Annotated in this window: 49 protein-coding genes and 1 pseudogene (1 of these 50 running past the window's edge); 28 read left to right on the top strand and 22 right to left on the bottom strand. The window is 43.3% G+C overall.

All coding sequences use genetic code 11. From position 1 onward, the window contains the following. Both V7K40_RS18005 and V7K40_RS18010 read left to right on the top strand, forming a co-directional pair. Positions 1 to 1,203, top strand: a 1,203-nt coding sequence (locus V7K40_RS18005; RefSeq protein ID WP_334961970.1) for a leucine-rich repeat domain-containing protein, incomplete at its 5' end; no start/stop codon positions are given. Positions 1,204 to 1,717: 514 nt separating this feature from the next. Beyond that, on the top strand, positions 1,718 to 2,596 hold the full coding sequence (locus tag V7K40_RS18010) for a peptidoglycan recognition family protein (protein WP_334961972.1): 879 nt from the start codon (positions 1,718 to 1,720) through the stop codon (positions 2,594 to 2,596). 167 nt (positions 2,597 to 2,763) lie between these two features. On the opposite strand, the gene ribBA is transcribed toward V7K40_RS18010, so the two are convergent. After that, the gene (ribBA, locus tag V7K40_RS18015; protein ID WP_334961974.1) at positions 2,764 to 4,437 is read right to left on the bottom strand and encodes a bifunctional 3,4-dihydroxy-2-butanone-4-phosphate synthase/GTP cyclohydrolase II; all 1,674 of its coding nucleotides are present in this window, start codon (positions 4,435 to 4,437) and stop codon (positions 2,764 to 2,766) included. 1,015 nt (positions 4,438 to 5,452) lie between these two features. Here ribBA and argC point away from each other — a divergent pair. Further along, positions 5,453 to 6,511: an N-acetyl-gamma-glutamyl-phosphate reductase gene (gene argC, locus V7K40_RS18020; RefSeq protein WP_334961976.1), complete on the top strand. Its 1,059-nt coding sequence runs from the start codon at positions 5,453 to 5,455 to the stop codon at positions 6,509 to 6,511. Between the two features lie 67 nt (positions 6,512 to 6,578). Here the strand turns inward: argC and eno are convergent, their stop codons facing one another. Then, positions 6,579 to 7,868 (bottom strand): phosphopyruvate hydratase, encoded by a 1,290-nt coding sequence (gene eno, locus V7K40_RS18025; RefSeq protein WP_334961978.1) that lies wholly within the window; start codon positions 7,866 to 7,868, stop codon positions 6,579 to 6,581. A 266-nt stretch (positions 7,869 to 8,134) separates the two neighbouring features. On the opposite strand from eno, the gene gloA reads away from it, so the two are divergent. Beyond that, a complete protein-coding gene (gene gloA, locus V7K40_RS18030) occupies positions 8,135 to 8,569 on the top strand; it encodes a lactoylglutathione lyase (protein WP_334961980.1) in 435 nt (144 codons plus the stop codon). Between the two features lie 306 nt (positions 8,570 to 8,875). Here gloA and V7K40_RS18035 read toward each other — a convergent pair whose 3' ends face one another. Further along, complete coding sequence (locus V7K40_RS18035; RefSeq protein ID WP_334961982.1) at positions 8,876 to 9,211, bottom strand: hypothetical protein; 336 nt, start codon at positions 9,209 to 9,211, stop codon at positions 8,876 to 8,878. A gap of 233 nt (positions 9,212 to 9,444) precedes the next feature. On the opposite strand from V7K40_RS18035, the gene clpB reads away from it, so the two are divergent. The 3 genes from clpB to rpmB all read left to right on the top strand — a co-directional run bounded on the left by clpB (position 9,445) and on the right by rpmB (position 15,037). Next, positions 9,445 to 12,087: an ATP-dependent chaperone ClpB gene (gene clpB / locus V7K40_RS18040; RefSeq protein WP_334961984.1), complete on the top strand. Its 2,643-nt coding sequence runs from the start codon at positions 9,445 to 9,447 to the stop codon at positions 12,085 to 12,087. A gap of 569 nt (positions 12,088 to 12,656) precedes the next feature. Next, the gene (htpG, locus tag V7K40_RS18045; RefSeq protein ID WP_334961986.1) at positions 12,657 to 14,648 is read left to right on the top strand and encodes a molecular chaperone HtpG; all 1,992 of its coding nucleotides are present in this window, start codon (positions 12,657 to 12,659) and stop codon (positions 14,646 to 14,648) included. A 152-nt stretch (positions 14,649 to 14,800) separates the two neighbouring features. Next, positions 14,801 to 15,037 (top strand): 50S ribosomal protein L28, encoded by a 237-nt coding sequence (gene rpmB / locus V7K40_RS18050; protein WP_334961988.1) that lies wholly within the window; start codon positions 14,801 to 14,803, stop codon positions 15,035 to 15,037. 143 nt (positions 15,038 to 15,180) lie between these two features. Here the strand turns inward: rpmB and V7K40_RS18055 are convergent, their stop codons facing one another. Together V7K40_RS18055 and V7K40_RS18060 are read right to left on the bottom strand one after the other, a co-directional pair. After that, complete coding sequence (locus tag V7K40_RS18055; protein ID WP_334962156.1) at positions 15,181 to 15,828, bottom strand: Uma2 family endonuclease; 648 nt, start codon at positions 15,826 to 15,828, stop codon at positions 15,181 to 15,183. A 531-nt stretch (positions 15,829 to 16,359) separates the two neighbouring features. Next, entirely contained in the window at positions 16,360 to 17,118 is a 759-nt protein-coding gene (locus V7K40_RS18060) for a red chlorophyll catabolite reductase (RefSeq protein ID WP_334961990.1), read from the bottom strand. Between the two features lie 195 nt (positions 17,119 to 17,313). Between V7K40_RS18060 and V7K40_RS18065 the strand changes: the two genes are divergently transcribed. Continuing rightward, positions 17,314 to 17,475, top strand: coding sequence for a hypothetical protein (locus V7K40_RS18065; protein WP_334961992.1), 162 nt, complete (start codon positions 17,314 to 17,316; stop codon positions 17,473 to 17,475). Between the two features lie 288 nt (positions 17,476 to 17,763). Here V7K40_RS18065 and V7K40_RS18070 read toward each other — a convergent pair whose 3' ends face one another. Together V7K40_RS18070 and V7K40_RS18075 are read right to left on the bottom strand one after the other, a co-directional pair. After that, entirely contained in the window at positions 17,764 to 19,281 is a 1,518-nt protein-coding gene (locus V7K40_RS18070) for a pitrilysin family protein (protein ID WP_334961994.1), read from the bottom strand. Between the two features lie 37 nt (positions 19,282 to 19,318). Continuing rightward, positions 19,319 to 20,917 carry a pitrilysin family protein gene (locus V7K40_RS18075; RefSeq protein ID WP_334962158.1) on the bottom strand — a complete coding sequence of 533 codons (1,599 nt, stop codon included), beginning with the start codon at positions 20,915 to 20,917 and terminating at the stop codon, positions 19,319 to 19,321. Positions 20,918 to 21,289: 372 nt separating this feature from the next. Between V7K40_RS18075 and V7K40_RS18080 the strand changes: the two genes are divergently transcribed. After that, positions 21,290 to 21,904, top strand: a complete 615-nt coding sequence (locus V7K40_RS18080) for a TetR/AcrR family transcriptional regulator (protein WP_334961996.1) — start codon at positions 21,290 to 21,292, stop codon at positions 21,902 to 21,904. A 62-nt stretch (positions 21,905 to 21,966) separates the two neighbouring features. Here the strand turns inward: V7K40_RS18080 and V7K40_RS18085 are convergent, their stop codons facing one another. Next, on the bottom strand, positions 21,967 to 22,407 hold the full coding sequence (locus V7K40_RS18085) for a DUF4332 domain-containing protein (RefSeq protein WP_334961998.1): 441 nt from the start codon (positions 22,405 to 22,407) through the stop codon (positions 21,967 to 21,969). A gap of 545 nt (positions 22,408 to 22,952) precedes the next feature. Here V7K40_RS18085 and V7K40_RS18090 point away from each other — a divergent pair. After that, entirely contained in the window at positions 22,953 to 23,417 is a 465-nt protein-coding gene (locus tag V7K40_RS18090) for a DUF29 domain-containing protein (protein ID WP_334962000.1), read from the top strand. A 7-nt stretch (positions 23,418 to 23,424) separates the two neighbouring features. On the opposite strand, the gene V7K40_RS18095 is transcribed toward V7K40_RS18090, so the two are convergent. Continuing rightward, the gene (locus V7K40_RS18095; protein WP_334962002.1) at positions 23,425 to 24,225 is read right to left on the bottom strand and encodes a PhzF family phenazine biosynthesis protein; all 801 of its coding nucleotides are present in this window, start codon (positions 24,223 to 24,225) and stop codon (positions 23,425 to 23,427) included. Between the two features lie 203 nt (positions 24,226 to 24,428). Here V7K40_RS18095 and V7K40_RS18100 point away from each other — a divergent pair, with 203 nt between their 5' ends. The 5 genes from V7K40_RS18100 (at position 24,429) to V7K40_RS18120 (ending at position 31,020) form a co-directional block, all read left to right on the top strand. Continuing rightward, the gene (locus V7K40_RS18100) at positions 24,429 to 24,689 is read left to right on the top strand and encodes a hypothetical protein (protein ID WP_334962004.1); all 261 of its coding nucleotides are present in this window, start codon (positions 24,429 to 24,431) and stop codon (positions 24,687 to 24,689) included. 34 nt (positions 24,690 to 24,723) lie between these two features. Continuing rightward, positions 24,724 to 26,106, top strand: a complete 1,383-nt coding sequence (locus tag V7K40_RS18105; protein WP_334962006.1) for an aminopeptidase P family protein — start codon at positions 24,724 to 24,726, stop codon at positions 26,104 to 26,106. A 475-nt stretch (positions 26,107 to 26,581) separates the two neighbouring features. Beyond that, the gene (locus V7K40_RS18110; RefSeq protein WP_334962008.1) at positions 26,582 to 27,565 is read left to right on the top strand and encodes an AraC family transcriptional regulator; all 984 of its coding nucleotides are present in this window, start codon (positions 26,582 to 26,584) and stop codon (positions 27,563 to 27,565) included. Between the two features lie 159 nt (positions 27,566 to 27,724). Then, on the top strand, positions 27,725 to 30,394 hold the full coding sequence (locus V7K40_RS18115; protein ID WP_334962010.1) for a TonB-dependent siderophore receptor: 2,670 nt from the start codon (positions 27,725 to 27,727) through the stop codon (positions 30,392 to 30,394). A 140-nt stretch (positions 30,395 to 30,534) separates the two neighbouring features. Next, on the top strand, positions 30,535 to 31,020 hold the full coding sequence (locus V7K40_RS18120) for a hypothetical protein (RefSeq protein WP_334962012.1): 486 nt from the start codon (positions 30,535 to 30,537) through the stop codon (positions 31,018 to 31,020). 105 nt (positions 31,021 to 31,125) lie between these two features. On the opposite strand, the gene V7K40_RS18125 is transcribed toward V7K40_RS18120, so the two are convergent. Beyond that, positions 31,126 to 31,782, bottom strand: coding sequence for a DsbA family protein (locus V7K40_RS18125; RefSeq protein ID WP_334962014.1), 657 nt, complete (start codon positions 31,780 to 31,782; stop codon positions 31,126 to 31,128). Between the two features lie 81 nt (positions 31,783 to 31,863). Further along, the gene (locus tag V7K40_RS18130; RefSeq protein ID WP_334962016.1) at positions 31,864 to 32,232 is read right to left on the bottom strand and encodes a hypothetical protein; all 369 of its coding nucleotides are present in this window, start codon (positions 32,230 to 32,232) and stop codon (positions 31,864 to 31,866) included. 265 nt (positions 32,233 to 32,497) lie between these two features. Here V7K40_RS18130 and ffh point away from each other — a divergent pair, with 265 nt between their 5' ends. From ffh to V7K40_RS18155, 5 genes are all read left to right on the top strand, one after another. After that, positions 32,498 to 33,964: a signal recognition particle protein gene (ffh, locus tag V7K40_RS18135; protein WP_334962018.1), complete on the top strand. Its 1,467-nt coding sequence runs from the start codon at positions 32,498 to 32,500 to the stop codon at positions 33,962 to 33,964. A 205-nt stretch (positions 33,965 to 34,169) separates the two neighbouring features. Beyond that, positions 34,170 to 34,430, top strand: a complete 261-nt coding sequence (gene rpsP / locus V7K40_RS18140; protein WP_298911042.1) for a 30S ribosomal protein S16 — start codon at positions 34,170 to 34,172, stop codon at positions 34,428 to 34,430. Then, positions 34,393 to 34,827, top strand: coding sequence for a KH domain-containing protein (locus V7K40_RS18145; RefSeq protein WP_334962020.1), 435 nt, complete (start codon positions 34,393 to 34,395; stop codon positions 34,825 to 34,827). Before rpsP ends, V7K40_RS18145 begins: the two co-directional genes overlap by 38 nt. 274 nt (positions 34,828 to 35,101) lie before the next feature. After that, positions 35,102 to 36,055: a PhoH family protein gene (locus V7K40_RS18150; protein ID WP_334962022.1), complete on the top strand. Its 954-nt coding sequence runs from the start codon at positions 35,102 to 35,104 to the stop codon at positions 36,053 to 36,055. 37 nt (positions 36,056 to 36,092) lie between these two features. After that, positions 36,093 to 36,497, top strand: coding sequence for a ChuX/HutX family heme-like substrate-binding protein (locus V7K40_RS18155; protein WP_298911033.1), 405 nt, complete (start codon positions 36,093 to 36,095; stop codon positions 36,495 to 36,497). Positions 36,498 to 36,502: 5 nt separating this feature from the next. Here the strand turns inward: V7K40_RS18155 and V7K40_RS18160 are convergent, their stop codons facing one another. Next, entirely contained in the window at positions 36,503 to 36,841 is a 339-nt protein-coding gene (locus V7K40_RS18160) for a carbon dioxide-concentrating mechanism protein CcmK (RefSeq protein ID WP_334962024.1), read from the bottom strand. Between the two features lie 304 nt (positions 36,842 to 37,145). Between V7K40_RS18160 and V7K40_RS18165 the strand changes: the two genes are divergently transcribed. Together V7K40_RS18165 and V7K40_RS18170 are read left to right on the top strand one after the other, a co-directional pair. Next, positions 37,146 to 37,967: a DUF6816 family protein gene (locus V7K40_RS18165; protein ID WP_334962026.1), complete on the top strand. Its 822-nt coding sequence runs from the start codon at positions 37,146 to 37,148 to the stop codon at positions 37,965 to 37,967. A 69-nt stretch (positions 37,968 to 38,036) separates the two neighbouring features. Next, on the top strand, positions 38,037 to 39,857 hold the full coding sequence (locus V7K40_RS18170; RefSeq protein WP_334962028.1) for an ABC transporter ATP-binding protein: 1,821 nt from the start codon (positions 38,037 to 38,039) through the stop codon (positions 39,855 to 39,857). A 549-nt stretch (positions 39,858 to 40,406) separates the two neighbouring features. On the opposite strand, the gene V7K40_RS18175 is transcribed toward V7K40_RS18170, so the two are convergent. Together V7K40_RS18175 and V7K40_RS18180 are read right to left on the bottom strand one after the other, a co-directional pair. Beyond that, the gene (locus V7K40_RS18175; protein ID WP_334962029.1) at positions 40,407 to 41,363 is read right to left on the bottom strand and encodes a hypothetical protein; all 957 of its coding nucleotides are present in this window, start codon (positions 41,361 to 41,363) and stop codon (positions 40,407 to 40,409) included. Between the two features lie 372 nt (positions 41,364 to 41,735). Then, a pseudogene (locus tag V7K40_RS18180) lies at positions 41,736 to 42,430 on the bottom strand (Uma2 family endonuclease). 262 nt (positions 42,431 to 42,692) lie between these two features. Between V7K40_RS18180 and V7K40_RS18185 the strand changes: the two are divergent. Next, the gene (locus V7K40_RS18185) at positions 42,693 to 44,804 is read left to right on the top strand and encodes a M3 family metallopeptidase (protein ID WP_334962031.1); all 2,112 of its coding nucleotides are present in this window, start codon (positions 42,693 to 42,695) and stop codon (positions 44,802 to 44,804) included. 447 nt (positions 44,805 to 45,251) lie between these two features. Here the strand turns inward: V7K40_RS18185 and V7K40_RS18190 are convergent, their stop codons facing one another. The 3 genes from V7K40_RS18190 to uvsE form a co-directional block, all read right to left on the bottom strand. Continuing rightward, positions 45,252 to 45,707: a pentapeptide repeat-containing protein gene (locus V7K40_RS18190; protein WP_273766479.1), complete on the bottom strand. Its 456-nt coding sequence runs from the start codon at positions 45,705 to 45,707 to the stop codon at positions 45,252 to 45,254. A 291-nt stretch (positions 45,708 to 45,998) separates the two neighbouring features. Next, positions 45,999 to 46,862 (bottom strand): alpha/beta hydrolase, encoded by an 864-nt coding sequence (locus tag V7K40_RS18195; RefSeq protein ID WP_334962033.1) that lies wholly within the window; start codon positions 46,860 to 46,862, stop codon positions 45,999 to 46,001. 211 nt (positions 46,863 to 47,073) lie between these two features. Beyond that, positions 47,074 to 48,030, bottom strand: a complete 957-nt coding sequence (uvsE, locus tag V7K40_RS18200; RefSeq protein WP_334962035.1) for a UV DNA damage repair endonuclease UvsE — start codon at positions 48,028 to 48,030, stop codon at positions 47,074 to 47,076. A 457-nt stretch (positions 48,031 to 48,487) separates the two neighbouring features. On the opposite strand from uvsE, the gene V7K40_RS18205 reads away from it, so the two are divergent. The 4 genes from V7K40_RS18205 to V7K40_RS18220 all read left to right on the top strand — a co-directional run bounded on the left by V7K40_RS18205 (position 48,488) and on the right by V7K40_RS18220 (position 50,836). Beyond that, on the top strand, positions 48,488 to 49,642 hold the full coding sequence (locus tag V7K40_RS18205; RefSeq protein WP_334962037.1) for a family 10 glycosylhydrolase: 1,155 nt from the start codon (positions 48,488 to 48,490) through the stop codon (positions 49,640 to 49,642). A 12-nt stretch (positions 49,643 to 49,654) separates the two neighbouring features. Next, positions 49,655 to 50,083, top strand: coding sequence for a DUF2358 domain-containing protein (locus V7K40_RS18210; RefSeq protein ID WP_334962039.1), 429 nt, complete (start codon positions 49,655 to 49,657; stop codon positions 50,081 to 50,083). 65 nt (positions 50,084 to 50,148) lie between these two features. Next, a complete protein-coding gene (locus tag V7K40_RS18215; RefSeq protein WP_334962041.1) occupies positions 50,149 to 50,448 on the top strand; it encodes a type II toxin-antitoxin system HigB family toxin in 300 nt (99 codons plus the stop codon). Then, positions 50,432 to 50,836, top strand: a complete 405-nt coding sequence (locus tag V7K40_RS18220) for a transcriptional regulator (RefSeq protein WP_334962043.1) — start codon at positions 50,432 to 50,434, stop codon at positions 50,834 to 50,836. The genes V7K40_RS18215 and V7K40_RS18220 overlap by 17 nt, the downstream gene beginning before the upstream one ends. Positions 50,837 to 50,926: 90 nt before the next feature. Here V7K40_RS18220 and V7K40_RS18225 read toward each other — a convergent pair whose 3' ends face one another. The 5 genes from V7K40_RS18225 to uvrA all read right to left on the bottom strand — a co-directional run bounded on the left by V7K40_RS18225 (position 50,927) and on the right by uvrA (position 57,333). Then, positions 50,927 to 53,164: an RNA-directed DNA polymerase gene (locus V7K40_RS18225; protein ID WP_334962045.1), complete on the bottom strand. Its 2,238-nt coding sequence runs from the start codon at positions 53,162 to 53,164 to the stop codon at positions 50,927 to 50,929. Positions 53,165 to 53,317: 153 nt separating this feature from the next. Continuing rightward, positions 53,318 to 53,545 (bottom strand): hypothetical protein, encoded by a 228-nt coding sequence (locus V7K40_RS18230; RefSeq protein ID WP_334962047.1) that lies wholly within the window; start codon positions 53,543 to 53,545, stop codon positions 53,318 to 53,320. 254 nt (positions 53,546 to 53,799) lie between these two features. Then, positions 53,800 to 54,018, bottom strand: a complete 219-nt coding sequence (locus V7K40_RS18235) for a DUF4926 domain-containing protein (RefSeq protein WP_334962049.1) — start codon at positions 54,016 to 54,018, stop codon at positions 53,800 to 53,802. 17 nt (positions 54,019 to 54,035) lie between these two features. Beyond that, the gene (locus V7K40_RS18240) at positions 54,036 to 54,368 is read right to left on the bottom strand and encodes a DUF6883 domain-containing protein (RefSeq protein ID WP_334962051.1); all 333 of its coding nucleotides are present in this window, start codon (positions 54,366 to 54,368) and stop codon (positions 54,036 to 54,038) included. A 76-nt stretch (positions 54,369 to 54,444) separates the two neighbouring features. After that, positions 54,445 to 57,333, bottom strand: a complete 2,889-nt coding sequence (gene uvrA, locus V7K40_RS18245; RefSeq protein WP_334962053.1) for an excinuclease ABC subunit UvrA — start codon at positions 57,331 to 57,333, stop codon at positions 54,445 to 54,447. A gap of 181 nt (positions 57,334 to 57,514) precedes the next feature. Between uvrA and V7K40_RS18250 the strand changes: the two genes are divergently transcribed. After that, positions 57,515 to 57,671 carry the beginning of a Uma2 family endonuclease gene (locus tag V7K40_RS18250; protein WP_334962055.1) on the top strand. 611 nt of this gene lie beyond the right edge of the window, so only the first 157 of its 768 coding nucleotides appear in the window; the start codon lies at positions 57,515 to 57,517; its stop codon lies beyond the right edge, outside the window.

A 57,671-nucleotide genomic window follows, 5' to 3' on the forward strand; every position in this document is an offset into this window, starting at 1 on the left:
CAACTCAGCAGCCTGCCGCCAGAAATCAGCCAACTCTCCAGCCTGACAAGGCTATCCCTCAATAACAATCAACTTAGCAGCCTGCCGCCAGAAATCAGCCAACTCTCCAGCCTGACAAGGCTATCCCTCAATAACAATCAACTCAGCAGCCTGCCGCCAGAAATCAGCCAACTCTCCAGCCTGACAAGGCTATCCCTCAATAACAATCAACTTAGCAGCCTGCCGCCAGAAATTAGCCAACTCTCCAGCCTGACAAGGCTATCCCTCGATAACAATCAACTCAGCAGCCTGCCGCCAGAAATCAGCCAACTCTCCAGCCTGACAACGCTATACCTCAATAACAATCAACTCAGCAGCCTGCCGCCACAAATCAGCCAACTCTCCAACCTGACATGGCTATCCCTCTCTAACAACAATCAACTCAGCAGCCTACCGCCAGAATTCAGTCAACTCTCCAACCTGACAATCCTATTCCTCGATAAAAATCAACTCAGCAGCCTGCCGCCACAAATCAGCCAACTCTCCAACCTGACATGGCTATCCCTATATAACAATAAACTCAGCAGTCTGCCGCCAGAAATCAGCCAACTCTGCAACTTGACTGGGCTAGACCTCGATAACAATCAACTCACTAGCTTGCCACCAGAAATCAGCCAACTCTCCAACTTGACTGGGCTATACCTCAATAACAATCAACTCAGCAGCCTGCCACCAGAAATCAGCCAACTCTGCAACTTGACTGGGCTAGACCTCAATAACAATCAACTCAGCAGCCTGCCGCCAGAAATCAGCCAACTCTCCAACTTGACTCAGCTATACCTCTTTAACAATCAAATCAGCAGCTTGGTGCCAGAAATCAGCCAACTCTCCAACTTGACTGGGCTACACCTCGATAACAATCAACTCAGCAGCCTACCGCCACAAATCAACCAACTCTGCAACTTAACTGAGCTGCACCTCAATAACAATCAACTCAGCGGCCTGCCACCAGAAATTAGCCAACTCTCCAGCCTGACTGAGCTATACCTCGATAACAATCAACTCAGCAGACTGCCGCCAGAAATCTGCCAACTCTCTAACTTGACTGAGCTATACCTCTCTAACAATCCATTAACCTCGCCACCATCTGAAATTGTCGAGCAGGGAATAGAAGCGATTTTCAGTTATCTGCGAGAAAGGTTAGAGGATAGCGAAGGGCATTAGGTTTCTAAGCTGCTACTCGTCGGTGAAGAGTTACGCGACAAGTACCACCAGGTTCTCGAACACTGTAAAATTAGCTCTAAAATCAGCCTTGGCATTGAAGAACTTCAGAAGGCGATCGCAGAATCAGCCACTAAGTTACCTATGGCTATGCGAACACCACGCAGCAGAGTATAAACGCTAACTATATTAGATTTGAGATTGCGATCTCGATTTGTAGAGATGTAAAAATTCGTGGTGTCCAGATCCCCGACTTCTTAAAGAAGTCGGGGATCTAACTTCACGGTAGCAATGGTTTTGAGAGCATTTAAATAGCTCCCTAGACAGAGGAAGCATCTAAAACAATTACTTAGGATTGCAACATATACTAGTAACGTAAATTTAACTAGAATTAAAGTATTATAGCGATTCTCGTTTGGATACCATAGGCGGTAGGGGTATACAGCTGTGCGCCCCTACGAAAGACACGCCAGTTTAGCTATAAGTTAATATCTACCGTTTTACGGCTATTAAAAAAATGAGGTTTAAAGACTGGGCGACTAGGGTGATACTAATCTCGCTGATGTTCATGGCTTTAATTGCAGTGCTGCTAATTGGACGAGCGACACAATTACACAATAATCGGATAACATACCATACATCTAATCCCCAGGTTACAGCCTGGAGTCAATATCCCCAGGCACAATTCCAATCAGCGAAAGAGCCAGAAAAGAAATTTCAACGTGTTATCAAGTCCCCAGTCAAGATTAGCAAGCCTTTAGCAAGGTACGTAACCACTCAAACTTTTGCACAGTACAGACCTAATTATCAAGTTGCTTCGGTTGACCCAACTAACTATGGAGAACGGTACGCCCAAGATGTTAACGGTGTAACTCTTAACAACCAACCGATTATCGTCCTCCATGAAACTGGTTATTCTGCTTCTAGCGCCATTAATTTCTTTCAAGTAGCCCATACCGATGAAAGCGTGCAAGCAAGTTACCACGCCTTAATCAAGCTAGACGGAACGGTAGTTTATTTAGTACCGCCAGAAAAGCGAGCTTTTGGTGCAGCTAACTCAGTATTTGAGAGTCCACAAGGAGTAGAAACTGTGCAGACTAATCCGAATTTGCCAGCGTCTGTAAATAATTTTGCTTATCACGTTTCTTTGGAAACACCGCCAGATAGTTATGACAGTAGCAGCCAACAAACCCATAGCGGCTACACGGAAGCCCAATATGATTCTCTTGCTTGGTTAATTGCTCAAAGTCAAGTCCCAGACGATCGCATTACTACCCACCATCTGGTAGACCGTTCTGGTAAAAAAGTTGACCCCATAAATTTTGATGGGAATAAATTTCTGGACTTACTTAATACTTATCGTCAGATCAGACCAATCTATAGAGTAAGTAAATAAAAAGTGGTGCGGTACTTTCGGCGATAACACAATGCCCTTCGGATTTACCAGTCGCCTACAGAAGGAAACCAACTTGGGTGCGCTGGTTCACCAGTTGCTACAACTCTCTTAATCAGAGTAACGCACTGGCTCCCCGACAAAATTTATTAAAAAGAAAATCAGCCAACCTATTTGCTAAAGCTATAAATTTGCTGCGTCTCCAGGCGATCGCTAATCGATGAAGGCAGTGTACCATCAGGGAACGTCTCTCGATCCAGTTGAACTTGTAAATTACTCAAAGGATCGCAACCAGAGGAAATCAGAAATTCTAGTTTCTGAATGTAAGGCAAAGTTGCTAGGTTGTCTAGAATTTGGAAGATAGCCTGGATATAAGGATGACCACTTTGTTGATACCAATCGCAACTAGCAACTTTTGGTTGATCCAAGCCCAAGTGTACTGTTAAGGATGGCTCGTCAAATATAGCGATCGCTAAGGGACGCGCTTCTTCCTGTAACAATAAATCATTACTTCTCGATAAGTGTCGCAGTTTTTCTAAGCGTTCATAACGTTCTGTTACAGCTTCTGGGTCATCTTGCCAATGAATTGCTACTGTTACCAGATAAGTTTGTAACAGCATGTGACCCAGTTTTTTCGCTTTCGTTGCCAGGTAATAAGAATTGTAGTCATTGGCTTCAATTAATAATGGCACGCGATCAACTACTTCCAACCCATAGCCCTTGACTCCAGCAATTTTGCGGGGATTATTGGTAATCAGACGAATCTTTTTGATACCCAAATCCATGAGCATTTGTGCCCCCATCCCGTAGTCTCGTAAGTCAGCAGGAAATCCTAAACGCTCATTCGCCTCCACTGTATCCAGTCCCATATCCTGCAATGAGTAGGCTTTCAGCTTGTTAATTAAGCCGATTCCCCGTCCTTCTTGACGCAGGTATACAACTACACCTTGACCAGCAGACTCAATCATTTTCAGGGCAGCTACAAGCTGCATCCGACAGTCGCAGCGCAAAGAACCCAAAGCGTCACCAGTTAAGCATTCTGAGTGCATCCGCACCATTACTGGTTCATCTTTAAAGTTAGCTGGATCGCCCTTGACAATTGCAACGTGTTCTGTATTATCCAGAGTGTGGCGGTAGGCGTAAATTTCAAACTGACCGAACTGACTAGGTAGCTTGGTAGTCACCTCACGATATACGAGGCGATCATGCTGTAGGCGATAACTGATTAAATCCGCAATACTAATAATTTTTAAATTATGACGTCTAGCGTATTCAACTAATTGTTGCAACCGCGCCATTGAACCATCGGAGTTTTGAATTTCACAAATTACCCCAGATGGGTATAGCCCTGCTAGTCTAGCTAAATCCACAGCAGCTTCTGTATGTCCGGCACGTTTGAGTACGCCTCCAGCTTTAGCCCGAATCGGAAAAATATGACCAGGACGACGTAAATCAGTAGATTTTGTGGCCGGGTTGAGAGTAACTTGGATAGTGCGGGCGCGGTCTTCCGCTGAGATGCCAGTGGTTACACCCAATTCTGGGCTAGCATCAATACTAACAGTGAAGGCAGTTTGGTTAGTATCTGTAATGTTGCTTACCATCAAGGGTAAGTCTAGTTCGTCTAAGCGATCGCCTGTCATTGCCAAACAAATCAGCCCTCTAGCTTCCACCGCCATGAAATTAATCATGTCAGGTGTGGCAAATTGGGCAGCACAGATTAAGTCGCCTTCATTTTCTCTATTTTCATCATCTACCACTACAATCACGCGACCACCTTTTAGGTCTGCTAAGGCGGCATCAATCGAATCAAATTTAAAAGCTTGACTAGTATTAGGCTGTGACACAGAAAGATTTCCAGCTACCAACGTAAATTTTTTTAACAATTTCTTCTTTTAGATTGTAGCTTCTTTATAAGACTAGAGAAGTAGACTAGCATTGACACTCTCAGGTCTAAAGATACGCTCCTTTCTCCAAGCCAAGCATGGAAGGGATAGTCAAGTATACCCCTAGATGCTCAAAAAAACTACTATTACTAAAGGTATTGCAATTGCGCTTAATTATTGTTTTTCTTAAAGCTTTCAGAGTCCATTCCCCTTGCCAAAACGTGGTAAGATACACAACCTGCCCAACGGAAAACCCTTCTCCTAATGGAGATGCTACGCCAACAGGACTGGACTCACCATTATTTGCTCTTTCAAGTCATACTGCCGTTAGCTGTTATTGCTAACCGTTGTTTGATGGGAGCCGGGATTTCTCCGTACTAAGATACTTCAAAATGTAAATAGTTATTTCTACTCACAATTTAATTTTAACATAGACTGACTGCATTTTTTACTGCACGAGTGGTCACTGGGCTTGCCCTTAGTATCACTTCCCTCTCAGCCCTAAAGTGACTGAGTTTCCCACTTACCGAGTTATTTTATGATTTGATAACGTGGCAAAAATTTCTGCCCTTAAAATCGGCGTTTAGTAATAGAGTGCAGCGACAGTCAAGGATAAACAGGACAAGGGGGACAAATAGAATATTTGATAATTTCGCCGCCTCACCTTCGGGTTGGAAGTGACGCTCCTGCGGACGCTCGTTCCGACGCTCCTACGTCGCTAACGCTGCGCTATCGCTACCGCTTCGCTAACGCTACCGCTAGCGCTAAGGGACTCGACGGGAACCCCCTTCTCACAGCGTCTTATACAGAAGACTCTGACTTGCTTACCGCCTCACCCCTTCCCCATGTACTCTTCCCTGTTTGCGTCCAAAAAAAGTAGAGGGGTTTCAGCTGTTTTGTACGCTGTGAGTCTAGTCGCTGATATTGTTGATAGCTGAGAACGAATTAACCATTCATGGGATAAGGATTTCAGATCATGGGCAAATTTAGACGCGTACCCGTTGGGATTGTTGGCGCGTCGGACTATGGCGGAGTACAGTTAGTACGACTACTGATGGATCATCCAGAAGTCGAACTGGTTTATTTAGGTGGTGAGAGCAGTATCGGGAAATGCTTTGGAGATATCTACCCGCATCTGGCTCATGCAGCTAACCTGCCAATAGAGGCGGTAGAACCAAAAATAATTGCTCACCGCTGTGAAGTAGTTTTCCTGTCTTTACCAAATGGTCTGGCTTGCCAAATCGCGCCCAAACTATTAGAAAAAGGATGTAAAGTACTGGATTTGAGTGCAGACTATCGGTTCAGTGATTTGGCAACTTATACAAGTTGGTATGGGACACAGAGAAACGATCGCTCAACTGCTGCTACAGCGGTTTATGGATTACCAGAACTGTATCGCGATCGCATTGCCGAAGCTCAACTCGTTGGTTGTCCTGGTTCCTATTCCACTGCTAGTCTCCTTGCACTTTCGCCACTCTTAAAGCAAGGTTTAATCGTACCAGAAACAGCTATTATCGATGCCAAGTCCGGCACATCTAGCAGTGGACGGCAAGCTCAAACCAATTTATTACTAGCTGAGGCAGACAACTCGATAGCAGCTTTCAATGTCGGTCGTCACCGTCATACCCCAGAAATTGAGCAAATTTGCAGTGACTTAGCTGGTCACGAACTCATGATCCAATTTACACCCCATCTTATCCCAATGGTGCGCGGTATTTTGGCAACGGTATATGCCACACTGCGCGATCCTGGTCTAGTGCGAGATGACTTAATTACAATTTTCTCAGCCTTCTACCGCAACTCTCCTTGGGTGAGAATCTGCGGTAGCGGCGTTTACCCCCAAACCAAGTGGGCTAACGGTAGCAATCTTTGTTACATCGGTGTAGAAGTTGACCCGCGTACAGGTCGCGTGATTGTCATGTCAGCAATTGACAATCTAATTAAAGGACAGGCGGGGCAAGCGATTCAGTGTCTAAACCTGATGATGGGCTGGGATGAAACCTTGGGGTTGCCCAAGTTGGGGTTTTATCCTTAATTGGGCATGGGGCATGGCGCATTGGGCATTGGGAACAATTCTGCGCTCAATCTCCAGTCCCCAGCACCTACTTCGGTCCTAACCCCACAGCACCAGCATAAACGGCGCGATCACCTAGTTCATCTTCAATTCGCAGCAAGCGATTATATTTTGCTACGCGTTCGCTGCGACAGAGGGAACCTGTTTTGATTTGACCGGCACGGGTCGCTACGGCTAAATCGGCGATCGTTGTGTCTTCAGTTTCACCGGAACGATGGCTAATTACTGAACGGAAACCGCTGCGAGTTGCCAAATCAATCGTTTCCAAGGTTTCGGTGAGAGAACCAATTTGATTGAGTTTAATCAAAATGGCATTAGCAGCTTTTTCCTGGATGCCTCTTTGCAAGCGTGTGGCGTTGGTAACAAACAAGTCATCTCCTACCAACTGCACCCGCGAACCTAACTTCTGGGTGAGCAATTGCCAACTTTGCCAGTCTTCTTCGTGCAAGCCATCCTCAATTGACACAATTGGGTATTGATCAACCAGTTGAGCAAGGTAATCAATAAACTCAGCCGGGGCGTGAGGTTTACCATCGTAAACATACTGCCCATTCTTGTAAAACTCACTAGCTGCCACATCCAAGGCCAAAGCTACTTCTTCCCCTGGCTTATAACCAGCTTTCTTAATGGCAGCAACTAGCAATTCCAAAGCCACTTGATTGGATTCTAGGTTAGGGGCAAAGCCGCCTTCATCGCCTACACCAGTGAGCAAACCCTTTTCATCCAACACCTGACTGAGGGTAGCAAACACCTCTGCACCCCAGCGCAATGCTTCCCGGAAGGAAGTTGCCCCAATTGGGACAATCATAAACTCTTGAAAATCGACGTTATTTGATGCGTGTGCGCCACCGTTAATCACGTTCATCAACGGCACTGGTAGCAAATTCGCTAAAGGCCCACCCAAATAGCGATATAAAGGAATTTCTAGAGATTCAGCACCAGCTTTAGCTGCTGCTAGGGAAACCCCCAAAATCGCATTAGCCCCCAAATTGGATTTGTTAGCAGAACCATCTATAGCGATCATCGTGCGGTCAAGCAGTTCTTGGTTGAGGGCATCCAAGCCTAGCAATTGTGGTGCAAGTGCTTCTTTGACGTTTTGTACTGCCTTAAGTACGCCTTTGCCCCCGTAACGGCTTTTATCGCCATCACGCAGTTCGTGAGCCTCAAAAGTGCCAGTAGAGGCACCACTCGGAACCTGCGCTAGTCCTACAACACCGTTGGCTAAATGCACTTCGGCTTCAATTGTCGGTCTACCCCGTGAATCGAGAATTTCGCGAGATGCGATCGCCTCAATGGCAGTATCTAGAATGTTACTCATCTGTACTTTATCCTTTATTCGAGTCTGTTACGCATACAGTCCAGTTGCCTAACCCAATCGCTAGCATAGGCGTTTAAGAGACTTTATTGGCTGAGATTAAAGAAGATTTCCATTATATGAATAGGGAGCAATGCCAAAAATGGGTAAAGTCACATTTATCTTGTCCTTTACCTTTTAATTTTTTCCCTGATGGCATTTCTACCTTCAGACTTTCAGCTAGGTAAAATATTGGCAGAGAACACTAAATTAATTACAGAGAAAAGCTCATGCGATTACTACACACAATGCTGCGGGTGGGCAACCTCGAAGAGTCCTTAAAGTTCTATTGTGAAGTTTTGGGAATGAAATTACTGCGCCGCAAAGATTATCCAGGGGGAGAATTTACCTTGGCTTTTGTTGGCTATGGTGACGAAAGCGACAATACGGTAATAGAACTAACCTACAACTGGGGGGTGGAAAAATACGAATTGGGTAATGCTTATGGTCACATTGCCCTTGGTGTTGATGATATTTACGCTACATGTGAGGAAATCCGCAATCAAGCCGGTAAAGTCGTGCGCGAACCAGGGCCAATGAAACATGGTTCGACAGTAATTGCTTTTGTGGAAGATCCAGATGGGTATAAAATTGAATTGATTCAACTGGGAACTCAAGGGTCAGCAGTCAAACAGGAATCACAAGAGCAACTTGTGAGTCAGTAATTCTTATAATTAAGAATATAGGTGATGAGTTGAGCTTCAGTAGTGCTGAGTCACCGTTCGCCCTTGGTGTCTCACGCCACTTGATGCCAGTCCGCTCAAGTCGGGAGACCATGCACGGCAGTTCCTCCTGGGGGAAACCCCCTACAGCCCTTTGGGCATCCTACGGCAGGCGCTAGCCTCTGACGAATGGGAGAAGACCGGACTGCCGACGCTCCTACGGACGCTCGTTCCGACGCTCCTACGTCGCTAACGCTGCGCTAACACCACACGGCTGGCTCCTCTACTTGGGGAAACCCCAGACGGTCTCTACCAGACGCTGCGCGTAGCGTCTGGTAGAGTAGTTGCTATGCCGTTGGCGAACGCGAACAGCGTGTCGCAAGACTTGCCTCTCGAATGCGAACAGCGTCTCCCCTTCTCACATTGCCAGAGGCTAGCGCCTGCCGTAGGATGCCCGTTCGCCGCAAGGCGTCCCGTTAGGGAAGGGCTGTAGGGACAAGACCGCAGTGGCTTTCTCTTTTTGCCTCCCCTTTTTAGGCGGTTTAAGGGATCTTCTTCTGCGTAAATCCTATTAGTATTACCCCCATCTTGTCGTTGATAAACAACACCAATCAACACTAATAATGATCGCTCCAATAGTACCATTTGGCAAAGTCCGCTCAGAACAGTGTTTTCGTTTTAAATTAGGAAATAGGTAATAGAGTAAACTATCACCGAATTACCAATCCTAAATTGCCACCTGAGATACACGCGGATATACGCTGAGAATGTCTGGATAATTAGTGACTAGGGAAGAGTTTTTCCAATCCCCAGTGCCCAATCCCCAATCCCTAGCCCCCAATCTCTAAACTAAAAATCAAAATTCCAAAATTTTAAAGATGCAACCTACAGATCCGAATAAATTTACTGATAAAGCCTGGGAAGCGATTGTTAAATCTCAGGATATAGTCCGTGCTTATCAACAACAGCAATTAGATGTTGAACATTTAATTCTTGCCCTGTTAGAAGAACCCACTAGTCTAGCAATACGTATTCTGGCTCGATCTGAGGTCGATCCAATCCGCTTGCAACAGCAGCTAGAAGCCTTTACCCAACGTCAGCCCAAAGTTGGTAAAAGTGATCAGCTTTACCTTAGCCGCAATTTAGATGTTTTACTAGACCGAGCCGAGGAAGCTAGAGCTAGGATGAAAGACTCCTACATTTCCGTGGAACACATCCTCTTGGCATTTGCTGAAGACGATCGCATTGGACGAAAGATACTCAAAGGCTTTAGTGCGGATACAGAAAAACTAGAAGCTACTATCAAAGCCGTTCGCGGCAGCCAAAAGGTGACTGATCAAACACCAGAATCCCGCTATGAAGCCTTACAAAAATTTGGCAGAGATTTAACGGAACAGGCAAAATCTGGAAAACTTGACCCAGTGATTGGGCGGGATGACGAAATTCGGCGAGTAATTCAAGTTTTGTCTCGTCGGAGCAAAAATAACCCGGTATTAATTGGTGAACCTGGGGTAGGTAAAACAGCGATCGCCGAAGCTTTGGCACAGCGGATGGTAAATGGTGATGTTCCTGAATCTCTGAAAAACCGCCAACTCATCTCTTTAGATATGGGCAGTTTGATTGCTGGGGCCAAATTGCGAGGAGAATTTGAAGAACGCCTGAAAGCAGTCCTGAAAGAAGTTACGGAATCTAACGGTCAAATCGTCCTGTTTATTGACGAATTGCATACCGTAGTCGGTGCCGGTTCCACTCAACAAGGGGCAATGGATGCCGGAAATCTGCTCAAACCAATGCTGGCGCGGGGAGAACTGCGTTGCATTGGCGCTACTACCCTAGACGAGTTCCGCAAACACATTGAGAAAGATGCTGCCTTAGAACGCCGCTTTCAACAAGTATTTGTGGATCAACCAAGTGTGGAAAATACTATTTCCATTCTCCGGGGATTGAAAGAACGCTATGAAGTGCATCACAACGTTAAAATTTCTGATTCGGCTTTGGTAGCAGCAGCAACTCTGTCAGCGCGTTACATTAGCGATCGCTTCTTGCCAGATAAAGCCATTGATTTAGTGGATGAGGCAGCAGCACAGTTGAAAATGGAGATTACCTCCAAACCAGCGGAATTGGAAACCATTGATCGCCGCCTCATGCAGTTAGAAATGGAAAAGCTGTCATTAGCTGGCGAAGAAAAGGGTACTCCCCAAACTAAAGAACGTTTGCACCGAATTGAGCAAGAAATCGCGAGTTTAACGGGAAAACAGAAAATATTTAATGAGCAATGGCAAGGTGAAAAGCAGATATTGGAGGCTATAAGCGCCTTAAAGAAAGAAGAAGATGCGCTGCGAGTGCAAATTGAACAGGCGGAACGTGCTTATGATCTAAATAAAGCTGCCCAACTGAAATATGGCAAATTGGAGGGAGTACAGCACGAGCGCGAAGCCAAAGAAGCGAGCCTTTTAGAAATTCAAAATCAAGGTTCTACGTTGCTGCGAGAACAAGTCACCGAAGCCGATATTGCCGAAATCGTCGCTAAGTGGACAGGAATCCCTGTCAATCGCCTGTTGGAATCGGAACGGCAAAAATTACTGCAACTAGAAAGTCATTTACATCAACGAGTCATTGGGCAAGAGGAGGCTGTAGAAGCCGTAGCAGCAGCGATTCGTCGCGCCCGTGCGGGGATGAAAGACCCCTCGCGTCCCATTGGTTCATTTTTGTTCATGGGCCCTACAGGTGTGGGCAAAACCGAACTTGCGCGTGCTTTAGCTCAGTTTCTCTTTGATTCTGATGATGCATTGGTGCGCTTAGATATGTCTGAGTATATGGAAAAACACTCAGTTTCTCGCCTTGTGGGAGCGCCTCCAGGATACGTAGGCTATGAAGAAGGTGGTCAACTTTCCGAGGCGATTCGCCGCCGTCCCTACTCAGTGGTGCTGCTGGATGAAGTGGAAAAAGCGCACCCCGATGTGTTCAATATTTTATTGCAGGTGCTAGACGATGGGAGAATTACTGACTCTCAGGGAAGGACAGTAGATTTTCGTAACAGCGTTATTGTCATGACCAGTAACATAGGTAGTGAACATATTTTGGATGTATCTGGTGATGATTCCAAGTATGAAACGATGCGGAAGCGGGTAATGGAAGCTTTGCGATCGCATTTCCGCCCGGAATTTCTCAACCGCGTTGATGACATTATTCTCTTCCATACCTTAAATCGCACGGAAATGCGGCATATCATCCGCATTCAACTCAAACGGGTAGAAAATCTCCTCCGAGAGCAAAAAATCTCCTTTGAGATATCCCAATCAGCCTGCGATCACCTTGTCGAATCAGGCTATGACCCAGTTTACGGTGCCCGTCCACTGAAACGGGCAATTCAGCGAGAAGTAGAAAATCCTTTGGCCACCAAGTTATTGGAGAATACTTTTATCTCTGGAGACACGATTATCATTGACAAAAATGAAAATGGTCTGTCTTTTAGCAAAAAAGCGCTGGTGAAGGTGTCAGTACCACAGATTGCTACATAGTCTGAGAAGGCGATTAGAAATGGCGGCTACACAGATAAAACCCACCTCCGTGGGTTCATTTTTCTTATTCTCTACAAGACGCTGTGCGATCGCACAAGCTCTAAAGTGAGAAGGCGATCGCTACATCAGTTTACCGCTTCTAGATGAATTATGTTGTCATTCTCAGTTTCTCAGTCTTCACCATCAAAAACCGAGAATTTGGTTAATTTAAACTAGTATTTTAAGTGGAAGTGAGAAGGTGATATATCTTCAAAAGCTGCTTAGAATAATATTTCTGTCAGCGCTGATGTTAAAGACATTAAATCAGCGTCTAATACCAGTTTAATTTTACAGCTTGGTCGGAGGATGCGGGGTAATAAACCTGCGATGAAAATCGGGAGTAGGGAAATCCGAATCATAAAATGGGGGCAAACAATGCTCAAAAAAGCAGCAATCGCCTAAGTTATGGTTTTAAAATCCTAATTGCTTGATGCCTTTGTGTGTTCTCCGGGTTTATCCTGGAAAACAGAGGGTTAGGCTGTATTAGCCACTATCATCATTTCAGATACTAACGTCGAAGATTACCAATTATGCTAGAACAAGGCACTATCAGTATTCATACTGAGAATATTTTCCCGATCATTAAGAAGTCGCTTTACTCAGATCATCAAATCTTCTTGCGGGAACTGGTATCCAACGCCGTAGATGCCATCCAAAAGCTGAAAATGGTATCCCGTGCTGGAGATTACGCTGGAGATATTGGCGAACCAGAAATTGAAATTGCCATTGACAAAAATAACAAAACCCTATCCATCTCCGATAACGGTATCGGGATGACCGCAGAAGAAGTTAAGAAATATATCAATCAGGTTGCCTTCTCTAGTGCTGAAGAATTTATTCATAAGTATGAAGGCAAATCAGATCAACCGATTATTGGTCACTTCGGTCTTGGCTTCTACTCCTCATTCATGGTGGCACAAAAGGTAGAAATTGATACTCTATCCTACCAAGAAGGGGCACAGGCAGTTCACTGGACTTGTGATGGTTCCCCAGCTTTCACTCTAGAAGAATCGCCCCGGACAACTCGTGGTACTACTATTACTCTTAGCCTGCAAGGAGAAGAAGAGGAATTTTTAGAAGATGCACGGATTAAGAATCTTGTCAAGACCTACTGCGATTTCTTGCCAGTACCGATAAAACTAGAAGGTGAAGTATTAAATAAGCAAATAGCACCGTGGCGAGAGTCTCCGAGTAATCTGAGTCAAGAAGAATATTTAGAGTTTTACCGCTACCTGTATCCTTTTCAGGAAGAACCGCTGTTATGGGTACATTTAAATACTGACTATCCCTTTATCATCAACGGGATTCTGTATTTTCCCAAAATGAGGCCAGATGTAGATGTTACTAAAGGGCAGATCAAGCTATTTAGTAATCAAGTTTTTGTTAGCGACAACTGCGAAGAAATTATTCCGCAATTTCTAACTCCAATGCGGGGTGTGATTGATAGCACCGATATTCCTCTGAACGTATCGCGCAGCGCTTTGCAAGGCGATCGCACCGTGCGACGAATTGGTGATTACATTGCCAAGAAAGTAGGCGATCGCCTCAAAGAACTTTTCCGTGACAACCGTGAACAATACATTAGCGCCTGGAAAGACCTCGGTACTTTTGTAAAATTCGGCGTTCTCAACGACGAGAAATTCAAAAAACAAATTGAAGATATCATCATCTTCCGCACTACCGCCAAGCTGACAGAAAAGCCTGCTGCTGAAACTCCAGTAGTCGAAGTACAGTCTTCAGAGGGAGATGCTTGGCAAGATGTCACTCCTGCTTCAGCCAGTCCTGAGAACTCAGCACCCAATGCTCCCTATACTACGCTCAAAGAGTATCTAGAACGTAATAAAGAACGTCACGAAAACCGGGTTTTCTACAGCACCGATGCAGCAACCCAAGCTACCTATATAGAACTACACAAAAATCAAGGCTTGGAAGTCCTGTTTATGGACTCCTTCATCGACACCCACTTTATCAACTTCCTAGAGCGGGAATATCAGGATGTTAAATTTACGCGGGTGGACTCAGATTTAGATAATACCCTGCTGGAACAAGACAAAGCTAAGGAAATTGTTGATCCCAAGACGAACAAAACTCGGAGTGAGGTGATCAAAGAGTTATTTGAAAAATCTCTCAACAAACCCAAACTCAACATTCGCACCGAAGCTTTGAAATCAGACGATCCTCAAGGGACACCACCTGCGATCGTGCTTTTACCAGAGATTCTCCGCCGCATGCGAGAAATGAACGCCATGATGCAGCAGCAGACAGTAGATTTTCCTGAAGATCACGTTTTGCTGGTGAATACTGCTCACCCGCTGATTCAAAATCTGGTAAATCTTAACCAAGGTAGTATTATTCAAGGTGACGGTCAATCGCCTACAGATCAGTTAGTAAACTTGATTTGTCAACATGTCTACGATTTAGCGCTGATGTCTCAGAAAGGATTTGACGCTGAAGGGATGAAATCCTTTGTCGAGCGCTCGAATGAGGTACTCACTAAGCTGACGGAACAAGCTAGTAAATAGTTAGAAGTAGAGACGCGATTAATCGCGTCTCTACAGGAGTTAGGAGTTATTTCTCTCTCTGTCCCCTATCCCTCTTCTTTCTTTCCTACTTCTGTTGACTAAGACCTAAAATGGAAAGGCTGTATTAAAGTAACAATCTGGAGATACTTGCTATGTCCCGTCGCTGTGAACTAACTGGTAAGAAGGCAAATAACGCCTTTGCTGTTTCTCACTCCCACCGCCGTACTAAACGCCTTCAGCACGCCAATCTGCAAAGCAAGCGTGTTTGGTGGCCAGGCGGAAATCGCTGGGTAAAATTAAAGCTGTCTACTAAAGCAATCAAAACCCTAGATATTAAAGGGTTAGAAGCAATGGCAAAAGAAGCTGGTATTAACCTGAATAATTACTAAGTAACGTGGATTTATAACCTGAAACTATGTAGCGGAAACAGGATAAGCGGCCAAAGCTGCTGCTCATCCTGCTTCCCTATCAAAATAGGACTAAAATTAGGCAATTCAGTACCCAAAATTAATTATTAATTACGAATTATGAATTATTTCTGTTGTATCTGCTTTTGTACCCAAAGATGAAAAGCTTTGAGTGTTGCATTTCTACCTGCTGTTCTACTTTGCTCCAGATATTGGGGAATCGTTTCAATTAGTGGAAATAGAGGAAAATTTAGGCTTTGCGGAGACTCTATATAATACCCATCTTGCAGAACATTAATTTGTAAATTTCCTTTATCAAAACGCCAAAGCTCAGGTACTTTTAAAGCTTCATAAATATTAGGATGAGTGCGAGAAGTAATATCAACTTCTAGAGCTAAATCTGGAGGGGGATCTACTGTTAAATCTAGTCGCTTCTTCCCGCGAATCTTAGATTCATTTTTTATATAGAAACACTGGTCAGGTTCTACACCTTGAGCCATTGCTTGGTTTTTGAAAGTTGTAGAACCAAGGCATCTAAACTCAATATCTAATTCTTCCAAAAGCGCTTTGACTAAATCACTAATAATTTCTTTATCGTCTTCATGTTCTGGCAGTGGTGCCATAATCTCCAGTATTCCCTTGTCATAAGAAATTCGTGCAGCACGATGTTCCCCTAAATCTTCTAAAATTGTTTCCAATTCCTGCCAGGTTACATCTCGCAGTAGCACTCTTTGTCCCGGTGGAACATGGATGCGCTTTAATTCCAACAACATCATCTCCACTCCCAGTAGCTCAAACCTAGATTTAGCTTACTCCAGTTGACTAATGCGCTACCACAATTTTTGCTGCTTCATCATTAAAATTGTCGGATGCTTGTACACACAGCAGCTTGTCGTCGGACATCAGCCGCTTAAAAAACCCCTCATAGAACTGCATACAGGGGCGATCGCTCCTAGATAGAAAAGCGTAGTTTAAAGAAAAACCTCTGGAGTTCCCAGAGGTTTTGGTTCCTGATTTAGTTTCTACTTGTTACTCCAACTTGTCCTTAGTCATTTCCCGATAATGAAGGAAATTATTTGATTTGAGTAGTTAGTCAAGTACTCAAAGGTGGGGGTATGTTATCCGGTGGACAACGCCAACGCATAAATAAATTTAGGCGATGCACTGAGCTGAGCCGAAGTGGGCTTGAAAAGACACCTAGCAGTGGAATTCAAGAATCTTTCTCTCCTGTTCCCTGCTCTCTGCCCCCCTGCCTCTTTGGTCATGTCCGGCTTATAGTAACAAATATTACAATATGCCAGCGATTAATTCCTATCTCCTCCCCATAATGCCTGCACTACTTGATCAGTCAATTCTTTACCAAACATCTGCTCTGCTAATTTATTCCCTGGGTCTCGTTCAGCACTGCTACGGCGCAAAAACAAGTCACGTTCTGCCAAAGCAGTCCGTATATCTTCTGGCACAGGCTCTGCTTCGTCTACCCAGTTTATCCAGCGTTCGAGCATTTCGTTTGCAAATGTCCGAAGCAGGTTGACTGTATCATTTGTGGCTAGACTTGTATAGCATAACCCGATAGGCGACATAAATTGACGAATATACACGCTCTTGCTGGTGTACATTGAAAGACTTGGTTCCTCCTGCAAATTCAGGAATAACTGATTAACAGGCTCATAGTAGCGTTCTAGATAGTCCAGGTCTGTTAATAAATCAGTTCGAGGAATGTAATCTAAATAAAAGAAAATATCTGGAAGCGTACCAAACTCAAACGTTAGATGGGGAACACGTATGTGGGACCCTAACCAAACAGTCAGACGTATGACACTAAAATTTGACCTTTCGTTATGCGACAACACATGGACTAGCCAATCAACTTCTGTACCAGAAAAAGCCTTGAGTGAACCCTGAAAATTTCCATCAATGCTGCTGTAGCTATTTAAATCATTTGTAAAATGTGCTGGATTTAGCTGAAAACGATTCTCTAGCTTTTGTCGCAATTGGTTTGTAATAGTCCATAACTGCTCAAATACAGATGTATTATCTGAGTTGATTTCTTGGTAAATCATTGTTTTTTTTGCTGGGACATTGAGCATGAACAATAAAAACTTTCATGATTGCTTCTTAATTTTAAGGACGAAGTAAATCTGGGATAATGAGTACCAATTTTGTGAGAATAAATTTAATTTTTTTATTGGCATATGATGTCAACTCGCCAATTGCTACAAGTTAGTTGACAATTTGCCTGTGAAAAAGATGCACTCATGGCAGCTAAAGTCATAAATTGTCAGTTGTCTTTAGATCAGCTTGTTGATATCAAAGCTGTTGCAATTTTACAATACCAAGACTTACGCAACTGGCACAGCGCGATCGCCAGACAGTTCTACACCAAAAACATGGGGATTACTGGGCGTTTAAGCTGTTGAATTAAATAGTTTGATAAATCCACGCTGTGTTGTCATAAGCGTGGCTGTTTGGTGTTTGGCGTTCCCACTTGCGCTGTAATTCCGGAACCGCGATTACCCAACAAAGTAGCTTTAGAAGCACTTGACTCGGTTGTCAAGAAAGTCCCTACACTGTGCCAGTTGTGTAAGTCCTAAATACAAAGGACGTGGTAGACCTAGTAAGGATGCTCAAGTAACGAAACACTATCAAATTCATCATCCGCGTTCGCCATCTAAAAGCAGGCTGAATTTCTTGCTCGCAATTTGTGATTAATTCTTCGCCTGTGGTTGCGAACCAGGAATCGTTACATCTATTGGTGTCACCTGTGCTGCTAGCTGCGTCAATGGCGGTTGAATGGCGGTTTGATTCCCCACGATTAGAGTTACAATCCTTTCTGGCTTGAGGTATTCTCGTGCTACCCGTTGCACATCAGCGACGGTGGTGGCGGCGACGGCTTTCTGATAGCGAAAGAGAAAATCAGCAGGATAGCCGTAATATTCGTATCGCATCAACCGTGATAAGGTCTGGCTGGGGTCTTGAAAGTTGAATACAAAAGAGTTGAGTGTAGACTCTTTGGCAAAAGCCAGTTCTTTTGCTGTTACTCTTTGAGTTTGGATGCGCTTGATTTCAGCTTGTAAGGCTTTGACAAACTGCACAGTAGCATCCGATCGCGTTTGTCCACCAGCAATAAACATACCAGGATAGTCGTAGCGGGGACTCCACTGGCCATAGACAGAGTAAGCTAAACCTTGACGCGATCGCACTTCATTAAATAAGCGTCCACCAAACCCATTTAACACCCCATTTAATACATCCAGCGCCGCATAATCAGGATTGTCGAACCGTCCGCCTAAATGCCCGATAAGCACACTACTTTGTGTTAGTTGTGGCTGATTTACAAAGAAGACTCCACCTGTATTAGCTGGCGAAACCTTTGGTAATTTGGGTTTAGCAATACCTGGGTTGCGGTTCCAGTCACCAAACTTTGCTTGAACGAGCGATCGCATTTTCTTCGCATCAAAATCTCCCACAATCCCTAAAATCATATTATTGGGGTGGAAATATTGCTGATAGAACTTGAGCAAATCCTCACGGAAAACCTGATCTACCGTTGCATACTCTATCGTGCGAGCATAGGGACTATCTTTCCCATAGATCAATTTCTTAAATTCTCGACTAGCAATACTATCTGGATCGTCATTGCGACGGGCAATGCCACCCTTAGCTTGTGTCTTAGCTAAGTCTAGCTTTTCTTGAGCAAATACTGGCGATCGCACCACCTCGGCAAACAGCCCAAACACCGTTTCTAAATCTTCACTGAGTGCGTCAAAGCTAGCACTACCAAAAGCTTCAGCAATACCAACTTCTACAGAAGCCGCCCGTTGTTCCAATATCTCGTTGAGTTCATCAGCTGAATGCTTCTTAGTTCCCCCAGTTCGCATTACTGCGCCTGTAAAACCAGCTAAACCGACTTTTTCCAGTGGTTCCAAGCGATTCCCTGTCCGCACAAACGCCGTCCCATTCACCAACGGTAACTCGTGATCCTCCATTAAATAGACAACCAAGCCGTTTTGGAGAACAAACCGCTCATACTTGGGTAACTTAATCTCAGGTAGCGGTGGCAACTGCAACTCACTATAATGCTTTGCTTGTGCCGTCGCCGCCAGAGAAAAATTACAAGTTAAAAGTAAACACGCAAAAACTGCAACCAAAGCATAAATAAACCCCTTGCCATTTTGAATCTTGAACACCATCCGCTTTTTACCCTTCACCTTGTACCTCTGCATATCTCTCTACCTTTGCGCCCTTTGCGGTTCATTTCTCTTAAGCTTCTTTCGACAACAACTTACCAATCGAACGATTTTCAGCCGTAAACGTCTCCTTTGCCACCCGTTGAATATCAGCCGTCTTTACTGCTGCAATGTCATCCAACTGCTTAAACAAATTCCGCCAAGAGCCAGTTTTCACCTCATATTCCAACAATTGTTGAGCCATCCCCATATTTGAGTCGAGGGTACGTAACAAGCCCGCTCGTGCTTGGGTTTTCACCCGTTCCAAATCAGCCGCTTCTACAGGCTCAGTTTTTAATTTGTCAATTTCTTGACGCAAAGCCACCGCCAACTCATCAACTGTATGACCAGGAGCTGTGAGAGCATAGAAAAATATCAGGTTTGGGTACTTATCTCCAGGAAATCCACTGTAACCTTGGGCATTTAGCGCCAAACGCTGCTTTTCTACCAAAGACTTATACAACCGCGACGTGCGCCCATCACTTAATAAACTGCCAATGATTTCATAGACTGCATTATCTGGATGGGTAATTGCCGGACGATGATAACCTTCTAAATACCAGGGTTGAGAAGGTAGCTGTAAAGTAACTTCCCGTGTTTGTTGTTGTAGCGGTTCCGCCGGGATTTGTTCAACAGCTTTGGTTTTTGCTTGATAGGGGCCAAAATAAGTTTGCGCCAGTTTTTTCACCTCAGCCGATTTAACATCTCCGACAATAGCGATCGCTAAATTACTTGGTACATAGTGAGTATCAAAAAAATTCTGGACATCTTCTGGTGTCAAATTGCGGATATCTTCGTCATAACCAATCACTGGACGCCTGTAGGGATGAACTTTGTAAGCAGTATCAATAAACTTTTCCACCATCAGTCCAATGGGTGAATTCTCCACCCGCATCCGGCGTTCTTCTAAAATTACATCTTTCTCTTTATAAAACTCACGACGAATTACAGGATCTAGAAATCGTTCCGACTCCAGCGACATCCAAAGTTCTAGCTTATTGGCAGGAAAACTGTAAAAATAACGAGTGGCTTCAGTAGAAGTATTGGCATTTAAACCCACGCCTCCCGCTTGTTCCACAATTTGCCCCAGTTCATTTTGCTTGACTAGCTTACCTGCTTGTGATTCTACTTGTTTAAACTCAGTTTCTAACCGAGCAACTTCATCTTTTTTGCCTTCGGCTTTCGCTATTTTAATTTGAGTATCTAACTGCTGCAAGCGCTCTAGTAGGGGTTTTTCTGCTTTGTAGTCTTGTGTGCCAATGCGCGTTGTCCCTTTGAACGCCAAATGCTCAAGAAAATGAGCTACGCCAGTTTTACCATCTGACTCATCCACACCACCGACATTGGCATAGGTAAGAAAGGAAACTACGGGCGCTTGATGTCGTTCCAAGACAATAAATTTTAGACCATTGTCGAGGCGAAACTCCGTTAACTGCTTAATCACTCGATCCAAATAAGGTTGGATCGAACTTTGAACCGATGGGGTTTGAGTTTTGGCTGCTTGAGGAAGTGCCGTTTGAGTTTGAGCCAGAGCAATTTCTGGTAGTAATCCCCAGCAAAGGACGATCAAAGCCAACAAAGTGACAAACAACCGCTGCAATCTGACAGATAGTTTATCTAACCAATCCAAAATCGTTCGATGGTTCCTGAGCAAAGTCGTTGGCGCAGCCTCTGGTAGAGAAGGACTGAGCGTCCCTTGCGCGTCTTGTAGAGAAGTCGTACTCCGCAGGAGTTGCAAGCTACGCGTAGCGTTCTGCAAGAAAGTTCCCAATCTGTCTTGGAAAGTTCTAATCGCCGGAAACCGGCGCTCAGACTTTCCGCAAAATCTCAAAATTGACCGACTGATCTGGTTCATAAGCGAAAATTAAGATAAAGTTACACTACCTAAGAAACAGGATACTTAGCAAAAGGACGTTAATCTTGTATTAAGCTTTCAGTGGCTTTTTTACTTGATGTTAGACAATAATGCTACAAATCGTGTTCTGCAAATCTCACCATAACTGTTATGCGAGTTTTTAATTCTTCCCCACCCTCAGAGGCTCAGACGCGCACCCGGATTTTACAGGCAGCACAACGATTGTTCGCCGCTCAGGGATTTGACGGCACTACCACCCGTGATTTAGCACAGGCAGCAGGTGTAGCTGAAGGCACTCTATTTCGTCATTTTCCCAATAAAAAGGCAATTTTGGTGGAAGTAGCGACGAGTGGCTGGGTAGAGATTCTTACAGATTTGCTGACAGAATTGAGTGAAATGGGCACTTATAAAGCCGTAGCTCAAGTGATGCGTCGCCGGATGTGGAATTTCCAAAAAAATGCCGATTTGATGCGCGTTTGTTTTATGGAGGTGCAGTTTCACCCCGATTTGCGCGATCGCATCCAATTAGAAGTGATTACTAAAATGACCGATGTGGGCGAAGCGTTCTTTCAAACAGCGATGGATAAAGGCATTTATCGCCAAATGGATGCCAAGCTGGTTGCTAAAGTTTTCTTGGGAATGTTTGCGATCGCAGGTTTTTCTAACAATACCCTCATGGAACCTGAGGCTTCCCCCCAACAAATGCAGGAAATGGCTGAAGGACTGGCTGATATCTTCCTTAATGGTGTTTTAGCCAAAGAGTAAAGAATTATCAGTTAGGAGTTATGAATCATGAATTATGAATTATGAATTTTAACTCCTCACTTCTAACTAATGATTGCTTTGGCTTGTTGACTCCACTGTTGTACTAGCTCAATCGCTGGACACAAATCTCGTCGCTGCATTGTTGCTACTTGCAAACGCATAATTTGTTGGTGCAATCTATGAGTCGGAGTATGAGCTAACTGTGCTACAGAACCAATACCTGCATGGAGCAATAAACCACAATATTGTACGCCTACACTGGGAATGCGCGCCAAGTCAGCTAAAGCCATCCATTTATTTACATACTGAAGATGAATCTGTAGTTTATTTGCTAACGCCAGCCGTGCCTCTAGAGTCTTGCCTTGTTTGACTAGCGCTACTGTGCTAGTAATCCCACAATTTTGCAGTTGAGATTGTTCTTCGTGGCTCAGTCCAGGTAATTGCTCGATTGGCCAGTCACCAGATGTAAGCAGATTTCGAGTATTTGTATTTTTAGCAGACATTTTTAAAACTAAATATAGGCTTCTTTTAATATTGTGACAAATGAAAAAAACTTAATCACATAATATAGTAATCCTAAATCAAACGCGCAGAAACAAGATCCTCGACTTCTTAGAGAAGTCGGGGATCTGAGCCTTTCAATTTTGGCATTGTTTTGCTGCTACCCTGCGGTAATATTTGATGAACATACATCTAAATGCAATCTACTGCAATGCAATTGTATTGACTAACAATGCGATTGTATTGACTGACAATGCAATTGTATCGACTGACAATGCGATTGTATTGACTGACAATGCGATTGTATTGACTGACAATGCAATTGTATCGATTGACAAAGCAATTGTATTGACCAACAATGCGATTGTATCGACTAACAATAACATTTCACCATCTTAGCTTATTAAAATGAAGCGGTAATTAACTCATCTCGCATAACAGTTACGGTTTGTCCGGCGAGAAAGACGCGATCGCCTCGTCCCCTAACGTTAAGATGGGTGTAAAAGATTTCAAATCTAGCTCGTTTATAGTGGATTGCAGCAAGCTCATGACCCCGATTCCAAAAAGCGCAGCCCAGTTGTATGAAATAGACTTTGTAGCATGGACAGAACAGACTGTACAACTCATTCGGGCTGGACAATTTGAACAGGTAGACTGGGATGCTGTGATTGAGGAGATTGAAAACTTGGGACGGTCAGATCGGCGGGAATTAAAAAACCGCTTGGAAATATTATTACAGCATTTGCTCAAGTGGCAATATCAGTCTAGTTTGCGGAGTGGCTCCTGGCAAAATACGATTAATGAGCAACGCAACCGGATTACAGATTTGTTACAAGAGAGTCCCAGCCTCAAGTTCTATCCAGAAGAAGTTTTAGCCCAATGTTACCATCGGGGATTGAAAGCTGCTAGTAATGAAACTGAACTACCAATAGATACGTTTCCAGTAAAATGTCCTTATGCCATTGCCCTAGTTCTTGATGCTGAGTTTTTGCCGGATGCGATTGATTTGTAATATAGGTTTATGCAGTAATTAACTCACCTCGCATAACAGTTACAGCTTGTCCGGCAAGAAAGACGCGATCGCCTCCTGTATAACGTACTTTCACTACCCCACCGCGACTGGATGCCTGATAAGCCAATAACTCATCTTTGTGCAAGCGATCGCGCCAAAAGGGAGCGAGACAACAATGAGCAGCCCCAGTAACGGGGTCTTCATTAATACCTACTCCTGGTGCAAAGAAGCGAGAGACAAAATCATAATTTCCATCTAAAGAAGCAATGCTGGTGACTATAACATCAGAAACAGGCAACGTTTTTAGTAATTGAAAATTAGGCTGCATTTGCCGCACCAAGTCTTCCGATTCCAATTCCACTAAATAACCTAGTGAATTCTGCAAGACAGATTTGTATGATACACCCAAAGCCTTGCTCAGTTCTGGAGGAGCGATCGTTTCTTGTGAGTGATTCACAGGAAAATCTAACTCAATCCACTCACCTTGCAACTTTGCAATCAGCACTCCGCTTTTGGTGTAGAAACGTGCAGCTTCATTCGGTGACAAATGTCCCTCTGACCAAAGTACATGGGCACTAGCTAAAGTTGCATGACCACAAAGCGGTACTTCCACCGTGGGCGTAAACCAACGCAGATTGAAGCCATCATCTTGTTTAACTAGAAAAGCCGTCTCAGATAAATTCATTTCCTGCGCTACGTTCTGCATCCAGTGTTCGTCTTGGGGAGTAGGCAAAACACAGACAGCAGCAGGATTCCCTGCGAAAGGTATATTTGTGAAAGCATCAACCTGAGTAATGATTTGTCTCATTAGAGTCGCTTTAAAAGTTAGACAGCAATATATTTCTCAGGAGTGCGTTAAAAATTTATGCCGACTGTTACGATTATTCTCAGACGGCTAATCGTTCGTAGTTTAGCAAAGCCGTATTACCAAAACGCGTGTTACATCCAAATGAGAACCCCCATATACAGTACTTTATAAATTAGGAATACAATCTCCGAAAACTGGGGTCAATGTTCAAGCAAAACGAAAACATGAGGATAAAAATCTTCAGAAGCATCTTTGCTACTGTCAACTTAGCGCTAATTTCTGGAGGATTAGTTAGTTGTGTTGTTGAGGTACCGCAGCGCTCTGCTCCAACTGAGCAACAAAAACCAGTCCTACAATCTACCCAACAGCCTAACCAGACTAACCAGAAGGACAAAAATGACGACGACAAACATCGCGATCGCAAGGATGATAAAGACGATGACGATAAAGAAGATAACGACTAAATAAAGACAAAACTATAACCTTGAGTTTCCATTTATGCTTATCCAACAAACTTCTACTTCCCTCGTGGATACTTTACGTTTCCGACGACAACAATTAGCCAACCTGATTAATTTTCCAGTAATTCTGTGGTCAGGTAGCAACAGTCCGCGCAACTTTCCAGTAAATCTTCTTCCGTTTCGCGCTAGCAGTCATTTCCTCTATTTTGCCGGACTGCCGTTATCAAAGGCGGCAATTCGTCTAGAAGCGGGTAGGCTAGAACTATTCATCGACGATCCATCACCCAGCAGCGCCCTTTGGCATGGAGAAACCCCAACGCGCGAGGAAATAGCCCAGAAGATTGGGGCAGATGTGGCAGGGCCAATGGCAGAATTAGAATCTTGGGTAGAAGATGCCGCCACAGTTGCTGTACAAGATGCAGCTACTTGGACGCAACAATCGCAGCTATTAAATAGATGGGTTTTACCACAAAGTCCTCCCCAAGGAATTGATTTGGAGTTAGCTAAGGCGATCATTTCTCTCCGCCTGACTCATGATGAAGCTGCATTAACCCAGTTGCGAAAAGCGGCGGCTGTCACTGTTGAGGTGCACAAAGTTGGTATGGCAGCAACACCAAAAGCGAAGCTGGAAGCAGAAGTTCGGGCAGCGATGGAAGGGGTAATTATTGCCCACAATATGACCACCTCATACAACAGTATTGTTACAGTTCACGGTGAAGTTTTGCATAACGAACACTATCACAATCCCTTACAACCAGGTGACTTATTGCTTGCTGATGTTGGCGCTGAAACGGAGATGGGTTGGGCAGGTGATGTCACTCGCACGTGGCCAGTTTCCGGGAAGTTTTCATCCACCCAGAGAGATATTTATAATGTCGTACTAGCAGCCCATGATGCTTGCATTGCCAAAATACACCCTGGTGTAGAGTATGGGGATATTCATTTGCTAGCTGCCAAAGTTATCGCTGAAGGTTTAGTAGAGTTAGGAATTTTACAAGGAAATCCCCAAGATTTAGTAGAGATGGATGCCCACGCCCTGTTTTTCCCTCATGGAGTCGGTCATATACTAGGTTTAGATGTTCATGATATGGAAGATTTGGGCGATTTAGCAGGGTATGAAGAGGGACGGGAAAGAAGCGATCGCTTTGGCTTAAGCTACCTGCGTTTAAATCGTCCTTTGCGTCCAGGAATGTTAGTCACAATTGAACCTGGCTTTTATCAAGTACCAGCAATTTTAAATGATGCCAATGTTCGCTCAAAATATCAGAATGTGGTGAATTGGCAACGTTTATCTGAATTTGCCGATGTCCGCGGAATCCGCATTGAAGATGATGTATTAGTCACTGAAGTAGGTAGCGAAGTTTTAACAGCCGCATTACCAAATGATGCCAGTGCTGTAGAAGATTTAGTGAGTTGTTAAAAAATAAGTAAATAAACATAATTAATTACACAATGTCATTGCGAATGCAGCGACCCGTTCGCTACCCGTCTTAAAAGACAAGTAGCGAAATGAAGCAATTCGCTTGCGGCTGGGATTGCACCTCTTATAGACCAAGCAAGGCGCGTAGCTTGCTTGTTCGTGTAGCGTCCCGTAAGGAAGGACTACGCTCCGCTTGCAATGACTGTAATTAATTAAGCTACAAGCAGCTAACAGCAAGATCCATAACTAGGGTATATCAGGTGCCGCAGCTACGCCCGTCGTAGACATTGCCTTTTTGGAGTACTAACTAAGGTATGTCGGATGCGATCGCCAGCTATTAAGAATGAGTTACGAAAAAATTTGGGCACCTGGCTTGTGTGGTGACTGAAAATTGCCATGAGCGATACCGACCGTAAGCTTTGCTAACGCCATACTAACCTATAATTTTTGATAAATATTATGATTACTACTAACCATGACTATTACCCTGACGACAAAAGAGTGGGAGGAACTATGGGCTGAAGCTGAAATGAATAGCCAGAAAAACCCAGAATCTAATGAATTTATTTATCAAATGCCAAGACTTCTGGGTAAAGGATATGTGCGAGATATTGAGGTGTATCCCCATCTGTTACTTTCAATTAGTGACTCTGAATATCACGATGATGTATTGATAGAAGTTCCTGAATATAATCATCCTCTGCAATTTTTTGTCTCGATTTTAGGAGTTAATACAGACGATACACTGATCTCTGGTGCTGGCGTTCAACGCTCATGGACTGCAAACAATCCAAAATCCCAACGGAGTGTGGGCGTTGATATTCACATGCCACCTTCGCTATTGGGAACCTTTTTCCCGACAGTAGGCGGCGAAATTCCTTCCCAGTTCAGCTTACTGGCCAAAGGTAATGATTGGCAGACAATGCTACAGCCCAAAAAGACTACTGCTGTCAACTCTGTGGCACAGCAAATCATTAACTGTCCTTATCAAGGAATCGCCAAGCTGATGTATTTGCAGGTGAGAGTGCTGGAACTGATCAGGTTGCAGTTAACTCCTCTGCTAGTGGATCAAGGTGGAGTGCAAAGGCCGCCACGATTGAAGGCAGAAACCATCGCCCGGATTCATCATGCCAAACAAATTTTGCACTCCCGTGTGGAAAATCCGCCGTCATTGCTGGAATTATCGCAGTTGGTGGGAGTGAGCGATCGCACTCTCAGACGTGGATTTCAGGAACTCTTTGGCACAACTGTATTTAGCTACATAACCAATCAGCGTATGGAGTGGGCAGAGGAACTATTGCGGCAAGGCAATCTCTCCGTTGCTGAAGTTGCCAACCTAGTCGGTTATTGTAACTTGGGACACTTTGCAGCTGCCTTCAGACGCAGGTTCGGCATTACACCGGGGAAATGTTTATTGGGCAAGAAGTCCGTTTCGGGATCTGAAGCCGTTTTTGAGTAGACTTGATTGCCAACTCTTTTGTACACTCAATTTCACTGAGAACTAAGAAATAATTGCAATAATCCAGATTTTTTACTGAAGTTATCCTCCGGTATTGCTTGGGGATTGCAAAGCGTATCAATAAGCAAAGTTTTGTGAGCAGGTGTGTAAGGAGTTGTTATGAAGCGTTGGCGGTTTTTTAATAGTGTTTATCTGTGGCTGGCACTGATAACGGGATGTCTAAGTGCTGTTGCTATTCAACCAGGATGGGCAGATGTTAAACCAAGCAATGAAAAGTCAAAATCCGCGCTAACTTCAAAGATTCGTCATTTAATAGAGCATCCGATCGCCAGCGCTCAACAGCTTGTGCAGTCGCCTGCACCGCCAAACACGCCCTCAGCAGAAGTTGTGCAAGTAACGCAAGTGAAGGTAAATCGCACCGCACTAGGTGTAGAAGTTATTTTACAAACTACCAAAGGGCAACAGTTACAAGTTACTAATCGCAGTACTGGTAATAGTTTTATCGCTGATATTCCTAATGCCCAGCTGCACTTACAGTCGGGCGAGGCATTTACATTCCGTTCCGAAAAACCACTTGCGGGAATTACTGAAATAACAGTCACAAATTTTGATGCAAATACTATCCGGGTGACAGTTATAGGTGAGGCAAGCTCACCAACAGTCGAGTTATTTGACAGTGATGAAGGTCTTATCTTCGGGTTGACAACTGCTGCATCTACTGCACAGCAGCCACCCCAAACACAACCAACACCTGAACAACAGCAGCCAGCAAACCAAACCCAGCCACAACAACCATCGGCTTCTAGTGATCAGCCAATTGAATTAGTCGTGACGGGTGAGCAAGATGGCTATCGCGTACCGAATGCCAGTGTAGGGACTCGAACCGACACCCCCTTACGGGACATTCCCCAATCCATTGAAGTTGTCCCCCAAGAAGTGCTGCGCGATCAAAATGTCACCTACTTAGAGGATGCCTTAAAAAACGTAACTGGGGTAACTCCAGTGAGTTCGCCAGTAGGCTTTGGAGACGGTAGTCAGTTTACTATTCGAGGCTTTCAAACCACAAATCGCAGTGGCGGCAGTTTTCTTAGAAATGGATTTAGAGAGGGTGGAGATATACCCTCGGAAATCCCCAACATCGAAAAGATCGAAGTGCTCAAAGGTCCTGCTTCCGTGCTTTACGGTAATGCCAATCCGGGTGGAACCATCAACCTGGTTACGAAACAACCGCTGCGCGACCCCTTCTATGCCATTGATGCCACGATTGGCAATTATGACTTCTATCAGGGTACCATTGATTTGTCTGGACCGTTAAACGACTCTAGGACGGTTTTGTATCGCCTCAATGTGTCCTATTTGAATACAGGAAGCTTTATTGATTTCTTTGAAAGAAGTAACTTCTCGATCGCACCAATCGTGAGTTTTGCGATTGGGAAGCGCACTCGTCTTATCCTGGAAAGCGACTACACAGAAAGAAGCACAGTTGGTTATTTAGGCTTGCCAGCGCTCGGTACAGTACTCCTCAACCCCAATGGTCGTATTCCGCGCAATCGTCTCACTGGAGAGCCTGACGGTGTTGTTGATAACTCTATTTTCAGAGTGGGCTATCGGTTGGAGCATCAGTTTAGCGACAACTGGTCATTACAAAATGCATTTCGGGCGAGAATTCAAAAAAATAAACCTGGAAACGAGTTTTATATTGTTAATGCCTTTAATAATAGTCTTGACTCCTCCGATAATCGAACCCTCAACCGTAATGCGATTATCAATACTGTCGATAACGACGACTACGACTTAGCTATAAACTTGACTGGCAAATTTTCAACTGGATCAATTGATCATCAGCTAGTCTTTGGCGTTGATTTGAGCAGATCGTTCTTAGGATATGAGCAGTTTAGCACACCTGCACCACTAGACCTGTTTAACCCTGTGTATCGGCGACCTTTTGCTGAACCTTTCACTTTCGCTTTTGATGGTGAACAATTAACTAATGCTCTAGGGATTTATATTCAAGATCAAGTGACGCTGGCTCCTAATCTCAAGTTATTGCTGGGCGGGCGGTTTGATCTGTTTGAGCAAAGCAATCGTTTTCTGAGTGATACCACCAGTCAATCAGGGGATGGCTTCAGTCCGCGTGTCGGTATTGTTTATCAGCCCATTGAACCCATTTCACTCTATGCCAGCTACAGTCGTTCATTTTTTCCAAACAGCGGCACCGCCTTTGATGGTAGCGTTTTTGAACCAGAGCGGGGCACCCAGTATGAAGTTGGGGTCAAGGCAGATTTGAATGAGCGACTTTCGGCAACCCTTGCCTTTTACCACCTGACCCGCTCTAATATTGTGACCGATGATCCACTCCATTCAGGCTTCGGTATCCTAACGGGTGAGCAGCGCAGCCAAGGGGTTGAATTCAGCATTGGCGGCGAAATTCAGCCAGGGTGGAACATCATTGCAGGCTATGCTTACACGGATGCCCAAATCACAGAAGACAATATCCTACCTGTGGGTAATCGTTTGGCTAATGTCCCTGAAAATGCATTTAACCTATGGACAACCTATGAAATTCAGCGCGGTTCCTTGCAAGGCTTTGGTGTGGGCGTAGGCTTCTTCTTTGTCGGGGAGCGACAAGGCGATTTAGACAATAGCTTTCAACTCCCCAGTTATCTACGCACGGATGCCTCAATTTTTTACAAGCGCGATCGCTTCCGCGCCGCCATTAATGTTAGAAATCTGTTCAATGTAGATTATTTTGAAAGTACCACTGGTCCGTTGAGCGTTTATCCTGGTGCACCGTTTACGGTTGTAGGCTCGGTGTCAGTGGAGTTTTGACGAATTCAAAAGTGAAAACACTCATCAAGGAGAGCATCTTAATCATGGAATATCTATGATGTTACTATTTTAAGCCTTGCTAATTGGTTCCGTGAAGACATAGTATTCTACCTCGTGATATCTAAAATAATTCCAAATTCATGATCAAAAACCCCATAGGATTACTACTCAACGGAGTTATTGTCACCTTCGGACTATTGCCATTATTAGCTCAAGCACAGCAGCCGATTTCTGATACCCAAGTTGCGGCGATGGTAGAGGCGTTGCGACAGGCTGCACCGCAGACAAAAAATCCCAACGATGGACTTTACAGTGAATGGCAAGTTAAACCAGAAACCCTCAAAGGTTGGACAAAAACTTGTCTTAAACGAGAACTAACACCGACGCAGTTTGAAAACAGCCCTGCGATCGCCCGCCAAGTTGTATCCTGTATTACGCGCCGTGAGTTAAGCAATCAATTAGGCGCCACCAATAATAATGAAATTGCATCTGTGCGTGGCGCAGCTTGTTGGTGGATGACTGGTAACTATACAGGTTGCAACAAAGGTTTCACTGCTGACTATGTGCAAAAAGTTGTCCACTTTTACCAACAACAGCGTTCCAAACCAGCAGCAACTCAATTATAAAAGGGCAACTCTTACGGCAGTTTTCAAATCAATAGACCACGCGCATAGGAAAGAGGCTTTAAATTTCCCCCTTCCTAGTAGGGAAGGGGTAGGGGTTAGGCCTTTTTACGAATTACGAATTACTAATTGCTTTACTTTTTCGGCAACCCAATCGACACGATCCTTTCCCCAAAACCTTTCGCCTTCCACTATCCAAGTTGGGACTCCGGGACAGCCAAATTGCTCGTATTCTGCCAAAGCTGCCACTGCTGCAAGTCCAGCTGCTTCACCGTATACTAATTCCAAAATGCGATCGCCATTCAGCCCAACATCATTTGCGACTTTCCGAATCACAGACTCATCGTTAACATCAAGCAGGTCAATGTACGTAGCTCGAAAGAAAGCGGCATCAAGCAGATGCTCTTTCCCAGTTCCACAAGCAGCGTAATACGCTCTGGCAGGAAGTTCTTCGCGACCAAATTTCATTTTCTCCCAGCGCTTGACCCACCTACTAAATTCTTCAAGTTCCTTAAGCCGAATTTCAATGCCATACTTTTTCGCCCACCGCAGACAATCTTCTTTGTGATACGACGATAACAGGGCGCTTTCACTTCGTCCTTGCAGTTCAGCTACCTTTATACCTCGCTCCTTCGGGATGTAGATTGGTCGTCGTTCAATATCAACAGGCAATCCCCGCAAAGATTTTTCGGCAAGAGCAATACCAATATATGAATTTGCCGAGTGGTATATCGAGTATGAGTACACCATGATTCGCTGCGACATTTTGGCTCCTGTAGCCACCTAACTCATAAATGATTTTTGAATTTATTTTGCTCAAGCTTGTATGTTCTACCCAGAATCCAGTCAAAGAGAAAGATTTTTCCAGTAATTTAATGCCCATTCAAATGAACGCATATCAAACCTTTTACCAATTTGATATACCTCTTCCCAAGAATATACTTTTTTTGAAACTCTCTCCTGTGTGCCTGCTAAGTTGGAGATTACTATGTAGTATTTGCCTCGTCCCTTAATCTGCTTTTTGATTGTATCTACTACTCTACCTGCTGGTCTGAAAGTGATTTGAACATCATCAAGTGCTGGTTGCTTTCTGAGCGTAACTGCGGAATGACCTTCTGAGTATACACAGTCTCTTGAATCTTCAGGGTCTTGTTTATCCTTGAAAAGAGTCCACTGATGCCCAAGGTCACACATATATGCTCTATATTCTTTCATATATTTTCGCTCTCCTGCGCTTTATCAACTATTTACACTAAAATACTTACTTCATCTGTAGTGCTGGCATTTCTCCCTTTGAAAAAATCAAAATTTACACCCAAAGGACGGTTTACCACTTCAATAAAGGTAAGTATCTGGTTGCTACAGTCGCGGTGAAAAATACTAAGCTGGTAGATAGCACGTTAAAACTTTAGCGGAAATTCCAAATCGCATTCATCGGCGGTTTAGAATTCTCCATTGGCGAACTACCTGTAATTACATTATGTTTGATGCATTATCTGACCGTTTAGAATCCGCCTGGAAGAAACTGCGAGGACAGGACAAAATTTCTCAATCCAACATTCAAGATGCATTGCGCGAAGTACGCCGCGCCTTGTTGGAGGCAGATGTCAATCTCCAGGTAGTCAAAGATTTTATTAGCGAAGTCGAAGCCAAAGCACAGGGAGCCGAGGTGATTACCGGTGTGCGACCTGACCAACAGTTTATCAAAATTGTTCACGATGAACTGGTGCAGGTGATGGGAAAAGAAAATGTTCCCATAGCAGAAGCCCAGGAACAGCCTACCATCGTACTAATGGCTGGGTTGCAAGGAACTGGTAAAACCACGGCTACCGCTAAGTTAGCCTTACATCTGAGAAAATTAGATCGTAGCTGTTTGTTGGTGGCGACAGACGTATATCGCCCAGCAGCGATCGACCAGTTGGTGACGTTGGGTAAGCAAATTGACGTACCAGTATTTGAACTAGGAAGCGACGCAGATCCCGTAGAAATTGCCCGACAAGGTGTAGAACGCGGCAGGGCAGAAGGTGTAAACACAGTAATTATTGATACTGCTGGACGCCTGCAAATTGACGAAGACATGATGGCGGAATTAGCCAGGATCAAAGCAACTGTCCAACCCCATGAAACTTTGTTGGTGGTAGACGCGATGACTGGTCAAGAGGCAGCCAATCTTACCCGCACCTTCCATGAGCAGATAGGAATCACTGGGGCGATTCTGACTAAGCTGGATGGTGATAGCCGTGGTGGTGCAGCGCTGTCGGTGCGAAAGATTTCGGGAGCGCCGATTAAGTTTGTGGGCGTGGGTGAGAAAGTCGAGGCACTGCAACCGTTTTATCCCGATCGCATGGCATCGCGGATTCTGGGAATGGGCGACGTTCTCACCCTGGTAGAAAAAGCCCAAGAAGAGTTTGACTTAGCAGATGCTGAGAAAATGCAGGAGAAAATTTTGTCAGCGAAGTTTGACTTTACTGACTTTCTCAAGCAGTTGCGGATGCTGAAGAACATGGGATCTCTGGGAGGCTTCATCAAGATGATTCCAGGGATGAACAAGCTCTCAGACGATCAACTTAAGCAGGGAGAAACCCAGCTCAAGCGCTGTGAGGCGATGATTAACTCCATGACTCGCCAAGAACGTCACGATCCCGATTTATTAGCCAGTTCACCCAGTCGGCGGCGACGGATTGCTTCTGGCTCCGGTTATAGAGAGTCAGATGTGACTAAATTGGTGGGTGATTTCCAAAAAATGCGATCGCTCATGCAGCAAATGGGTCAAGGTGGCTTCCCTGGAATGCCGGGAATGTTCGGCGGCGGCGGTATGGGTAATGCCTTTGCAGGTGCAGGTAATCGTCCTCCTGCCCCAGGATGGCGGGGTTATGGTGGTGACGCCACAGGCACGAAAAAGAAAAAAACCAAAGATAAGAAGAAAAAAGGTTTTGGCAATCTTTAGTCATTTGTCCTTAGTTAATAACTAATGACTAATGACTAATAGCAGCAAATGCTAGGCAGTGCTAAAATTAGCATTTCGGCCTCAGATTTGATGAACAGAGGAAACTGACCCTGAATTTCTCGGCAGCAGCCAGATTTAAGCTACTTCCTCAGCAACTAGTTACTAACTAATATCTAACAACCAACAGGAGAATGATTCTTCAACCATGATCAAACTGCGCTTGAAGCGATACGGTAAAAAGCGGGAAGCAAGTTACCGCATTATCGCCATTAATAGTCTCACTCGCCGTGATGGCCGCCCCCTAGAAGAGTTGGGATTCTACAACCCCAGAACCGATGAAGTGCGACTAGACGTTCCCGGCATCGTCAAGCGACTACAACAAGGCGCTCAACCCACTGACACCGTCCGTCGCATTTTAGTAAAAGCCAATGTTTTTGAACAGGTCAGTGCCACAGCCGCATCATAATTCCGGAACAATATCCCCAACAGCTAGTCCCAACTATGTTGGGCTGGTTCAGTTTTTGGTGCAACCGTTTTTGGAATCTCCACAGACTTTAAGCGTCGATTGTGAAATTTCTCAGACCCTCAACCGGGTTTGGGTTCGCATCGCCTTTGATAGCACAGATAAAGGAAAAGTGTTTGGTCGAGGGGGACGTAATATTCAGGCGATTCGTACAGTAATTGCCGCAGCAGCTGCTACTGCTGGGCAATCAGTATACCTGGATATCTACGGCAGCACCACGCCGGGCCGCGAGGGTATGTCTTTTGATGAAGACACAGAAGAGCGATCGCCACCGCCAACTAGGAGAGAACCGCGGGCAAATGATGGGCCTAAACCCATTGTTAAACCCCGTCTCCGCTAGGTTAAAACTACAGAGCAAGTCTGAGCGGTTGTGATCACCTCCGCTCAGAATTTTTGTAAAGATGGAAAGTAGCAAAAAGATTTTTGGATCTTTTTTTGAACTCTTCACCAGTACCATACTGCTGATAGTAGGGGCGTACAGTTGTACGCCCCTACAGCCGATTCATTTGTTGCCAAGATTTTTTCAAAATGTAAGTAATAAAAGCTTAATTTCGCCCTTGGCGAGAAAACATTAACCTTTGTCAAACACAGATCCTCACCAATTAAGAAATACTATGGCAGGTGCCTTAACAATTCAGCTGCCGAATATTCCCAGTGTGATCGCTCTTGCAGGAGAAGGAGAAGAAAATCTCAAAACCCTATCTCAGCAAACAGGAGCCAGTTTAGTGCTACGTGGACAGGAATTACTGATTTGTGGTACCCAAGGGCAAATTGATCTGGCTTCTCGATTAGTGCGATCGCTTGAAGACCTCTGGATTAAAGGCAATACCATTTCCAGTGCCGATATTTCAACAGCCCGTCAAGCCATAGATAGCGATCGTCAAGGGGAACTGCAAGATTTACAGCGAGATGTCCTTGCTAAAACTCGTCGGGGTGAAGAAGTCCGTGCTAAAACCTTTCGCCAGCGTCAATATATCGACGCACTCCGTAAGCGTGACCTCACCTTTGGGATTGGGCCTGCTGGTACCGGCAAGACTTATCTTGCCGTTGTTGTCGCTGTGCAAGCACTCCTTGCTAACCAGGTTGAAAAGCTAATTTTAACTCGTCCTGCCGTCGAAGCCGGTGAAAAACTTGGCTTTTTGCCTGGAGACTTGCAGCAGAAAGTTAATCCCTATCTTCGCCCACTTTACGATGCTATTTATGAATTCATCGACCCAGAAAAAGTACCCAGTTTAATGGAACGTGGTGTGATTGAAGTCGCACCACTCGCCTATATGCGAGGACGCACCCTGAATAACGCCTTTGTAATTGTGGATGAAGCTCAAAATACTACACCTGCTCAGATGAAAATGGTTTTGACTCGTTTAGGCTTCCGTTCTCGGATGGTGATTACAGGCGATATGACACAAACTGATTTACCACTTCATCAACAATCGGGTTTAGTAGTGGCTTTACAAGTTTTAAAACAGGTTGAAGGCATTGCCTTTTGCGAATTTTCCCAAAAAGATGTTGTGCGCCATCCTCTAGTTCAGCGCATTGTCGCTGCTTATGAACAATACGAAAAATAGACATAGGGCATCAACAAATAACGAAGGATAACAATTTATGAGTACTACTTTGAAAGAATTTTTAGCAGCTTGTGAAACTCTTGGAACATTGCGTCTAATTGTCACTAGCAGCGCTGCTGTATTAGAAGCAAGGGGTAAGCTAGAAAAGTTATTTTATGCAGAATTACCAAAGGGTAAGTATGCGAATATGCACACCGAAGGCTTTGAGTTTCACTTGAATATGGACAAAATTACTCAAGTGAAATTTGAAACAGGTGAAGCGAAAAGGGGTAATTTTACAACTTATGCTATCCGGTTTTTAGATGAGAAACAGGAGCCTGCTTTAAGCCTATTTTTGCAATGGGGTAAACCGGGAGAATATGAATCAGGACAGGTTGAAACTTGGCAAGCTTTACGGGAGCAATATGGAGATATTTGGCAACCTTTACCAGCAGAAATTTAATCCGGCTAAACTGATAGGGGTGGAGGAAATCGGATATCTGCACTGAACTGCTCCACATTAACGCTGTGATGAATCGGTAAAACATATTCTAAATTTTCGTGGGGGCGAGGAATAATATGATAAGAAAGCACCTCGCCGCCGTTAACTCGCAGAACCGCCTTTAATGCTGCTGTTATCGCCACATTTACCTCGCCTACAACCCCCCGAATTAACACGGTAATTCGCCCCAAATCAGTATTTTCATAACCAACAAGGGTGATACGGGCCGCTTTACACATGGCATCTCCCGCTTCTACTGCTGTGGGAACGCCATAAACTTCAATCATACCTAATGCCAATGTCATGCTATTACCATAATTTGGGATTGTCGGGTTAAGTATCTTTAACTATATTGGCTCTTTGTGATGGTAAATCAGTGACTAAACGGTATTCGGTGGGTGAATAGCTAGTAGAATAATACATAATAGCTGAAGTGCATTATTATCTCATAGATTAAGTAAATTGGCACAAATAAACTGAACTATACAAAAAAAGTAAAACTCTGTGATTAGTTTTTAGTCAGCGCTTGAGCGTTAAACCACTTACTACAAACTTTTAATTTTTTACAAAAACTTACTTGATTTTTAATCGATAAATACGAAACTGCTAATGCGTACAATGAAGGTAATTTGGAGTTTTTGCTTGCTGATTTTATTCCTATTGTGGAGTGGCGAAGCTCTTGCAGAAGAGTTATCTCAACGGTTAGCAAATTTTCCCCAATGGGAAAAATTAACTTCAGTCCAACCGGCTTCGGGTGATTTGGTTTACCCTGAATGGATGGCTGGTTATTGGCAACTTAGAAGTACGTTGGTAGATTTAGTCGCGCCTTTAGCACCAGATATCGTAACACCAGGGTTTGAAGGTAATCGCCGACAATTAAATCAGCCTGTGAGTTTTGTAGTAAGATTTGTGAAAGAGCAACCACATTTTTCTGGGTTAAAAATATTTCCTCAGACAGATTACAAATCCCCAATTTTAATCGCAGATAGAGCGTTTAATAGCTTGAATTTGGCACGCGCTTATTTAGGGGATGAAGCGGTGTTATTAGTTAAAATAGATCCAGATTCACCTAATCGTCAGATTACATTTTTGCGTAACAGTCACCAACTAGTTTCCATTGTGACTGCACGGGCCACAGAAACTGCCCCTAATGGCAAGTTCATCACTACAGAAGTGTTTCAACAACTATTTAAAGGTGGTTCACGCCCCTATTTCAACTCTGTAGAATCTACCACCGCTTATCATAAACTACCAACAGCTAATCTGGCGATTGAGGCAGATCAAGTTACTGCTGTCTATCTTTCACCCCAAGATCCAGATTACTTTAAGGCTGGTTCTCGACCTGTTGCCCTCTATCGCTATCGCCTAGAATTTGTCCCAGCGCAAATGCCTACTACTTCAAAGAAGTCATTTAAACATATTAGCCCTTGATTTGTTTGTATTACGATTGTAGTACAAAAAATGCCAAGCTCACGATCGCGCTCTTGGACGGTGTGCATCATGGCCAAATTTCAAGATATTGTCAATTACTTTCGCTCTGACTGGAAGCTAGGTCTTTTTAGTATTGCGACATCCGGCATTTACGAAATCATTGATTTGGTTGTCCCTTATGCGATTGGACAGATTTTAAATGTTTTGTCTGGTCAACCTTTGGATAAACCACTTGAAAGTACGATCGCAATTGTTTCAGACATAACCAATTACCCTGTTAATAAACTTCTATCTTTGGGTGTATTACTGGGTTTAATTTTTGTTGTCACCGTAGTGAAAGCGCCAACACAGCCCTGGTTGACTGTTTGGTTTCACTGGGATATAACTTTCAGGTCGCGTCGAAAGAAAACCGAAGCAGCTATCGCCAAAATTCTTACTCTCCCACTGGAATTTTATGACGAAAATAACCCCGGACGCATCGCTGGAAGAGTAGCTAGAGGTGTTGAGAACTTCACTTGGGCGTATCCCGAAATCGCCGGACAGTTGATTCCTAAACTGGTTCGTTTACTGGGAATTTTTGTGTTTATTTTGGTGATTGAGTGGCGAATTGCGATTTTATATCTAATTTCCTTTGTAATTATTCTCAGCTTCAGCTTGAAGGATTTACAGCAATTGATTAGCTACGAAAGTCGTCTAAATAAATATGCAGAGAATACCGAAAGCCGCAATTCTGAACTGATTACCAATATCAAAACAGTGAAAGCATTTGCTACAGAAGCTAGGGAACTGAAACGGCAAAAGCAACGTTTAGATCGTGAATTAATGATCCTTGATTATCGCATCCACAAAGGTTATGTGAAACTGGCTACTTGGCAAAGAACCATAATTCAGTTATGCGTGTTTACTATCCTGGGTTTGACTTTAGCAGCAACAATAGATGGGAGAATTTCTCTTGGTCACTTTGTCATGACCTTAACTCTTTCCAGCATGGCATATGCCGATTTAGAACCTATTACTAACTTGGCAGAAGTTTTCGCCCGTCGTTACTCTTCCATGCTGCGGTTTAACGAATTTCTCCAAGAGCCAACTCCATCTGATTCAGATAGTCTTTTAGAAGAGAGCAAGCAGGCAGAATCACCTTATAAATTTACTGGAAAAGTTGAGTTGTCACACCTCAGTTTTGGATATGATGCTAACCGTCAAGTTTTGCAAGATATTAACTTGTTGATTGAGCCATACCAAACAGTGGCATTAGTGGGGCGTTCCGGCTCTGGTAAGTCTACTTTAGTGAAATTGTTGTTGCGATATTTTGAACCTCAAGAAGGTCAAATTCTGATTGATGGTCAAGATATTCGCACTTTGGATGTGGGTAAATATAGACGGAGATTAGCGATCGTTCACCAAGAAGTAGACGTTTTTAACGGTACTATATTGGATAATCTCACCTACGGTAGACCAGATGCCAGCTTGGAGCAGGTTCAGGAAGCCTGTAAAATTGCCAGAGTGGATGAAGTCGTGCAGCATTTACCCCAAGGTTATTACACCGTCGTGGGAGAAAGAGGTGTCAGGTTATCTGGAGGACAAAGACAACGCTTGGGAATTGCCAGGGCGTTGCTAGTGGAACCAGACGTCCTAGTTTTTGACGAAGCCACGTCTAGCTTAGATTATGAGTCTGAGCGTTCGATTCAGCTAGCAATGCGAGCGATTCAGGGCACTTGTACCACCATCGTGATTGCCCATCGTCTAAGCACAGTGCGAGAAGCAGATAAAATTGTGGTTCTGGAGCAAGGAAAGATTGTAGAAGTGGGTAGCCACGATGAACTCTTGCGTCACGAGGGTATTTACCGCCGCTTGCACTCCCTGCAAGAAACAGGAGAACTGCTGAGTTAACTTATTCTTGCACCTGCTCAATCTCCAGCCAAGAAATTTATTTCTTGGCTGATAGCCTTAGTGGACTTAAGTGGACTGAAATCAATGCTATCAAAGGGTTTAAGTCCTTTTTAGAGAAATGCAAGTTATCAGCCATAGGTTAGAAAGCTATGGCAGTTTTTGATCCTGGTGCAATATAGCGCTGTGCAGTTGAGTGAGATACAAAAACTTTACTGAAATGATTTGACAGCAAGGATTTTGGTGTTCTCATCCAATCGATAGCGGCTATATCTAAGTTAAGGGACTTGCAAATAGCGTTAAAGAACTGGTGATCCAGCAACAAAATAAGATGCCAGGAGTTCAATTTCGCACCTATTCTGCGGCACAATTAATATTACCCAGTAGGGAATTTGCTCCGCTCCAACAAAAGCGTCAGCTAAAATCGAAGCGGCGACATATTGAAATTCGTTTTACCTGCTTAGGTGAAATGCGAGAAGTAAATAAAATAAATAATCCATTCACTACTGCTAAAATACTAATCAGTATTCAAAGTCTTCCAATAAGAAAAAACTAAGATTTACTCTTATCGGCTTCTTTCTGTGCCGCCTCACTGTATTTCTTATATAGTTGAGTCCGAATTTTAGCTTCCTGATAACGGCTGTGGTTTTGTGGCACCGTACCCATTAAATCTGAAGCCCGTTGCCACTTAGCAGCAATCTCTAACCACTGAGTTGAGGTTGTGGCTGTTTTACCAGATGCAGAAGCTTGGTTGGCAATTCGCACAGATATTGCAAATGGCTCATCAGATGGCTCAGAAAGGCTATTGTTAGGAGCACGGGATGGTGTCTGGGCTTTATTATCGTTAATATTTTCTGTAGTTAAAGATTTGGAAGTTTCTAGTTGCATTAGGTTTTTTAGTTTATTACCTAACTGAGCATAAACAACCCAACCAAGCAACAAAAGTGAGCATAAACCAGCCGCTGCTAATATCTTTTTTTTCGGTTTATTTTCGTGTTTTTCTTTGTTAATAAGTACTAAAGGACGAGAAACTGGAGCTTTAGGGAAATTTGGTTTTCCTAGTTCAGCTTGAGCTTCTGTGAAATCTTTAATTAGTTGCTTTAGAATATTGGGCTGAATTAATGTAATTTCCTGTGACCAAAGCAATTGGTTTTCGCGATCGCTATCTATTTCCTTTAACCAAAGTAATTGTTGTTCGCGAACAATTCGACTGTTGATATTGACTCGGCGAATGTGACGCGGGGCGATGGACTCAAGAATTTGCTGGATTTGTTCTACAAGGGGAGATTGCTCAAGTTGCTCTACCCTAGCCGCCTCGCACAGAAGTTGTAAGACACCATCAGAAAAAATGGCTCTAGTTCTGACACCAGACTTGGCTAGCTTTTCGTTCAATAGCTGAATAATCGCAGCAACGCTACCTTGGTGAGCCTGCCAAACGATATCATTTATCCGGTCTATCATCTGAAATTTAGTGATAGCTCTTCCACCCTGACTGATTAACGTATTCATTAATTTAGGGACTCTTTTCTACTGACCTTGATCTTGTCTTCGATTTTACGAGTAAAAAGATGAGTTGCCAAATAAAATCATAAAAATAGAGCCTCCCTTCTCGGTTCGGCAAAGACGGTTGATCACGCTAAGTTAATTGGACACTCTCACGCCTCGAAAGCGTGGGATTCTTGGGCTGAAACTGTGCTTTCAGGGTAACGCCCATGCTGGCGGATGAGCTACCTGTTTGACATAATACGTTATGATCTTTTTTAGCGATCGCCTTTGGTCAGGTTGAGGTAGGTGAATGGACTCTGCGATCATGCGAAGCACCCGCTAAGAGCGATGGTAAATGTATGGCTAGATAGTATCAGGGTCAACACCAAGCGATGTCTAACGACAAGCCGCTTCTCTACGAGAGGCTGCGCCAACGCCTCTACGTAAGTGTTCCTTCAACCTTTCCACCTGCCACTGGGCTTGTTCCTTGGTAAATCTTTCCTGTTTCAGCGCCTCTGCCAACTCCTCTGGAATCAGCAACTTTTCCCCAGTGTCTTCTCGATAAAAACCAATCAATTGTCCCTCTATTTGCAAGCGCAGCTGCAAAGGTTCACATCGACTATCTGTAATTGGCTCATACACCTCGCCTCGCAGCAGCCGATACCCTTGCAATTGCTGCTTAATCCACTCTCGCTTGGAGTCAAATAACCAGTATTCCAGTACCCCTAACTGCTCATACAGCGTCTTCTTGAAACCCGTGTCCTGGTTTTTAGTGCCCTCCGAGGTCATTTCAAAGATTACTACAGGTACTTGTCCCTCTCCCCATATCTTGTAATTATCTTTACCTCCGGGAGCAACATTAAAAATCACCATTACATCTAGAGCTACGCGTAACTTTGGAAAACCCTGAGCATAGTAGAGAAACTGGTTACTCAAAACCGTTGCTTGCCTACCCAGCAAATATTGCCTCAATACTCTAAAGTTGCCAGTAGAGCATCATATAAGTGAACATAACTTTCTACCAAAGGTTCACCATCCGAGCTTGGGTAAAAAACTTCTGTTGGTTGAGAACTGGGTAAGAGGCTAGTCATAATTAGCCACCTGATTGAGAGGATGAGTGCATGATTATATTATCTCAGAGACTTTCGTTGATATTTCTGGAACTGTTGCCTGTCAGGTATCGTTCACAAACCAAACAAAATAGTTGTATCAAGATAATTTTCTGAGTAACTCTCGTTTTTTTTGCTATATTGCCAGAATGACAAGACTATTTAGCACAACGATCGCTACATTAGAAGATATATAAATAAAAATCAATAATGATTTTTATTCATCCGCAGTTCACACAAAACCATGAGTGCAAGTACTATTATTTCCGACAATCCCCTACTTCAAGGCGTTGGTTTACCTCCCTTTGCAGAGATTAAACCAGAACGAGTAGTACCAGCCTTCAATCAGTTGCTGGCAGAACTTGACCAACAGCTTGCCACCTTAGAGACTAATGTAGAGCCTACTTGGAGTGGTTTAGTAGAACCCTTAGAAAAGCTAACTGAACAGCTTACCTGGAGTTGGGGGGTGGTGAATCATTTAATGGGTGTTAAAAATAGCCCCGAACTGCGCGAAGCTCATGAAATAGTACAGCCACTAGTCGTACAGTTTATCAACAAGCTTGGTCAAAGCCAACCCATCTATAATGCTTTTAAGGCACTCCGTACTAGTGATAGTTGGGCAACTTTAGAATTAGCTCAACAGCGCATTGTAGAAGCCGCGATTCGAGATGCTGAACTTTCTGGTGTTGGCTTAGAAGGAGAGGCAAGAGAGCGTTTCAACGCCATACAGATGGAATTAGCAGAACTTTCTACCAAATTCTCTAACCACGTACTTGATGCCACTAAAGCCTTCAGCCTAACCCTAACAACACAAGCGGAAATTGACGGTTTACCACCAAGCTTAGTGAGTTTAGCAGCCCAAGGTGCTCGTGCAGCTGGCGAAAGCAACGCCACACTTGAAAATGGCCCCTGGCGGATTACTTTAGACTTCCCCAGCTACGGCCCTTTCATGCAGCACAGCACCCGTCGAGATTTGCGCCAAAAGCTTTACAAAGCTTATATCACCCGCGCTTCTGGTGGCGATTTAGATAACAACCCCTTAATTGAGCGCATTTTGAAGTTGCGCCAAGAACTTGCAGATATACTAGGCTTTAAAAGTTTTGCTCAATTAAGCCTAGCTAGTAAAATGGCTCCCAATGTTGAGGCAGTCAACGCCCTGTTAGAAGAACTACGCCGCGCTAGTTATGATGCTGCTGTCAAAGACTTGGCAGAACTCAAAGCTTTTGCAGCGGCACAGGGAGCAGCAGAAGCTACGGATTTAAAACACTGGGATATCAGCTTTTGGGCAGAACGCCAACGAGAAGTAAAATTTGCCTTTACCGCTGAAGAATTGCGTCCCTACTTCCCCCTTCCCCAAGTGTTAGACGGCTTATTTGGACTAGTCAAGCGGCTGTTTGGCGTCACTGTCACCTGTGCCGATGGTCAAGCGCCAGTATGGCATGAGGATGTCCGTTATTTCCAAATTGCTGATGAAACTGGTTCTCCCATAGCCTACTTCTACTTAGACCCCTACAGCCGTCCAGCAGAGAAACGCGGTGGTGCTTGGATGGATGTGTGCATCAATCGGGGCAAAATCACTGAAAATGGTGTCACTGCCATCCGCTTACCTGTAGCTTATTTGGTGTGTAATCAAAGTCCTCCCGTAGATGGTAAACCTAGTTTGATGACTTTCTATGAAGTAGAGACTTTGTTCCACGAGTTTGGTCATGGATTGCACCATCTGCTCACTAAGGTTGACTATCCCGGAGCCGCAGGCATCAATAACGTAGAGTGGGATGCAGTGGAACTACCTAGTCAGTTTATGGAAAACTGGTGTTATGAGCGACCCACTTTGTTTGGAATGGCGAAGCATTACGAAACTGGTGAAGCCCTACCGGAGCATTACTATCAAAAGCTGCTAGCGGCGCGTAATTATATGAGTGGTACTGCCATGTTGCGGCAGATCCACCTGAGCAGTCTTGATTTAGAATTACACTACCGCTATCGCCCTGGTAATAATGAAACTCCGTCAGATGTGCGTCATCGCATAGCTAAGACTACTATGGTTTTACCACCACTTCCAGAAGATTCAATTTTATGTGCTTTTGGACATATTTTTGAGGGTGGTTATGCAGCAGGCTACTACAGCTATAAGTGGGCTGAGGTACTGAGTGCTGATGCTTTTGCCGCTTTTGAAGAAGCTGGGCTAGAAGATGAAGAAGCTATAAAAGCTACAGGTCAGCGTTATCGGGATACGGTGCTGGCACTCGGTGGTGGTCAGCATCCAATGGAGGTGTTTAAAACTTTCCGAGGTCGTGAACCAAGTACGATCGCTTTGCTTAGGCACAATGGTTTAGTCAGTGCTGCTGTAAACTAAACAACACCTCTGTAGGGACGTTGCATTGCAACGTCTCTACTGGCATCAAATCTTTGCAAACAATCTTTAGCTAGACATGGTTTGCCAACCTGGTAGACCTTATGGCGGGGTTGGTTGAGATTACAGGATATGTGTTAGGCTGCTGATTTGATTACACAACCACTTTATAAAGATGTTGGTAATCACAAGGCGTTAAAAAGGCTTGCTCTAGTTCCCTCTTTTTAAGGAGGGTTAGGGAGGATCATTTTTGCGTGGATATCGGCTCAATCCTAATAAGAAACCCCTCTGCTTTCGTCATAATAAAGTGATTACAAGGCAGAAGGGTTAATATTTTTATTTTTGTATAGGCAGATTTTAAGGATAATGCTGGCAAAAAACCAGTTTCTCTGATTTAAAACCCGCAAAAACCTATGTTCTGTTTATTTTAACCTGCCTACTCAGTTGGGCCTATTTCCAATCGGGAATCTCGGCATCTTCTCCACCAATCCCGATTCCAGTGTTAAATATTTCGGCATCAGTGAGATTGAGATCATTCATTGATGCTTTATACACATTAGAATCGTGAATCGTCGCGCGAGTAAAATTTACTCCGTTGAGATTGGTTTGCTTCAAATTCACATTGGTTACGTAAGCTGATGTTAAGTTAGCACCTGCTAAGTTTGCACCAGTTAAGTCAGCACCTTCGAGGTTAGCCCCTACAAGGTTAGCTCCTTGCAGCTTTGAGCCTCTCAAGTCAGCACCAATTAAATGAGCGCCACTGAGGTTAGCTCCCGATAGATTACACTGGACACATTCCCCAGTTGAAAGCAGTTTTTGTAAGTCCTGCGGATTCTCGGCTCTAACCGAGCTAGCGAAAAATAGGGGAGTTGCTAAGGCCATGGCCGCTAATAGCTGGAGTTTCATAATTTTCCCCCTTTAATAATCAAGTTGCGTCCGTTCTGTCCCTCACAACTCTATTATCTCACTAAACTTTCTGAGGTCAATCTATGCCTTTACAAGTTGGTTGTGATATGAAACAGGGATAAAAGTGAGATTACAAATGCCATTGATTCTGATTTTTGGCGATTTTTACTCGATAAACCCTAAAAAACTGCCAGTGTTAAATCACTGTTAAATCTTTTTAAAAGCTTGCACTACTCGCCATAATTTGGCTATTTTGATAAGTATTTATACTTTTTAGCAAATACTATTAGCTTAAGTCCTCAAAAATTCTCGCATATACTGATTAACCAATTCAGGTTGTTCTTGCTGCACCCAATGACCACAATTGGGAATATACTTGATTTGAAAGTCCCTAACATAGGTTGCGGTGTCGTAGGTTAGTTCCTTGCCGAGTGCAGTATCATTTTCTCCCCAAATCATCAGTGTTGGCACTTTTAAAATGCCCCTATTTGGATTTAGCATTCTCTGTTGAAAAATATTGCGGTAGTAGTTCAACATTGCTGTGAGGGCACCGCGTTTTGCAGCAGCATCTTTATAAGCGTCAATATCCGCTTTAGTGAAAGCCCTTTTGTTAACTGCTGTACCTTTAAAAACTGTTTCAATTGCTTGGTAATTTGAAGATTGTAAAAATAATTCTGGTAACCACGGTAGTTGAAAGATAAACATGTAGTAACTACGTAGCAACTGTTGGGGAGTACGTAAGCCTTGGGCAAATTTGGCAGGATGAGGCAGGTTAAGGATAATTAATTGTTCTACCATTTCGGGGTGAGCATAGACAAAATTCCAAGCGATCGCACCACCCCAATCATGTCCAACTAATACACATTTTTGGTATCCTAATCCTTTAATTACTCCTTCAACATCTTGGATAAATTCATCCATTACATAAGCTGATTGCTCATTTGGTTTATCACTATCGTTGTAGCCACGCAAGTCAAGGGCGACGACTTTAAAATCTTGGGCAAATTCTGGTATTTGATGCCGCCAAGAGTACCAAAACTCAGGAAAACCATGCAACATCAATATTAAGGGGCCTTCACCTTGAGTAACGTAGTGTAGTTTCACCCCATTAGTAGTTATATAATCGTGTTTCCAATAACTTTCTATTAAAGACATAATTAATCAAATATTAACATTATCAAGTACTAAATAATCATACTGCACTTAATAAGTGTAATATTATTTTGAGCAAACTCACATCTATTGAAAGACAGTATTACGATAGTGATGTACAGTAACAAACCCTATGAAACCTTACGCATTACATTTATAGTGTTGCATGGATAGCCCCTACAGACTTTCGTCAGCTAAAAAGTTTCGCGTTAATTTAGATACAATTATTTTTCATCAGCCACCAAGAGCGCAAATATGCGATCGCTTTTTCTTTTTGTTTGGCTTCGACTTCGATCCACGGTGCTTGGTGGTAGACGTTGGGCATATCGGTAATCAAGTCGCTGTGTTTTCTATCATTGAAAGCTTGTTCACCATTGGAAATATGGACTAATTGCCAATCTGGATTTGTCCAAGTTTCTTGCGCTGCATAAAACATGGATGCTACACTCGGATGATCGTAGCTATCTAAATTTTCGTGACAAATATGGTGATGGGCATCAAATACCATCGGCACGCCACTTTGCTGACATACTGCTAAAATTTCATTGGCGCTATAGGCATATTCATCATTTTCTAGAGTCAAGCGGCTTTTGATATTTTCTGGTAGTGAGGAAATTACTTTTACTAGTTGTTCAGCACGTTGAGATTTGCCACCATGAATATTCATCAATGACCAAGGCGATCGCGATAAGCCCAGTAAGTCAAGTGTGCGGGAATGTCCTGCTAGATTATTGATACTTGCTTGTACCACTGAGGAAGAATCAGAACTCAACACTACAAATTGATCTGGATGCAACACGATTCTTATACTCAATGCATTTGCTCGTTGACCGATTGTTGCTAAATCAGCGCTCATTGCCTCTAATATATTTGCACCGATTTCGTCTTCTAAGTCACTTAGAGGAAATAAATTAGAAGACATCCGATACAGCTGAATTTGATTCTGCTGACAAAACGAGAGGGCGTCATGCAAGCGTTGTAAGTTATGCTGATACAGTTCACTCAGGGCGCTTTCACGTTCACTAAGGGAAAGTTTTAAGTAACGTGTGCGCGTCATTGTCCGAAAGCGCACTTGTTTGTCAGAAGTGATGCAAACTAGTCCTAAGTTGGGCAGTATAGTTTTTTGACACTGCTGTGGATTAGGTAAATTTTGGAACTCGATTACAGTCATTAACTATATTTACTAACTGCTGTTTATTTTGAAGATTTATTAATTTAAACAAGTTTTGCCATTGACCTACGACTACCTAAAGAATGAACTCTTAAGTTACGGCACTCCACTAATTTCACTTCGGTAAATAAAGCCCAGTGCTATCATTGGGACAAGCATGGCTTTTGGGTATTGTGGCACTAGTACCGCTGCGCGGAAGTCAAAAGGAGCCAGTGCGTTGGGCGGCTCTGCCGACTTGTTCGCGCAGCGTCTCCTTTAGGAGAAGCAACTGGCGTTCAAGAGTCAAAAGTCAAAAAGCTCGAATTTCGCGGCTTTGAGCGATTTGGAATGGGTAGTTTATTTTTGCCGATGTGTACTAGGTTTGGTTGCCTATGGGATTTACACAATAATACAGGCGCGGTATCGTCGGCTAATCAATGTTTAGATAGTGCAGCGCCGAGAATTTCAATTTATAGAAATGGCAATAATAGAAACACGTGGTATCTGGCTGACCACTACTGATAGTAAAGTTCTCAGGTCAAAACAACGCATTGCTGAGGCGATGGATTTCCTTGCCGAGACAGGATTTAATGTGGTATTCCCCGTTGTTTGGAACAAGGCAGTAACTTTATATCCTAGTCAAACAATGCAGCAGACATTTGGAGTTGAAATTGACCCGATGTCTCTAGGCCGCGACCCTTTAGAAGAAGTGGTAGTTGAGGCGCGGCGAGTTGGGTTGAAAGTCATTCCTTGGTTTGAATACGGTTTTGCCAGTTCCTACAATTTGAATGGTGGTGTACTTCTACAGAAAAAACCGGAATGGGCTGCCCGTGATTGTAAGGGCAACTTACTGAAGAAAAATGGCTTTGAGTGGTTGAATGCACTAGACCCCCAGGTGCAGGAATTCTTGTTGAACTTGGTGCTGGAGGTTGTGAAAAATTACGATGTGGATGGCGTCCAAGGTGACGATCGCTTCCCTGCATTCCCCTGTGAAGGTGGCTATGACGAGGAAACTCTCACCCGCTATCGTCAAGAATTTAATCGCAATCCGCCACAGAACCCCAAGGATAGGCAATGGTTACAGTGGCGGGCAGATATTCTCACTGAGTTCTTGGCGCGTCTCTACCGGGAGGTGAAAGCGGTGAATTCTAACTTGCTAGTAGCGATCGCACCTAATATTTATGATTGGGCATTCCAGGAATATCTGCAAGACTCGCCCGCATGGCTGAAGCGGGGAATAGTTGATCTGATTCACCCGCAGATTTATCGTCGTGACTTTAGGAGTTACCCTGCGATCGCTGATAAACTGGTAAACCAGCAGTTCACAGATACGACGTTGCTGAAGTTAGCACCGGGAATTTTGATGAAGCTTGGCTCTTATTGTATTAGTCCAGAATATCTGGTGCAGGCAATTGAATACAATCGCCAACTTGGTATTCAAGGAGAGGTATTCTTTTTTTACGAAGGTTTGCGAGAGAATAACAATACCCTAGCTAAAGTTTTGCGAAATGGGTCTTATGCTAAGTCTGCATCATTTCCTACTCTGTCAGATTTGAGTGCGGCTGATGTGAGTAACAAGAGGACATCTTCTATTTGGCAAGGGGTGGAAAGGTTGTTAAAAAAGATTTTTTAAGGGAAAAGGCGCATGGAATTTAAATTGCCAGTGGAACGGGTAATTAAGACTCTAAAACAGGATTTACCAACACTTTTTCAAAAAGATATCTCCTATGACATCTATACACAGGATATCTACTTTAAAGATCCGGTAAATACATTCAAATACAAATTTAACTATCGGATTATATTTTGGACTTTACGATTTCACGCTCGGCTATTTTTTACCCAAATTTCTTTTGATGTGCATGAGGTTTATCAGTCAGCCGAAGACACGATTTTAGCAAAGTGGACAGTGCGGGGAGTGTTACGCGTTCCCTGGAAAGCTGGTTTGCTTTTTAATGGCTATTCAACGTATAAACTCAACCAAGATAATTTGATATACGAGCATATCGACACATGGGATCGTAAACCAGGGGAAATTTTAAAGCAGTTTTGGCAAAAAGGAGGAGAGAGCTAATTTAGATACATGGTGAGTTAAAAATTTATCCAGAACAAGCTGAGAAACGCCGAAATCAGAAATTAATGCACGTCATCAGTCGGAAAAAGCTACGACAATTCTGCCAAAAACACGCTGATTGCTGTGAAGCACTTGATGACTGGTACATAACTGCTAGTAAAGCAGACTGGGGTAATTTGTTAGAAGTTCAAACTATTTATCCTAAAGCCGAAGCAGTAGGCGAGTTTATAGTTTTCAACATCAAAGGTAATAAATACCGCTTAATTGCTAGTATTAATTATGAAAAGCAGGTCATCTATATAAAATATGTCTTAACTCATGCCGAATATGACAAAGACTACTGGAAAAATGACCCTTACTTTTAACTCAGACATTTACAGCCAATTGCTGTCTCAACATCAACCTCGGATTGTCAAGACAGAAGAGGAAAACGAGAGGTTTTTAGAAACTGTTGAAGAACTGCTTTCTCGTTCCCATCTGACTCCTGAAGAGGATGCTTTGTTGGAATTATTGGTAAAACTGATTGAGGATTTTGAAGAAAAACATTATCAGCTTAATGTTTCAACACCTCGTTCAAGACTCAAACATTTGATGGAAGCTAGGAGTTTGGAACAAGCTGATTTGGTAGAAATTCTTGGTTCGAGCGAGATTGTTACTAAAATCATTGATGGCGAGTTAGAAATCACGAAAGAACAAGCTGAGGCTTTGGGAAAGTTTTTTTATGTTAATACAAGTTTGTTTATTTTAGAATAAGTTATTAGTTAGTCTTATACCGCTAGAAAATTATTTTAAAGATATTAAACTAGCGGTATTGTAGATAATTGATATGATACACAAATATCATTACTTATTTTGCAACAGCCAATCTACCAATTCTTGATAAGCACCACATAGTTGCTTTTTGAGAGCATCGCGCTCATGCCAGCTAACTGGGTTTGTTGGATCTAAAATTTTATCTAACCGAGTATGAGCTTCTATACTTGATGATCTCAAATCATGACACTTGAGTAACCCACTAGCAAATATCCTAAGTTTTTGTTCTTGACTATGAATGTGTTGCATTCTGCTTGGTAAAGACATTTTTGCAACATCTTCCCTACTGGGTTTCAACTTTAGTTTCTCTACAAGTATGGGATAGAGTAATTCTTCATGGAACAAATCTAACTGAGACGCATATCTCGAAGCGTTAGAAAGGTATGATTTATCTGATTGCCATAGAAAATCAGTTGCACGTTGATATGCCAAACCTAGTAAAGCATGAAAGTCTACTGACTGAGAAAAGTTGACTCTGTAAAATCTTGTAAAAATGTACCGTATGTAGCATGGTTGAAGATGAGGCAACGAATTATCATACCCTCTGGCAGAGTTTCTCAAGTATTCACTGAGTTGCTGGGTTTCATCAAGACCCAATTTCTTTATTGTTAGACCATGTTCAACGTATAGCTGGTATAGCAAAGTATCAATCACAATTGGTGACTTGTCATAAATGCTCTGTTTGAGAATGCATAGAGCTTCATGCTCATCAATTGCCAGTCGTAAGGCTTGAATAATTGCTGTACGTCTTACTGATGGACTATATGAAGAAGATGAAATTACGTTGAGCAAAACACTCATGTTCTCTTGGTTATCTCCTAACGCCATTACAGCAGCACAAAGTAAGGGCCAGTCCCGCTTATTATCAGTTAGCCATTTTCTAAATAAACCATGATGATAACGAAGTGAAAAATTCTGGCGCATCAAAGTTTCAATTGCAAATGTTACAGTGCTGTCATATACACTATGTATAGCAATAATATTTTTATCAAGAAACTCAAGAGCATCTTTATCAAGTTCGCATTTTCTTAAATATTGATGTAACGACTGGGTAAGCCAAGGTTTATCGAGCAAGTATGGTAGTATTGCAGTTACAATTGCAGGATTCGGATCTAAACGATACAGACAGAACTTTAAATGACGTTCAGCAAACGGATTATTTCCACCAGCATCAATAGACTTTTTTGATTGCCAAAACAACTCAAGTAAATCTTCTTGTAATCCCGAAGTAGCTATTAATAAATCTAGGCTGCGATTGCCTATTTCACAATCCTCACCTAAAAGAGCAACGTCATGTAATGATGGTTCTGCTAAAGAATCAGGTAATGTTGTGTCTGGTATCTCATTTAGCTCACGAAATCTGCGATCTACTTCTGATAGTTTAGATGCCATTCGATCCGCTTCTTCGGCAAAATTGCTAATTTGACGTACTGTGGTTTTAGTAGTTTGTATAAGGAGTCCTAAAGTTTTTAAGGTTCTGTCAATTCTGATAAGTCCTTGCTGAACTGCTTCTCTAGTTCTGGCAAGTAACCTAATGTCATCTACATATCGAATATAGTGGTACTCTTGGACAGAAAGTTCCCTGTCAAATCCATACAGGAAAAGATTTGCGAAGAAATCTGATGCCAAGCACCCTTGTGGGAGTCCACGATTGATTGTTTCTCCTCCTTTAACTGAAGCCCAGATAGGTAAGTATGTGCGGAGATGTTCCGCTGTTAGGTCATCAACTAGCTGTTGTTCACGCAGATACTTGATCAACATGGTTTGGTCTATCGTCTCGTAAAAAGCGGCCATGTCTGTTTCTGCTAACCAAACATTACCTTCTTCATACAGAGTTTGAAACTTTTTTTGGAAAAGGCGATACTGTATTTTCCAGGGCATAAACATAGGTTTCTGTACTGGAGCAGACAAAACATTAGCAAAAGACTGTCGATTAGCTGCTGTAGACAAAATTGGTCTAGCCTTTTCAGCCACAACATTAGCTATGGCTTGATAGACAACACGATCGCTAACTGCCAGTATTGCCATTGGACGCAAAGTCTGAGATGCCTTGGGAAGATACTTAATTTCTGGGTATGAAGCTTCAAAAGTTCTCCCCGTCAAAGTTTGTCTGAGTAGTTCAAGGTTGTGGTCACGATTGGCAGCAAATACTTTTAGGCCAATCCAGTCTCGTGAATCAGAGCGATCAAAGTAGCGAACACGCTCCCAAGCAAGTTTGAGATTATCAAGGCTGATAAAGCTATCATATATTGAAGTACTAGTGTTCATTTGTAACAATAATTACTTGTGGGCAGTTTCAATTATATTGCACTACATTGATAATACAATTAATTACACATTTATTAAAGTGAAGCCCAAAGTAAAGTTTTCAATAATCTACATGAGATACTTTAATTTTCAATAACACACCTCACCGCCCTACTACTTCTTCAGCGTCGGATACTGTTTCAAAACCTGTTGCAAATATTGTCCAGTATAAGACTTGGAATTTTTTGCAACTTCCTCCGGTGTCCCCACAGCAATCAATTCTCCCCCTTTGTCGCCACCTTCTGGCCCCAAATCTATCACCCAGTCAGAACAACGAATTACATCTAAGTTGTGTTCAATTACTAAAATTGAATTGCCTTTATCCACCAATCTTTGCAACACATCCAATAACTTATGGACATCGTAAAAAGATAACCCTGTTGTCGGTTCATCTCTCTATAACAGTAGCTTTTTTATCCAATACTATTATTAGTGTACTGAATATATTTTTTATGAACTAAGAAAACCTTTGGTGTTATAAGCACTCTGAGGGTTTTACTGTAGATAATTAGCTATATCGCTATAATCCCGCCCTCTCTAGAACCAGATATGTTGTGGGTGTTGAGCCGACCTCAAAAGTACCGTTAGGAGGGTAGTTAAACCAATAATGTTTTTCCACCAATTGGTTGATGATATAAAGCCATTAGCTTGCTAGCATTTAAAGTTTCTACGGCATAAGCTTTTCCTGTTAAGTCGCTAAATTCTACTTCAAAAACTCCAGGTTCATATTCTTCTACAATCGTTCCTACTTGACCGCGATGCAATCCCAATTCTGCTAAGTCTTCAGTTAGAGCAACCACATCTAATAATTTCATTGGTATTACCTCATTGCTTAGATTACATAACAGGTGACTAGGCGGGGGAAGCCTTCATTATTACGCACTATCCAAACGCTTTGAATAATTGCTTGTTTATCTGAACGATTTAGGGGAAAATCAATGATATATTTTTGACCGTATGAATTTTTTTTACCAAGGATAGCATCATAATTTGCTACAGCTTGTAAAAGGATCGCTTGTAATTCTTTTGCATCATCTAAATTTAAGTCTAGTGCAGATTTAAATACACGAGCTTTGTGTTTTCCCTCTGGATGTTCTGGGTTGAGACAGTAACCCACGATTTTATCCATTTCAACGATAGCGCATTCACGGTTAGGAAGTTTCATAATACGTTTGCTACAACCTTCTCCGCTTTTTTAACCTAAATATGACCTGTATCTAATGCACCCTACTTGGAAAAGACTAAGATTTCATCGCCGGATACTGTTTCAAAACCTGCTGCAAATATTGTCCAGTATAAGACCTGGGATTTTTTGCAACTTCCTCCGGTGTCCCCACAGCAATCAATTCTCCCCCTTTGTCGCCACCTTCTGGTCCCAAATCTATCACCCAGTCAGAACAACGAATTACATCTAAGTTGTGTTCAATTACTAAAATTGAATTACCTTTATCTACCAATCTTTGCAACACATCCAATAATTTATGGACATCGTAAAAAGATAACCCTGTTGTCGGTTCATCGATTAAATAAAGTGTCTTACCTGTGGCGCGTCGAGATAGTTCTGTTGCCAATTTCACCCGTTGTGCTTCACCACCAGATAAGGTAGTCGCAGGTTGTCCTAGTTGGACATAACCCAACCCGACATCAAATAAAGTTTGCAAACGCGCGATCGCTTTGGGAATATTTTGAAAAAAGTCTAAACTTTCCTCAACTGTCATTCTCAAAACATCAGAAATAGACTTATCCTTGTACTTTACCTGCAATGTTTCACGGTTGTATCTTGCACCTTTACAAATTTCGCATTGCACGTAAACATCTGGGAGAAAGTTCATTTCAATAACATTCACACCCTGTCCGCTACAAGCTTCGCAACGTCCACCTTTAACGTTAAAAGAAAATTGTCCAGGTTTGTAGCCCCTAGCTTTGGCTTCTACTGTTTGGGAAAACACATCCCGAATTGCATCGAAAATTCCTGTGTAAGTTGCAGGGTTAGAACGTGGTGTGCGTCCAATAGGTGATTGGTCGATAACGATCGCTTTATCAATCGCATTCAATCCCTGAATTTTATCCAAATGTCTCGGTAAGGGAACTTTCTTAGTTAAATGATGTTGCAGAGATGGATACAGTAATTCGTTAATCAGGGTAGATTTGCCAGAACCAGACACACCAGTAATAGAGACAAGTTTACCTAATGGAATTTCTACATCTATATTTCTTAAATTGTTGCGATGGGCATTTTGAATTCCCAAACTGCGCCCATTTCCTTCTCGGCGTTCTGCTGGTGTGGTAATTACCCGTCTTCCTGATAAATAAGCACCCGTCAAGGAATCTTCTGCTGCTAATAACGCCTGAAAATCACCTTGGGCGATAATATTTCCGCCGTGAATTCCTGCACCAGGGCCAATATCAACTATGTAGTTAGCTGCACGAATTGTTTCTTCATCATGTTCAACAACAATTAATGTATTACCTAAATCACGCAATTTCGTTAAGGTTTTGAGCAACCTGCCATTATCTCGTTGATGCAAACCAATACTCGGTTCATCTAAAACGTAGAGAACTCCTGTTAAACCAGAACCAATTTGTGTTGCTAGACGAATTCGTTGGGCTTCCCCACCAGAAAGGGTCATGGCGGGACGATCAAGGGTAAGGTAATCTAAACCTACATCTAACAAAAATTGCAATCTAGCTTTGATTTCTCTCAGGACTAAATCAGCAATTTGCAACTGGCGATCGCTCAACTTGAATTGCTCAATTCTCTCTCGACAATCCCGAATCGATACGCCAGTTAATTCTAAAATTCCATATTGTCCCAACTTCACCGCCAAGGCTTCCGGTTTTAACCGTTTTCCCTGACAAACTTCACACGGCTGATCAATTAAAAACTGCTCTAATTTTTGCTTAACTAATTCCGAACCACCCTCATACTGCCGTTGCAAAATTGGAATAGCACCTTTAAAACTCTGCTTCCTCTGAGCCTCTGCGGTTCGTTCATTTTTCTCTCCATACAAAATAGTTTGCTGCTGTTCTTCTGTCAGCTTGCTCCAATTTGTCTGTAACTCAAACCCATAAATCTGTCCCACACTATAGAGTAATTCCAGATAATAAGAATTATCTTTTTCTGACCAAGGTGCGATCGCCGCATAAACTGGCGCTTCTGGGTCAGGTATGATCAAGTCTGGCGCAAATCTTCTTAAAGTCCCGATTCCATGACAGTGCGGACAAGCACCATAAGGTGAGTTAAAGGAGAATAATCGCGGCGATAGTTCCTCCATTACCGCGCCATGTTCTGGACAAGCAAAATTTTCCGAAAATACTAATTCTTCTTCTTTTTCTTGTCCATCGTCACCAAGTAAACTCACAAGAATCGCCGCAATACCACCCGATTGCTTGAGACATGTAGACAGGGAATCAACCAAACGCTCTTGAATACCAGCCTTTTTCACCAAGCGGTCAATTACCACTTCGATGGTGTGGGTAAAATTTTTATCCAATTCAATCGAATCTGACAGTTCGCGGATCTCGCCATCGATCCGCACGCGGACAAAACCTTGAGAAGCCAGACTTGACAAAAGCTTACGGTGTGTGCCTTTTTTTCCCCGGACAACAGGTGCAAGGATTTGAAAGCGGGTGCGGTCTGGTAATTCCATAATCCGATCGCACATCTCATCGATTGTCTGGGGTGCAATACAGCGATCGCATATCGGACAATGGGGTTCACCAGCCCGACCAAACAATAGCCGCAAATAGTCGTAAATCTCTGTCACCGTACCCACAGTGGAACGGGGGTTATGAGAGGTTGACTTTTGGTCAATGGAAATTGCTGGACTTAAGCCTTCAATCGCTTCCACATCCGGCTTATCCAGTTGTCCTAAAAATTGCCGTGCGTAGGCGCTGAGGGATTCCACGTAGCGACGTTGCCCTTCAGCGAAAATTGTATCAAACGCCAGGGAAGACTTACCAGAACCAGAAACGCCAGTGAAGACAATCAGGCGATCGCGTGGCAATTCCAAGTCAATATTTTTCAGATTATGCTGCCTAGCACCCCGAATCCGAATGGTATTCTGGCTGTTCTGGCTGGGGTAGGGAAGATGTCCGTTCAAGGATGCTGCTAGCTGTTTGTCTGACATATTGGGCGGCGAAGAGGGAGTTTCCTATGAAACAGTCCTTAATAATACTATCTTTAATCAGTTTATAGTAGAACAATCGTACTGTTTTAGTTAGTTCTTCCTCCAGATTCATCCCGCAGACATCCTTAAGAGTCTGCTAATTTGGAAGCATCCCGATTTAAATCCTTCTGAGGGTGAAGCTATGGTATTGCAAATCCAACCGCCTACCCAGCCAGAGGTCATCTACCCCGATAGTGATGGACAACCAGTGGCAAATAATACCATACAGTTTGGCTGGATTGTAGAAATTAAGCAGAACATAGAGTGGCTATTTGCTGACGATCCAAATGTATTTGTCG

This window comes from Nostoc sp. (assembly GCF_036917195.1).
Lineage (GTDB): Bacteria > Cyanobacteriota > Cyanobacteriia > Cyanobacteriales > Nostocaceae > Nostoc.

What these genes read in the sequence shown, in the direction of transcription:
- V7K40_RS18035 (WP_334961982.1), bottom strand. Translation starts at nt 9,211, where the DNA reads ATGGTACTATTGGAGCGATCATTATTAGTGTTGATTGGTGTTGTTTAT.
- V7K40_RS18115 (WP_334962010.1), top strand. Translation starts at nt 27,725, where the DNA reads ATGAAGCGTTGGCGGTTTTTTAATAGTGTTTATCTGTGGCTGGCACTG.
- V7K40_RS18010 (WP_334961972.1), top strand. Translation starts at nt 1,718, where the DNA reads ATGAGGTTTAAAGACTGGGCGACTAGGGTGATACTAATCTCGCTGATG.
- V7K40_RS18240 (WP_334962051.1), bottom strand. Translation starts at nt 54,368, where the DNA reads ATGAAACTTCCTAACCGTGAATGCGCTATCGTTGAAATGGATAAAATC.
- V7K40_RS18195 (WP_334962033.1), bottom strand. Translation starts at nt 46,862, where the DNA reads ATGTCTTTAATAGAAAGTTATTGGAAACACGATTATATAACTACTAAT.
- V7K40_RS18205 (WP_334962037.1), top strand. Translation starts at nt 48,488, where the DNA reads ATGGCAATAATAGAAACACGTGGTATCTGGCTGACCACTACTGATAGT.
- gloA (WP_334961980.1), top strand. Translation starts at nt 8,135, where the DNA reads ATGCGATTACTACACACAATGCTGCGGGTGGGCAACCTCGAAGAGTCC.
- V7K40_RS18225 (WP_334962045.1), bottom strand. Translation starts at nt 53,164, where the DNA reads ATGAACACTAGTACTTCAATATATGATAGCTTTATCAGCCTTGATAAT.
- clpB (WP_334961984.1), top strand. Translation starts at nt 9,445, where the DNA reads ATGCAACCTACAGATCCGAATAAATTTACTGATAAAGCCTGGGAAGCG.
- V7K40_RS18170 (WP_334962028.1), top strand. Translation starts at nt 38,037, where the DNA reads ATGGCCAAATTTCAAGATATTGTCAATTACTTTCGCTCTGACTGGAAG.
- V7K40_RS18130 (WP_334962016.1), bottom strand. Translation starts at nt 32,232, where the DNA reads ATGAAAGAATATAGAGCATATATGTGTGACCTTGGGCATCAGTGGACT.
- V7K40_RS18145 (WP_334962020.1), top strand. Translation starts at nt 34,393, where the DNA reads ATGTTTTTGAACAGGTCAGTGCCACAGCCGCATCATAATTCCGGAACA.
- V7K40_RS18220 (WP_334962043.1), top strand. Translation starts at nt 50,432, where the DNA reads ATGACCCTTACTTTTAACTCAGACATTTACAGCCAATTGCTGTCTCAA.
- V7K40_RS18065 (WP_334961992.1), top strand. Translation starts at nt 17,314, where the DNA reads ATGGCAGCTAAAGTCATAAATTGTCAGTTGTCTTTAGATCAGCTTGTT.
- V7K40_RS18125 (WP_334962014.1), bottom strand. Translation starts at nt 31,782, where the DNA reads ATGTCGCAGCGAATCATGGTGTACTCATACTCGATATACCACTCGGCA.
- V7K40_RS18190 (WP_273766479.1), bottom strand. Translation starts at nt 45,707, where the DNA reads ATGAAACTCCAGCTATTAGCGGCCATGGCCTTAGCAACTCCCCTATTT.
- V7K40_RS18160 (WP_334962024.1), bottom strand. Translation starts at nt 36,841, where the DNA reads ATGACATTGGCATTAGGTATGATTGAAGTTTATGGCGTTCCCACAGCA.
- V7K40_RS18120 (WP_334962012.1), top strand. Translation starts at nt 30,535, where the DNA reads ATGATCAAAAACCCCATAGGATTACTACTCAACGGAGTTATTGTCACC.
- V7K40_RS18060 (WP_334961990.1), bottom strand. Translation starts at nt 17,118, where the DNA reads ATGATTTACCAAGAAATCAACTCAGATAATACATCTGTATTTGAGCAG.
- V7K40_RS18090 (WP_334962000.1), top strand. Translation starts at nt 22,953, where the DNA reads ATGACCCCGATTCCAAAAAGCGCAGCCCAGTTGTATGAAATAGACTTT.
- V7K40_RS18095 (WP_334962002.1), bottom strand. Translation starts at nt 24,225, where the DNA reads ATGAGACAAATCATTACTCAGGTTGATGCTTTCACAAATATACCTTTC.
- ffh (WP_334962018.1), top strand. Translation starts at nt 32,498, where the DNA reads ATGTTTGATGCATTATCTGACCGTTTAGAATCCGCCTGGAAGAAACTG.
- V7K40_RS18155 (WP_298911033.1), top strand. Translation starts at nt 36,093, where the DNA reads ATGAGTACTACTTTGAAAGAATTTTTAGCAGCTTGTGAAACTCTTGGA.
- argC (WP_334961976.1), top strand. Translation starts at nt 5,453, where the DNA reads ATGGGCAAATTTAGACGCGTACCCGTTGGGATTGTTGGCGCGTCGGAC.
- rpsP (WP_298911042.1), top strand. Translation starts at nt 34,170, where the DNA reads ATGATCAAACTGCGCTTGAAGCGATACGGTAAAAAGCGGGAAGCAAGT.
- V7K40_RS18080 (WP_334961996.1), top strand. Translation starts at nt 21,290, where the DNA reads ATGCGAGTTTTTAATTCTTCCCCACCCTCAGAGGCTCAGACGCGCACC.
- V7K40_RS18110 (WP_334962008.1), top strand. Translation starts at nt 26,582, where the DNA reads ATGACTATTACCCTGACGACAAAAGAGTGGGAGGAACTATGGGCTGAA.
- V7K40_RS18165 (WP_334962026.1), top strand. Translation starts at nt 37,146, where the DNA reads ATGCGTACAATGAAGGTAATTTGGAGTTTTTGCTTGCTGATTTTATTC.
- V7K40_RS18055 (WP_334962156.1), bottom strand. Translation starts at nt 15,828, where the DNA reads ATGTTGTTGGAATTAAAGCGCATCCATGTTCCACCGGGACAAAGAGTG.
- V7K40_RS18235 (WP_334962049.1), bottom strand. Translation starts at nt 54,018, where the DNA reads ATGAAATTATTAGATGTGGTTGCTCTAACTGAAGACTTAGCAGAATTG.
- eno (WP_334961978.1), bottom strand. Translation starts at nt 7,868, where the DNA reads ATGAGTAACATTCTAGATACTGCCATTGAGGCGATCGCATCTCGCGAA.
- V7K40_RS18105 (WP_334962006.1), top strand. Translation starts at nt 24,724, where the DNA reads ATGCTTATCCAACAAACTTCTACTTCCCTCGTGGATACTTTACGTTTC.
- V7K40_RS18070 (WP_334961994.1), bottom strand. Translation starts at nt 19,281, where the DNA reads ATGCAGAGGTACAAGGTGAAGGGTAAAAAGCGGATGGTGTTCAAGATT.
- V7K40_RS18185 (WP_334962031.1), top strand. Translation starts at nt 42,693, where the DNA reads ATGAGTGCAAGTACTATTATTTCCGACAATCCCCTACTTCAAGGCGTT.
- uvrA (WP_334962053.1), bottom strand. Translation starts at nt 57,333, where the DNA reads ATGTCAGACAAACAGCTAGCAGCATCCTTGAACGGACATCTTCCCTAC.
- htpG (WP_334961986.1), top strand. Translation starts at nt 12,657, where the DNA reads ATGCTAGAACAAGGCACTATCAGTATTCATACTGAGAATATTTTCCCG.
- uvsE (WP_334962035.1), bottom strand. Translation starts at nt 48,030, where the DNA reads ATGACTGTAATCGAGTTCCAAAATTTACCTAATCCACAGCAGTGTCAA.
- V7K40_RS18210 (WP_334962039.1), top strand. Translation starts at nt 49,655, where the DNA reads ATGGAATTTAAATTGCCAGTGGAACGGGTAATTAAGACTCTAAAACAG.
- V7K40_RS18100 (WP_334962004.1), top strand. Translation starts at nt 24,429, where the DNA reads ATGTTCAAGCAAAACGAAAACATGAGGATAAAAATCTTCAGAAGCATC.
- V7K40_RS18085 (WP_334961998.1), bottom strand. Translation starts at nt 22,407, where the DNA reads ATGTCTGCTAAAAATACAAATACTCGAAATCTGCTTACATCTGGTGAC.
- V7K40_RS18175 (WP_334962029.1), bottom strand. Translation starts at nt 41,363, where the DNA reads ATGAATACGTTAATCAGTCAGGGTGGAAGAGCTATCACTAAATTTCAG.
- V7K40_RS18215 (WP_334962041.1), top strand. Translation starts at nt 50,149, where the DNA reads ATGCACGTCATCAGTCGGAAAAAGCTACGACAATTCTGCCAAAAACAC.
- rpmB (WP_334961988.1), top strand. Translation starts at nt 14,801, where the DNA reads ATGTCCCGTCGCTGTGAACTAACTGGTAAGAAGGCAAATAACGCCTTT.
- V7K40_RS18150 (WP_334962022.1), top strand. Translation starts at nt 35,102, where the DNA reads ATGGCAGGTGCCTTAACAATTCAGCTGCCGAATATTCCCAGTGTGATC.